Annotated in this window: 52 protein-coding genes (2 of these 52 running past the window's edge); 23 read left to right on the top strand and 29 right to left on the bottom strand. The window is 72.0% G+C overall.

Annotated features, from left to right (window positions below; all coding sequences use genetic code 11):
• Nucleotides 1-122, bottom strand: partial view of a group II truncated hemoglobin gene (locus tag ACGFIE_RS06660; protein ID WP_393291789.1) — the 5' end (the start) only. 655 nt of this gene lie to the left of the window's left edge; only the first 122 of its 777 coding nucleotides appear in the window; it begins with the start codon at nt 120-122; its stop codon lies off the left edge, out of view.
• 49 nt (nt 123-171) lie between these two features.
• On the opposite strand from ACGFIE_RS06660, the gene ACGFIE_RS06655 reads away from it, so the two are divergent.
• From ACGFIE_RS06655 to ACGFIE_RS06645, 3 genes are all read left to right on the top strand, one after another.
• Nucleotides 172-546 (top strand): winged helix-turn-helix transcriptional regulator, encoded by a 375-nt coding sequence (locus tag ACGFIE_RS06655; RefSeq protein WP_393291787.1) that lies wholly within the window; start codon nt 172-174, stop codon nt 544-546.
• Between the two features lie 85 nt (nt 547-631).
• Entirely contained in the window at nt 632-1501 is an 870-nt protein-coding gene (locus ACGFIE_RS06650) for a maleylpyruvate isomerase N-terminal domain-containing protein (protein ID WP_393291785.1), read from the top strand.
• A 64-nt stretch (nt 1502-1565) separates the two neighbouring features.
• Nucleotides 1566-2207 (top strand): DUF7003 family protein, encoded by a 642-nt coding sequence (locus ACGFIE_RS06645; RefSeq protein WP_393291783.1) that lies wholly within the window; start codon nt 1566-1568, stop codon nt 2205-2207.
• A gap of 91 nt (nt 2208-2298) precedes the next feature.
• Here the strand turns inward: ACGFIE_RS06645 and ACGFIE_RS06640 are convergent, their stop codons facing one another.
• Genes ACGFIE_RS06640 through ACGFIE_RS06630 form a run of 3 tightly spaced genes read right to left on the bottom strand, consistent with a single transcriptional unit; the run spans nt 2299 to nt 4900 of the window.
• Nucleotides 2299-2766 carry a nuclear transport factor 2 family protein gene (locus tag ACGFIE_RS06640; protein WP_393291781.1) on the bottom strand — a complete coding sequence of 156 codons (468 nt, stop codon included), beginning with the start codon at nt 2764-2766 and terminating at the stop codon, nt 2299-2301.
• Nucleotides 2763-4013: a hypothetical protein gene (locus ACGFIE_RS06635; RefSeq protein WP_393291779.1), complete on the bottom strand. Its 1251-nt coding sequence runs from the start codon at nt 4011-4013 to the stop codon at nt 2763-2765. The genes ACGFIE_RS06640 and ACGFIE_RS06635 overlap by 4 nt, the downstream gene beginning before the upstream one ends.
• A 59-nt stretch (nt 4014-4072) precedes the next feature.
• Nucleotides 4073-4900 carry a hypothetical protein gene (locus ACGFIE_RS06630; protein ID WP_393291777.1) on the bottom strand — a complete coding sequence of 276 codons (828 nt, stop codon included), beginning with the start codon at nt 4898-4900 and terminating at the stop codon, nt 4073-4075.
• A gap of 678 nt (nt 4901-5578) precedes the next feature.
• On the opposite strand from ACGFIE_RS06630, the gene ACGFIE_RS06625 reads away from it, so the two are divergent.
• Nucleotides 5579-6352: an SDR family NAD(P)-dependent oxidoreductase gene (locus ACGFIE_RS06625; protein ID WP_393291775.1), complete on the top strand. Its 774-nt coding sequence runs from the start codon at nt 5579-5581 to the stop codon at nt 6350-6352.
• Nucleotides 6353-6408: 56 nt separating this feature from the next.
• Here ACGFIE_RS06625 and ACGFIE_RS06620 read toward each other — a convergent pair whose 3' ends face one another.
• Nucleotides 6409-6684, bottom strand: coding sequence for a hypothetical protein (locus ACGFIE_RS06620; protein WP_393291773.1), 276 nt, complete (start codon nt 6682-6684; stop codon nt 6409-6411).
• Nucleotides 6685-6844: 160 nt separating this feature from the next.
• Between ACGFIE_RS06620 and ACGFIE_RS06615 the strand changes: the two genes are divergently transcribed.
• The 6 genes from ACGFIE_RS06615 to ACGFIE_RS06590 all read left to right on the top strand — a co-directional run bounded on the left by ACGFIE_RS06615 (nt 6845) and on the right by ACGFIE_RS06590 (nt 10287).
• Nucleotides 6845-7657, top strand: a complete 813-nt coding sequence (locus tag ACGFIE_RS06615) for a GntR family transcriptional regulator (protein ID WP_393291772.1) — start codon at nt 6845-6847, stop codon at nt 7655-7657.
• A 2-nt stretch (nt 7658-7659) separates the two neighbouring features.
• Nucleotides 7660-8379, top strand: a complete 720-nt coding sequence (locus ACGFIE_RS06610; protein ID WP_393293187.1) for a PP2C family protein-serine/threonine phosphatase — start codon at nt 7660-7662, stop codon at nt 8377-8379.
• Nucleotides 8380-8411: 32 nt separating this feature from the next.
• The gene (locus ACGFIE_RS06605; RefSeq protein ID WP_393291769.1) at nt 8412-8948 is read left to right on the top strand and encodes a DUF6817 domain-containing protein; all 537 of its coding nucleotides are present in this window, start codon (nt 8412-8414) and stop codon (nt 8946-8948) included.
• Nucleotides 8941-9381 carry a pantetheine-phosphate adenylyltransferase gene (gene coaD, locus ACGFIE_RS06600; RefSeq protein WP_393291767.1) on the top strand — a complete coding sequence of 147 codons (441 nt, stop codon included), beginning with the start codon at nt 8941-8943 and terminating at the stop codon, nt 9379-9381. The genes ACGFIE_RS06605 and coaD overlap by 8 nt, the downstream gene beginning before the upstream one ends.
• Complete coding sequence (locus ACGFIE_RS06595) at nt 9375-9719, top strand: cupin domain-containing protein (RefSeq protein WP_393291765.1); 345 nt, start codon at nt 9375-9377, stop codon at nt 9717-9719. The genes coaD and ACGFIE_RS06595 overlap by 7 nt, the downstream gene beginning before the upstream one ends.
• Before the next feature lie 61 nt (nt 9720-9780).
• The gene (locus ACGFIE_RS06590) at nt 9781-10287 is read left to right on the top strand and encodes a GNAT family N-acetyltransferase (RefSeq protein WP_393291762.1); all 507 of its coding nucleotides are present in this window, start codon (nt 9781-9783) and stop codon (nt 10285-10287) included.
• A gap of 22 nt (nt 10288-10309) precedes the next feature.
• On the opposite strand, the gene ACGFIE_RS06585 is transcribed toward ACGFIE_RS06590, so the two are convergent.
• Nucleotides 10310-11515 carry a pyridoxal phosphate-dependent aminotransferase gene (locus tag ACGFIE_RS06585; RefSeq protein ID WP_393291760.1) on the bottom strand — a complete coding sequence of 402 codons (1206 nt, stop codon included), beginning with the start codon at nt 11513-11515 and terminating at the stop codon, nt 10310-10312.
• 84 nt (nt 11516-11599) lie between these two features.
• Nucleotides 11600-12127: a hypothetical protein gene (locus ACGFIE_RS06580; RefSeq protein ID WP_393291758.1), complete on the bottom strand. Its 528-nt coding sequence runs from the start codon at nt 12125-12127 to the stop codon at nt 11600-11602.
• Between the two features lie 104 nt (nt 12128-12231).
• Here ACGFIE_RS06580 and ACGFIE_RS06575 point away from each other — a divergent pair, with 104 nt between their 5' ends.
• Together ACGFIE_RS06575 and ACGFIE_RS06570 are read left to right on the top strand one after the other, a co-directional pair.
• Complete coding sequence (locus ACGFIE_RS06575) at nt 12232-12378, top strand: hypothetical protein (protein WP_393291756.1); 147 nt, start codon at nt 12232-12234, stop codon at nt 12376-12378.
• A gap of 82 nt (nt 12379-12460) precedes the next feature.
• Nucleotides 12461-13234 carry a hypothetical protein gene (locus ACGFIE_RS06570; protein ID WP_393291754.1) on the top strand — a complete coding sequence of 258 codons (774 nt, stop codon included), beginning with the start codon at nt 12461-12463 and terminating at the stop codon, nt 13232-13234.
• Between the two features lie 50 nt (nt 13235-13284).
• Here the strand turns inward: ACGFIE_RS06570 and ACGFIE_RS06565 are convergent, their stop codons facing one another.
• The 6 genes from ACGFIE_RS06565 to ACGFIE_RS06540 form a co-directional block, all read right to left on the bottom strand.
• Entirely contained in the window at nt 13285-16290 is a 3006-nt protein-coding gene (locus ACGFIE_RS06565) for a S8 family serine peptidase (protein WP_393291751.1), read from the bottom strand.
• Between the two features lie 260 nt (nt 16291-16550).
• On the bottom strand, nt 16551-17495 hold the full coding sequence (locus tag ACGFIE_RS06560) for an acyltransferase domain-containing protein (protein ID WP_393291749.1): 945 nt from the start codon (nt 17493-17495) through the stop codon (nt 16551-16553).
• Between the two features lie 49 nt (nt 17496-17544).
• The gene (locus ACGFIE_RS06555) at nt 17545-18750 is read right to left on the bottom strand and encodes an amidohydrolase family protein (RefSeq protein WP_393291748.1); all 1206 of its coding nucleotides are present in this window, start codon (nt 18748-18750) and stop codon (nt 17545-17547) included.
• A 116-nt stretch (nt 18751-18866) separates the two neighbouring features.
• Nucleotides 18867-19715, bottom strand: coding sequence for a sugar phosphate isomerase/epimerase family protein (locus tag ACGFIE_RS06550; protein ID WP_393291745.1), 849 nt, complete (start codon nt 19713-19715; stop codon nt 18867-18869).
• Nucleotides 19712-20866, bottom strand: coding sequence for a dihydrodipicolinate synthase family protein (locus ACGFIE_RS06545; protein ID WP_393291743.1), 1155 nt, complete (start codon nt 20864-20866; stop codon nt 19712-19714). Before ACGFIE_RS06545 ends, ACGFIE_RS06550 begins: the two co-directional genes overlap by 4 nt.
• Before the next feature lie 56 nt (nt 20867-20922).
• Nucleotides 20923-22074, bottom strand: a complete 1152-nt coding sequence (locus ACGFIE_RS06540; RefSeq protein ID WP_393291740.1) for a Gfo/Idh/MocA family protein — start codon at nt 22072-22074, stop codon at nt 20923-20925.
• Nucleotides 22075-22187: 113 nt separating this feature from the next.
• Here ACGFIE_RS06540 and ACGFIE_RS06535 point away from each other — a divergent pair, with 113 nt between their 5' ends.
• Nucleotides 22188-23258 (top strand): LacI family DNA-binding transcriptional regulator, encoded by a 1071-nt coding sequence (locus ACGFIE_RS06535; RefSeq protein ID WP_393291738.1) that lies wholly within the window; start codon nt 22188-22190, stop codon nt 23256-23258.
• Nucleotides 23259-23267: 9 nt separating this feature from the next.
• On the top strand, nt 23268-23753 hold the full coding sequence (locus ACGFIE_RS06530; RefSeq protein WP_393291736.1) for a GNAT family N-acetyltransferase: 486 nt from the start codon (nt 23268-23270) through the stop codon (nt 23751-23753).
• 328 nt (nt 23754-24081) lie between these two features.
• Here the strand turns inward: ACGFIE_RS06530 and ACGFIE_RS06525 are convergent, their stop codons facing one another.
• Nucleotides 24082-25356, bottom strand: a complete 1275-nt coding sequence (locus ACGFIE_RS06525) for an MFS transporter (protein ID WP_393291734.1) — start codon at nt 25354-25356, stop codon at nt 24082-24084.
• 132 nt (nt 25357-25488) lie between these two features.
• Between ACGFIE_RS06525 and ACGFIE_RS06520 the strand changes: the two genes are divergently transcribed.
• Together ACGFIE_RS06520 and ACGFIE_RS06515 are read left to right on the top strand one after the other, a co-directional pair.
• On the top strand, nt 25489-26679 hold the full coding sequence (locus tag ACGFIE_RS06520; protein WP_393291732.1) for an NAD(P)/FAD-dependent oxidoreductase: 1191 nt from the start codon (nt 25489-25491) through the stop codon (nt 26677-26679).
• Nucleotides 26676-27596, top strand: coding sequence for an RNA polymerase sigma-70 factor (locus tag ACGFIE_RS06515; RefSeq protein WP_393291730.1), 921 nt, complete (start codon nt 26676-26678; stop codon nt 27594-27596). The genes ACGFIE_RS06520 and ACGFIE_RS06515 overlap by 4 nt, the downstream gene beginning before the upstream one ends.
• Nucleotides 27597-27649: 53 nt before the next feature.
• Here the strand turns inward: ACGFIE_RS06515 and ACGFIE_RS06510 are convergent, their stop codons facing one another.
• Complete coding sequence (locus ACGFIE_RS06510) at nt 27650-28210, bottom strand: NADPH-dependent FMN reductase (RefSeq protein WP_266243282.1); 561 nt, start codon at nt 28208-28210, stop codon at nt 27650-27652.
• A gap of 135 nt (nt 28211-28345) precedes the next feature.
• Here ACGFIE_RS06510 and ACGFIE_RS06505 point away from each other — a divergent pair, with 135 nt between their 5' ends.
• On the top strand, nt 28346-28810 hold the full coding sequence (locus ACGFIE_RS06505; RefSeq protein WP_363681826.1) for a MarR family transcriptional regulator: 465 nt from the start codon (nt 28346-28348) through the stop codon (nt 28808-28810).
• Nucleotides 28811-28844: 34 nt separating this feature from the next.
• On the opposite strand, the gene ACGFIE_RS06500 is transcribed toward ACGFIE_RS06505, so the two are convergent.
• The 7 genes from ACGFIE_RS06500 to ACGFIE_RS06470 all read right to left on the bottom strand — a co-directional run bounded on the left by ACGFIE_RS06500 (nt 28845) and on the right by ACGFIE_RS06470 (nt 38915).
• The gene (locus ACGFIE_RS06500; protein ID WP_393291728.1) at nt 28845-31181 is read right to left on the bottom strand and encodes a beta-L-arabinofuranosidase domain-containing protein; all 2337 of its coding nucleotides are present in this window, start codon (nt 31179-31181) and stop codon (nt 28845-28847) included.
• Between the two features lie 294 nt (nt 31182-31475).
• Nucleotides 31476-33215 carry an IucA/IucC family protein gene (locus ACGFIE_RS06495; protein ID WP_393293185.1) on the bottom strand — a complete coding sequence of 580 codons (1740 nt, stop codon included), beginning with the start codon at nt 33213-33215 and terminating at the stop codon, nt 31476-31478.
• A 116-nt stretch (nt 33216-33331) separates the two neighbouring features.
• Nucleotides 33332-33910 (bottom strand): GNAT family N-acetyltransferase, encoded by a 579-nt coding sequence (locus ACGFIE_RS06490; protein ID WP_393291725.1) that lies wholly within the window; start codon nt 33908-33910, stop codon nt 33332-33334.
• Nucleotides 33907-35196, bottom strand: coding sequence for a lysine N(6)-hydroxylase/L-ornithine N(5)-oxygenase family protein (locus tag ACGFIE_RS06485; protein ID WP_393291722.1), 1290 nt, complete (start codon nt 35194-35196; stop codon nt 33907-33909). The genes ACGFIE_RS06490 and ACGFIE_RS06485 overlap by 4 nt, the downstream gene beginning before the upstream one ends.
• Before the next feature lie 85 nt (nt 35197-35281).
• The gene (locus ACGFIE_RS06480; RefSeq protein ID WP_393293184.1) at nt 35282-36808 is read right to left on the bottom strand and encodes a pyridoxal phosphate-dependent decarboxylase family protein; all 1527 of its coding nucleotides are present in this window, start codon (nt 36806-36808) and stop codon (nt 35282-35284) included.
• 210 nt (nt 36809-37018) lie between these two features.
• The gene (locus ACGFIE_RS06475) at nt 37019-37876 is read right to left on the bottom strand and encodes a siderophore-interacting protein (RefSeq protein ID WP_393291720.1); all 858 of its coding nucleotides are present in this window, start codon (nt 37874-37876) and stop codon (nt 37019-37021) included.
• A 4-nt stretch (nt 37877-37880) separates the two neighbouring features.
• Nucleotides 37881-38915 (bottom strand): ABC transporter substrate-binding protein, encoded by a 1035-nt coding sequence (locus ACGFIE_RS06470; RefSeq protein WP_393291717.1) that lies wholly within the window; start codon nt 38913-38915, stop codon nt 37881-37883.
• A 72-nt stretch (nt 38916-38987) separates the two neighbouring features.
• Here ACGFIE_RS06470 and ACGFIE_RS06465 point away from each other — a divergent pair, with 72 nt between their 5' ends.
• The 5 genes from ACGFIE_RS06465 to ACGFIE_RS06445 are packed head-to-tail and all read left to right on the top strand — an operon-like array spanning nt 38988 to nt 44580.
• Complete coding sequence (locus ACGFIE_RS06465) at nt 38988-40094, top strand: FecCD family ABC transporter permease (RefSeq protein WP_393291715.1); 1107 nt, start codon at nt 38988-38990, stop codon at nt 40092-40094.
• A gap of 26 nt (nt 40095-40120) precedes the next feature.
• A complete protein-coding gene (locus ACGFIE_RS06460) occupies nt 40121-41149 on the top strand; it encodes a FecCD family ABC transporter permease (protein ID WP_393293183.1) in 1029 nt (342 codons plus the stop codon).
• Nucleotides 41150-41178: 29 nt separating this feature from the next.
• Nucleotides 41179-41982 (top strand): ABC transporter ATP-binding protein, encoded by an 804-nt coding sequence (locus ACGFIE_RS06455; RefSeq protein WP_393291712.1) that lies wholly within the window; start codon nt 41179-41181, stop codon nt 41980-41982.
• The gene (locus tag ACGFIE_RS06450) at nt 41979-44033 is read left to right on the top strand and encodes a penicillin acylase family protein (protein WP_393291710.1); all 2055 of its coding nucleotides are present in this window, start codon (nt 41979-41981) and stop codon (nt 44031-44033) included. Before ACGFIE_RS06455 ends, ACGFIE_RS06450 begins: the two co-directional genes overlap by 4 nt.
• Nucleotides 44023-44580: a GNAT family N-acetyltransferase gene (locus ACGFIE_RS06445; RefSeq protein ID WP_393291708.1), complete on the top strand. Its 558-nt coding sequence runs from the start codon at nt 44023-44025 to the stop codon at nt 44578-44580. Before ACGFIE_RS06450 ends, ACGFIE_RS06445 begins: the two co-directional genes overlap by 11 nt.
• A gap of 69 nt (nt 44581-44649) precedes the next feature.
• Here the strand turns inward: ACGFIE_RS06445 and ACGFIE_RS06440 are convergent, their stop codons facing one another.
• From ACGFIE_RS06440 to ACGFIE_RS06420, 5 genes are all read right to left on the bottom strand, one after another.
• On the bottom strand, nt 44650-48363 hold the full coding sequence (locus ACGFIE_RS06440) for a S8 family serine peptidase (RefSeq protein ID WP_393291706.1): 3714 nt from the start codon (nt 48361-48363) through the stop codon (nt 44650-44652).
• A gap of 117 nt (nt 48364-48480) precedes the next feature.
• The gene (locus tag ACGFIE_RS06435; protein WP_393291704.1) at nt 48481-49089 is read right to left on the bottom strand and encodes a bifunctional 4-hydroxy-2-oxoglutarate aldolase/2-dehydro-3-deoxy-phosphogluconate aldolase; all 609 of its coding nucleotides are present in this window, start codon (nt 49087-49089) and stop codon (nt 48481-48483) included.
• Nucleotides 49086-49823, bottom strand: coding sequence for an IclR family transcriptional regulator (locus ACGFIE_RS06430; RefSeq protein WP_393291702.1), 738 nt, complete (start codon nt 49821-49823; stop codon nt 49086-49088). Before ACGFIE_RS06430 ends, ACGFIE_RS06435 begins: the two co-directional genes overlap by 4 nt.
• Nucleotides 49824-49826: 3 nt before the next feature.
• Nucleotides 49827-50843, bottom strand: coding sequence for a sugar kinase (locus tag ACGFIE_RS06425; protein WP_393291700.1), 1017 nt, complete (start codon nt 50841-50843; stop codon nt 49827-49829).
• Between the two features lie 94 nt (nt 50844-50937).
• Nucleotides 50938-51789, bottom strand: a complete 852-nt coding sequence (locus ACGFIE_RS06420; RefSeq protein WP_393291698.1) for a S1 family peptidase — start codon at nt 51787-51789, stop codon at nt 50938-50940.
• 172 nt (nt 51790-51961) lie between these two features.
• On the opposite strand from ACGFIE_RS06420, the gene ACGFIE_RS06415 reads away from it, so the two are divergent.
• The gene (locus ACGFIE_RS06415; protein WP_393291695.1) at nt 51962-53140 is read left to right on the top strand and encodes a low temperature requirement protein A; all 1179 of its coding nucleotides are present in this window, start codon (nt 51962-51964) and stop codon (nt 53138-53140) included.
• A gap of 9 nt (nt 53141-53149) precedes the next feature.
• Here ACGFIE_RS06415 and ACGFIE_RS06410 read toward each other — a convergent pair whose 3' ends face one another.
• Nucleotides 53150-53722 carry a nucleosidase gene (locus ACGFIE_RS06410; protein ID WP_393291693.1) on the bottom strand — a complete coding sequence of 191 codons (573 nt, stop codon included), beginning with the start codon at nt 53720-53722 and terminating at the stop codon, nt 53150-53152.
• Between the two features lie 9 nt (nt 53723-53731).
• Nucleotides 53732-55796 carry the 3' portion of an Hsp70 family protein gene (locus tag ACGFIE_RS06405; RefSeq protein ID WP_393291690.1) on the bottom strand. Its footprint extends 845 nt past the window's final position, so the window shows 2065 of its 2910 coding nt (coding positions 846-2910); its start codon lies beyond the right edge, outside the window — the gene reads right to left on this strand; its stop codon occupies nt 53732-53734.

The raw sequence follows: 55796 nt of genomic DNA, 5'->3' as shown, positions 1-55796 counted from the left end.
CTCAACTCGTAGTCCACGCACTCCGGCGCCGCACGCAGCGCGGCAGCGGCCCGCTCGTACGCCGCCTCGAACCCCTCCAGCCGCGCCGGCGGCACGCGGTACCTGATGTACTCGATGACCATGGGTACAGCCCAACACCCGCGTGAACGATGATCAAGTACGCACCATCTGGTGCGTACCATTCGGTGTGTACCGGAGGGGGCCACGATGGCCAAGCGCTACCACTGCCCGGTGGAGTACGCCGTCGACGTCATCGGCGGCAAGTGGCGACCGGTGATCCTGGCCCACCTCAAGGAGGGCGTGCACCGATATGGCGAGCTGCGCCGCCGGATGCCCGACGTCAGCGAGAAGATGCTGACCCAGCGGCTGCGCGAGCTGGAGGCCGACGGGCTGATCCTGCGACACGACCACGGGACGACGCCACCGCACGTGGAGTACCGACTGACCGAGGAGGGCCTCAGTCTGGCCCCGGTGTTGCGGGCCCTCTACGACTGGGGCGCCGCGCGGGCGGCACGTACCGGCACCACCATCGAGGAACCCGGGTGAGCGGTTCCACCGGCTCTGCTGCCGTACCGAACGAGCGCACGTTGGATGTAGCCCCCGGCGGAGCGAATGCACCATACTGCTCGACGTGAGTGAGACGGCGGGCCCGGACCGCTGGAGTCTGGCCAACACGGCACTCCGGACGGCTGCCGACCGGTTCACCGCCATGGTGGGCACGGCGCCCTCGTCAACGGTCAAGGTCACCGCCGACTGGACCCTGGCCGACACCGTCGCGCACGTGGTCTCGCTCGCGGTGCTGTACGTGTCCAGACTGGAGGGCGGCGAGATCGCCATCCGAGTCCCGGACCTGGACGACATGCTCGCCGTCACGAACGTCGACACGGTCGCCGACGTCAACAACCACGTGCTCGCCCACTTCACCGAGCGCGATCCGGAGGTCCTGCTGTCGCAGCTCAATGCCGCGGTCGCCCGCCTCCTGGCCACGACCGCCGATCCGCGGTCGACGGTGAGTTGGCTGGGCAACGCACGGGTGACGGTCGGCGGTCTGTTCGCCCATCTGACAAACGAGCTACTCGTACACGGCTGGGACATCGCGCGGGCGCTGCGCCGGCCGTGGTCGATGCCGGACGCGCACGTCGCGCTCTACTGGGACCTGTTCATGTTCGACATGCTGCGTGACTCGTACGGGGTGCTGCTCAACACCGCGCTGCCGATGCCTCGCCACCACGTGTCGGTGCAGTTCCGCTCGCGGTTCACGCCGACCACGACGCTGACGCTTGGTGACCGCAGGGTGTGGATCGCGCCGCCCGACGGCCCGTTCGACGTGCGCGTGCGGTTCCGGCCCGCCCGGTTCAACCTGATGATGTTCGGCCGGATCAGCATCGCTCAGGCGGTGCTGCGGCGCGACGTCGTCATCGGCGGGCCGAGGCCGTGGCGGCTGCCCGCCTTCCTCCGGGTGGTGCACATGCCCAACGGCCGGCTCACACCGAAGACATGATCTTGCTTCGCGTCAGAGCGCGCGCCCGATCATGCTGGAGAGTCCGCGGCTAGACTGCGCGACCATGCGCTCCGGCGAGATCCTCGACCAGCTCGACGCCGCAGCCGGTGACTTCCGGTTCCCGGACCTGGGCCACGGCTACTACTACGCGGTGGATGCACGGCTGCACGCCTACCGCGACGCGCAGCGGTGGGCGCTCATCGTCGAGGCGGTTGGTTACTCGCCCAGGGCCGGCAACCTCGTCAACGTCCTGTATGTCTTCGGCAACTGTCTCACCGAGGGGCAGCCGGGCCACGGCAACGTGGACTTCCTCGATCGGGTCGACAACTGGGACGAGATCGAGGACATCGACGAGCCCGAGATCTACTGCGGCAACCCGATTGCCGTACGAGGCCGGCTGATCCCCGTGGCAGCCGAGCCGGGCGAGGAACTGGTCGACGTGCTTCGCCGGCTCGTTCCGGAACACCGGGAGTTGCTGCTGGCCGACGACGTCGAGCTGCGGCGGCGGATCCCGGCCGACCTCCCGGAGGTCCTGCGGTTGGATCAGTGGCACCACCCGGACTTCGCCCAGAACGCCCTTCCCAGTGAGTCGAGGACGTTCCGCCAGCTCGCCGACGTGCTGGTGACGGGGGACGCGAGTCGGTACGCACCAGCCCTGCCACCCAACACGCACTGGTCCCACTGGCCGGAGTCCGGGAGCCTGTAGGCGCCCACCCCGACCGGCAGACTGTCGGACCTCGATCTCATCATGGCGGCGCGGTCGGCGGCAGGTGGGTGCGCAGGGCGTCGGGCGCGAATCAGGGGCGGGCCGCGTCCTCGCTGGTGGTGCTCCCCTGCGGACGGAGCGCGGTCAGCAGACTGTCGAGTTGACCCCAGGCCCGCGCGCTGGCGACGTGGTCGATGTAGTCGCGGGACTCGATGATGAGCCCATCGCGGATACGCATCACGAAGACGCATGGCACCGTGAATGCCTCACCCGTCTCGGCGACCCGCCCCTGATAGGCGAACTCGGCGACAATCACCTCCGGGTCCGCCGTTTCGTGAATCGTCACGCCGACCGGCTTCCGGTTCAGCGTCCGGTCGACCGGAGGCGACGCGGTGAAGTGCGCGTGCAGTTCGCTGCGGCTACGCAGCGGCGGCGGGTTGAGCGGGTGGAACGGATGGGTGACATGGGTCTGTTCGGCGTACAGATCGGCCAGGTCCTCGTACGGGCCGTCGCAGACCCCGTTCACCAGTCGGAGGAAGGTTTCGCGTGGGCTGCTCATGCCAGGTTTCCTTCTGCTCGGTCGATGTCGATGACGGGAAAGGCACCGCGCACGTCCGTCAGGAACTCGTTGCGCCGCGCGGCGTAGGTGCTGACCGCCGCCCAGAGCGCCTCCAACGCGGCCTGCAGCGGGTCCGGCTCGCCGGCGGCCACGAGTGCCGGCAGCGCCATCGCGACCGGGTTCACCGGAGCGTCGAGAACCGCGCCGAGCGGATCAGCCGGGCCGAAACCCGCCGGGCGCACCGAGACGACGGAGTACGTGACGGGTGGCTCGCCCCGGATCCGTGTCCACAGCGCTCTGGGGTCGGCGAACTCCGCGGGCAGCGGCATCCCGTCATCCAGGGCCGCCCACGCCGGTGCCATCCAGTCGAGGTCCGCGACGCCGGCGACGGTGAACGCCTGCCGTGCCGCCCAGGTCGCGATCTGCCGCTGCACGGCGGCGCCGGCCTCGGCCACCCCGTCGACCAGGTCCCGGTCCAGCAGGACGAGGCCGTGAATATTGCCACGAACCTGTCGGAGCCGCTCACTCGGCAGACGACCGCCCCAGCGCCGCAGCTCGTCGCGCCTGCGGTACTCCTCGTCGCGACGCGCTCGCTCCAACCGTCTGAGCTGCTCGGCTTCGACCTGCTCCCACAGGGTCGGCGCGGGCGGCAACCCGGCCGCCCAGCCGTGCCAGTAGGCGGCGGCCCTGCTGGTCTGGCTAAGGATCGCGTCGGTACGCGTCACGGCGTCGCTCGGGTCGTCGAACGTCGAGTCCGCCGGCCACAAGCACAGCAGGTAGCGGTCCGGACGCCGATCCATGTAGGTGCAGTCGCCGTCGTCCAGCTCATCGGGGTCGAGCCCGCCGAACGGGTCACTCCCCGCCTCCATGCCCGTGGCGCAGTACCGCACGCGGTAGGCCGGTAGCCGGCGGGTGTCCTGATCTTCGGGGATCAGCCGCAGCCGGGCGAGTGAACCTTCGCCCCAGGGGACCAGGTCAACCGCGGCGTCCCTCGGCCGAAACGACGCCTCCACGACCTCTTCCCACTCTTCCGTCGCGGCCGACGGCTCACCGTCGTGCACCTCGATCCGGAGGTGGACCTGCCCGGTGTGCGTGCCGGTCATCAGGAACAGCGCGCCGGGGTAGCCGGCTCCGCAGAGGCCGTTCACCTGCCCGGCGAACGCCGTCTCCATGTTCGGCAGTTCACGACTCGTCACGTAGATCTGCCCGTACGCCACCGGAGCCGTGCCGTCGAAGAGAACGCGCATCGGCCGATCTTGTCATCGACCGGCGGGCGCCCGCTGTCCCCTCGGCCGTCTGAGCTGGTTCACCCTCGGTGGCGTGCCAGATCCGTGCAGTGGGCCACCGTGGCATCGTCGGCGACCTGAGTGTCGGGGCCACCGCCCATCTGGGCTTCGGCCTGCCGGACGCGGTCGATGACACCGGACGGGCCGTGGGCGGTGAGCAGTTCCAGTACGCCGGGCCAGTCGGTCAGGCCGTAGGGGGTGACGATCCGGCTGGCGCCGTTGCTGAGCAATGCGACGCCGTTCAGGTCGTCAAGGGCGAGGCTGCCGGTGATCGCCTCCCGTGCGGCGCGCGGGTCGTCCTTGGCGATCCAGTAGCCGCCCGGCTGGTTGCGGCGAGCGCGTAGCGCGGTGGCGCAGGAGGCGCGGATGCGGTCGTACTCCGCAGTTCCGGGTGTGACGCCGTTCAGCGGCGCTGAACACTCCCGCCTGGCGATCACCTCGCGCTCGTCGGTGACCACCTGCGGGCCGCCGCCGACCTGGTCGAGGATCAGGAGCGAGTCCGCGAGCAGCAGATGCTCCAGGCGTCCCCGGTGGGCGCGGACCATCAGGACGGTGGCCTGCGGGCTGCTGGGGTCCGCGATGTCGCAGGTGGCGCTGTGCGCGGCGGCGATCTCGCCGATGGCGGCGGCGAGGATGCCCGCGAGATCCCGTCCGTCGTTTCGCGACAGGCCGCCGAGCAGCGTGCCCCCGAGACGGTGGGTGTACCAGGCGACTCCGTGCGCGCAGAGCCTCTCGGCTCCCGGAATGCCGGCGCCGTCCAGCAGCACGACGGCGCCCGGGACGGCACCGACGAAGTCCTCGTTCGGCCGACCGGCCCCACCGGCGCTCGTCGCCAGGCCGACGTTCACTTGTGGACTCCTCGGTCGCGAGGGGGCACGAACGACGGTGGCGCGTGGAACGAGGTGTACGACCGGCCAGGGTTCGCGGACCACCGCGCGAACGAGGCATCCCGCCATCGCGCATGCTCACCACCGGCCCTCCGTACCCACCGAGGACGCGTCCCGCTTCGGAGTGCTGGTCTTTCCAAAACACCAACTTCTACCACGACTGGCTCCTTGCCGGAGTCGCCGCGATCCAGCGGATCGGCGCCACACATGCGGTGGTGCGCCCAGACGATCTGTTCCACGGCGTTGATCGGGAAGCCGGGACACAGATCTTGGACAGTTTCCGTTCCCGCCTAACGGAAACTGTCCAAGATCTACGTTGTTAACCAATTCGGTCAGTCGATCGTAGGTCGATCGAGGGTCGGCGAATTCCTTAACCACCCGGCGCCGCCGTAGCGACCAGCTTGACGGCCCGTTTCCCGGGCCAGCCAGGTCCTCACGCGACCTCATCTCGATCGATATCACCGCGAACCGTCCCGCCGTTCGACCAAGCTCGCGAGGGGCGCCGACAGGCGAACCCTCCGACTGCGCGCGGCTTGTCGGCGACCGTTTCTGGACTTGCTGGTCCATTATTTACGGGTCACAGTCCATGGCAGCGCCGAGCAACGGCCCGGCCGCTTCCGGAAATGACGGGGGAAGACCATGGATTTGCAGCTTGCCGGCAAGCGCGCGCTGGTTACCGGCGCGAGCAGCGGTCTCGGCGCCGAGATCGCGGCGGTCCTGGCCCGCGAAGGCGTTGCCGTGGTCGTCCAGGGCCGGGACCGGGCGCGTACGGAGCAGACCGCCCGGAAGGTGGGCGGGCAGGCCGTGATCGGAGACCTCACGACCGATGCCGGTGCCGAGGCCGTGGCCCGCCAGGCCGGCGAGGTGGACATTCTGGTCAACAACGCCGGCAGCTACGACCCCGAAGCAGGGTGGTCCGACCTGGACGCGGACGCGTGGGCCGACATGTACAACCTCAACGTGCTCAGCTCGGTCCGCCTGATCCGACACCTGGTCCCCGCGATGCGGGCCAAGGGGTGGGGGCGTGTCATCCAGATCGGCAGCGTGACCGGTGAGACGCCGTCGGCGGGGCAGCCGCACTACGCAGCCAGCAACGCCGCCCGGCTCAACCTCGCCCGGTCGCTGTCCCGCGACCTCAAGCACACGGGAGTGACCTCCAACGCCATCGCGGCCGGCGCCATCCTGGTTCCCACCACCCGCGACTACCTCCTGGAACTCGGCCGCGAGAACGGGTGGGGTGAGACGTGGGAGGAGGTGGAGCGCAACGCCACGCCGATTCGCGCCGGCACCGACGTCGGCCGCATCGGAGAGCCCCGCGAGTACGCCGACCTCGTCGCCTACCTCGCCAGCCCAATCTCCGGGTACCTGACCGGCGCCACCCTCCGGATGGACGGTGGCAGGTACGACAGGTAGCTGCGGAGGACGCAGCCCACCGCCGACGTGTCGTCGACGACGGCGGGCGGTGCCGGTCAGAGGTCTTGCCTGACCTTCGCGATGTCCAGATCCAGTAAGGGGCAGAAGAACCTGGTGAAGTCCTCCAGGGTGTCCGATCGGAAGGTCTCCCCCGTACCGTCCAGGATGGCCATCGCGCCCGAAGGAAGATCGAACAGGTATCCGACAAGCTCCTCATCCCTGAGAAGAACGAAGACCTGCGGCACTTCCGCCACGACGACCGGCGGGATCTCCGGCATCGACGGCTTGCTCGCGGGACGCAGCTCTTCTGGCTCGCCACATTTTCCAGTCATGGACACCCTCCTCCGAAGGAACCCCGGCGCAGTGGTCTCGTCGGGTGACCCGGCCCTTAGACCCCACCGGCACCACATTGTGTGGGGACAATCTCTCCGAGATAGTGGGGGGACAATCTGAGCCAGAGTCAAGGATTGTCTTGGGACAACCGGGAAGGGCGTGGACGTGCCGGTGCACTCGCGCTACCTGAACATCGCGTCCATGATCCGAGAGCGGATCGAAGCTGGAGAATGGGAGCCGGGTGCGCGGCTTCCGACCCTCAACGATCTCGCGGCCGAGTACGACGCCAACCGCGACACCGTCGGCCGAGCCATCGCCCTCCTGGAGACCGAGGGCTACGTGTGGGCCGTCCAGGGTCGGGGCATTGCCGTTCGATACGGCACGATGCGGCCACGCCGACCCCGCGGCGATCTCGTCAAGCGCAACGAGCAGGCAACCGGCTACTCGTTTCCTTCGGCGAGCAGCCAGGAGGTATGGGTTCGCCACGGAACGGCCATCAACGCGCCGGCCACGCTGGATGATCCCCGCATCGCCAAACTGCTTGGCGTGGAGCCCGGGACCGAAGTGCTTCGCCGGTTTCGGGTTACCGGGCCAGCGTCCGAGGCCCCATTCCAGATCAACGTCTCGTGGATTCACCCACGCGTCGCTGCCATCGTCGCCGACCTGGATGCGAGCCCGGCGGCTGGCGAGTGGCTGCACCACATCGAGAACGCCGGCCACTGGCCCATCAGTTGGATGGAGATTCATCGCGCCCGGATGCCCAGCAGAGACGAAGCGACCCTCCTGGAGATCCCCACCAACCTGCCGGTCCTGGAGATCGTGCGGGTCGGCACCTCGGGAGGCGACAAGAAGCCTGTCGAGGTGACCGAATACGTCGTGGCGAGCGACCGAGTCGAAACGGTCCACGTCCTGCACCGCGACACGAACGCCAAGGAGCCGTGGCCCGACGCCGGGCCGAGAGAAGGGTCATGACCGTGGCCCTCAGCATCGAAGCCGCCAGCCGGACGCACCAGGGCCTCGTTCGCAAACGGAACGAGGACTCCCACAGCCAAGGACAATGGCTCTACGTCGTTGCGGACGGTCTCGGCGGCCATGTCGCCGGTGATGTCGCGAGCAGCACAGCCATCGCCGCCGTACAGGCGTACGACCGCGCAGTGGATCCGGAGGATCTTGCTGACTTCCTGGGACGGGCCATCCGCGAAGCGAGTGAGGCGTTACGCCGGAAAGTCCGCGAGGATCCGAAGCTGGCGGGGATGGGAACGACATTTGTCGCTCTGCTGCGCTCTGGCAGTCATGCGGTCGTGGCGAACGTTGGGGACTCCCGCGCCTACCTGATCCGACGCCACGGCTCCCATGACAATGCCCTGGTCCAGATCAGCGAGGATCACACCTACAAACATCTCATTGCCGGCGCTGACGAGGTGCCCGACCTCCCCGAGAAGCTGGCGCGCTTCCTCGACGGACGGGACGACGGCCGGTCGGCCGACCTGACGCCTCTCCAGCTTCAACCCGGCGACCGGGTCCTGTTGTGTTCTGACGGACTGAGTTCGTACGTGCCACACGAGCAGATACGAGCTGCGCTCGACTCCCAGGGCGAGCCCGGCGAGATCTCCGACCGACTCGTGGCCCTGGCGATCGACCACGGTGGGCACGACAACGTCACCGTAATCGTCATTGGCGTGACCCAGGGCTGACGAATCCGACCGCCAATCCCTACAGTCGGGCCATGAGCACCGACGACGGCGTACGGGTCTGGCTCCGCCGGCAGGGAGCAGAGCAGATCGCGCATCCCGGCGGCAACCTGTACGCCCACCTGTGTCGGGTCAACGAACGCCTGACCGTGCTCGGCTGCGGCAGCGACGTGCAGGCGGCGGGCCTCACCCACGCCGCCTACGGCACCGACGGCTTCGATCGCGCTCTGCTTGATCCGGCCGACCGCGCGGTGTTGCGGGATCTCGTCGGCGCGGACGCCGAGCAGCTCGTCTATCTGTACGGCGCCTGCGACCGTGGGCGTAGCTGGCGGGCGCTGGCCAGGACCGGCCAGGTGTTCGACCGCTTCACAGGTCAGGTGCGAACGCCGGATCCGGCTCAACTGCGGTCTCTCGTGGACCTGAGCATCGTCAACGAACTGGACGTCATCGAGCAGGATCCGGCCGTGGCGGGCCGGCACGGCGCCTACTTCCGGGAACTGTTCGCCTCCTGGGCCGCACTGGCCAGTGAGCAGGTCATCCTCGATGCGCAGCGGGTACTGCACAGTGACTGACGGTCGCGCACCCGTACGAGCCGCCTACCCCGGCAGCTTCGACCCCTTCACTCCCGGGCATGCGAACGTGGTGAACCGAGCGCGCCTGATCTTCGACGAGGTGGTCGTGCTCGTCGCCGTCAACAGCTCCAAACATCCGGGACTCGGCGAGGAGGAACGAGCGGCTGCGGTCCGCGCAATTCTGCCGGCCGAGTGGACCTCCGTCACCGTTGCGGCATGGAGTGGGCTGACCTCCACCTACTGCCGACGCCACGACATCGGAGTAATAGTCCGTGGTGTACGGAACAGGACCGACCTGCGGGCCGAGTATGAGCTCGCCGCGATGAACCAGACGTTGGGGGTCCCCACCGTGTTTCTGCCCGCGCAGCCCGAACTGGCCGCGGTGTCGTCGACGATGGCCCGCACCATGAAGGGAATGCTTCCGCCATGCTGATCATCGAAGGCGCAGGGCGGTGGACCGCACCCGCCGGCGCCGCCAACGACTGGGTCGAGCAGCTGAGAACGCCGGACCTGTCGGTGGGTACGTACTGCATCCCGGCCGGCGGTCTCGACGACCAGAGCCCGCACACCGAGGATGAGATCTACGTGGTCACCGCGGGGCGGGCCCGGATCGTGACCCCGGACGGCACGGCCGAGGTGGGGCCGGGTTCGGTGATCTTCGTGCCGGCCGGGGAGGAGCACCGGTTCGTCGACGTGACCGAGGACCTGGCGCTGCTTGTGGTGTTCGGCCCGGCATACGGCTCGCGCGCTCCGGGCCGGCGAGCCCACTAGGCGGCCGTACCTCGGAATTGCTTGTGTTGGGTCTGTCCGAGACGATGGGTAGCCTGCCGGGATGGTAAAGGTTGTCACCTACCTGGAGATGAACGACGCCAAGGACCTGCGACCTGGGAAGGTCGTGCCGGAACTCCTCCTGCGGCGCGTCGACGGTGGCCAGCCGCTCGTGCGTGCCACCAATGCTCAGGTCGGATCCCCCTACGGGTGGCGCAGTGCGTCCCGCACGAACGACGAGTGGCAGGAGTTGGTGCGGTGTCGTCCGCTGCGCCAGTACTGGTTCATCACTCTGAGGGACGAGACCGTGGGCATTGCCAATGTGGAGCCTCAGCCTGGCGGAGATGTGGAGATCACCGCCTTTGGGCTGTTGCCGGAACATGTCGGGAGGGGTCTCGGTGGCCATGCGCTGACGTTGACCATCCGGCAAGCCTGGGACAGTACGGCGGTGGACTCCCCGGCTGTCCGCAGGGTGTGGCTGCACACCTGCTCGTTCGACCATCCGAATGCCCTACGCAACTATCAGCGACGCGGCTTGACCGTCTATCGCACCGAGGTCGAAGCCGAGTGATGTCGGGTGCCGCGCCGCCGCGCTACTGACGGTAGGCGGAGAGGAAGGTACGGATCCGGGAGACGGCGTCGTCGAGGACGTCCGTGGAGGCCAGGAAGACCAGGCGGAGGTGGTCTGGTGTGTCGAGGTTGAAGCCGGTGCCGTGGGAAATCAGGAGGTGCTGCTGCTCCAAGAGGTCGATCACCAGGCGCTCGTCGTCGTGGATCTTGTGAACCTTGGGGTCGAGACGGGCGAAGAGATAGAGGGCGCCGGCCGGCTTGACGCAGTCGACGCCGGGGATGTCGACGAGGGACTGCCAGGCGTGGTCGCGCTGCTCCAGCAGGCGGCCGCCGGGGCGGGTCAGCTCCTCGATGCTCTGGTAGCCGCCGAGCGCGGTCTGGATGGCGTGCTGGGCCGGCACGTTCGGGCAGACGCGCATGTTGGCGAGCAGCTGCAGCCCATCCAGGTAATCCGAGTCGCTGCCGCTGAAACCGCTGGTGGCGAGCCAGCCGGAGCGGAAGCCCGCAGCCCGGTACGTCTTGGACAGGCCGCCCATGCTGACCACCGGCACGTCCGGCGCGAGGGCGGCGAGGGTGTGGTGCGTCGCTCCGTCGTACACGATCTTGTCGTAGATCTCGTCGGCGAAGATCAGCAGATCGTGCTTGCGGGCAAGCTCGATCATGCCGAGCAGCACTTCCCGGGAGTAGACCGCGCCGGTCGGGTTGTTCGGGTTGATCACCACGAGCGCGCGGGTGCGGTCGGTGATCCTGGACGCCATGTGCTCCAGGTCCGGCGCCCAGCCCGCGCTCTCGTCGCAGCGGTAGTGCACCGCGCGACCGCTGCACAGGTTCACCGCGCCCGTCCAGAGCGGGTAGTCCGGGCTCGGCACCAGCACCTCGTCGCCCGTGTCCAGCAGTGCCTGGAGCACCATCACGATCAGTTCGGAGACCCCGTTGCCGAGCAGCACGTCGTCCGGCTGCACGCCGGGTACGCCAAGGGTCTGGTAGTGCTGGGCCACCGCGACGCGGGCGGAGTAGATGCCTCGCGCGTCGCTGTACCCCTGAGCGGCCACGATGTTCTGCACGACGTCGGCGACGATGGGCTCCGGCGTGGCCAGCCCCCACGGCGCCGGGTTGCCCAGGTTCAGCTTGAGGATCCGGTGTCCGGCAGCCTCCAACTCCTGTGCCCGGCGCAACACCGGACCGCGGATGTCGTACCGGACGCTCTTCAGCCGCTGCGCCTGCCGCATCGGACCCCCTCCGCGAAATGTCGTGTCCCCGATGATCGATGCTAGGGCGTCGTCCGGACATGTTCACCGCTGAGGAGACCTGCCCTAGTCGGACAGGCCCGCCGGCACGGGCACCTGGAGGTGCGCCAGGAGGGCGGCGACCTCACGGTCGAGGTCCACGCCCACCTCGTGGATCGCGTCCACTCCCAGGGAGCTGAACGCGCGACTGGGCTGCTCGATGACGAACCGCGCTCCGCCGTCGGGTCCGTCGCTGATCATCGTGCGCAGTGGCGCGTACAGCATGGCCGCCGGGTCGTGGCGGAACATCCGCTCGGCCGTGGTGTGGTTGCCCATCAGGTATTCGACGCAGTGCCGGGGGTCGCCCGCGAGGTTCATCATCGGGTGCAGGTCGCCGCTGCTCCAGTAGATGAGGAAGCCGTGCGGTGCTCGCTCATCCATGAGGGCGAGCACGTCGTCCCAGGGCGCGTTCCGGGCGACAAGCGCGTTGAACGCCTCGGCGTCGTAGGGCGGAACGGCCTGCTCGTACTGCCGCCGGAAATCCTCGAAGGAGCGATCGATGCTGATGTCCAGGCAGCGCGCGTGGTAGCCACGTTCGGCCCATCCGCGTTCCATCGGGCTCCCGTCACCTCTCCGGGCTACTTCCTGCAAGCTAGCAGTATTTGTCCTGAATGAGACTTTAGTATCGCAGCACCGAGGATGCTTCCGCTGGCGGTGAGGTGACCGTCGGCGCTCCCCGGCGCGACGCGTTCGGCATGCCGGCCAGCCGCGCCACCACCGCCGAGCAGCTCGCGGAACAACTCTCCCGGGCGCTGGCGCAGCCGGGCCCACACCTCATCGACGCCGCCATCCCGGCCGCCGCGTAGGCGTCGGTCCGCCCGGCAGTACTGATCGTTTCCGCTGGCGCGTCGCGGGGAACTGCTCGGGAGAGGGGTGAGGGGGACAAACATGAGCCGATACGCACTGCCAGCGACCAGCCGAGCGCCACGGACGCTCGCGCTGATCCTGCCGTTGCTCGGGACCGTCGCGCTGAGCACGGCCTGCACCACGGGCGGGGACGAGGCCGACCCGGTGTCGTCGGCCGCGTCGCCGACGACCGCCTCGGCTGGCACGAGCCCGGCCGACCCGCCTTCCGCGAGTGCCAGCGCCAGCGCCCCGACGACCATCCCGACGTCGGCGTTCGTCGAGCTGCCGGCCGAGCTGCGGAAGTTGCCCCGACGGACGACGCCCGTCGAGGAGGCCCTGCCCAAACTGTGTGGCAACGAGTTCGGCACCGGAGGCCGACAGGTCACGGCGAGCGCCGCGATGACCGTCACCTACCAGAAGGCCGGCGCCCCGGCCAGTTACGTGCCCCAGGGGACGATCCATCAGACGATCTTCACCTTCGAGGGTGACGGTGCTACCGCCTACATGCGGCGTCTGCGCAGCGCCGTCGAGGCGTGCCCGTCGTACGACCAGGGCGGCAATCCGGTCAAGGTCGCGAGCAAGGCGTTGCCCGGTGTCGGGGATGAGGCCCTGCTCGTGTCCCGCACGTCGGCCGCGACGAGCCTGAACGGCGAACGCACCGGCGGCACCACGTCGACCCAGATCGCCGTGGCCCGGGTCGACGGTGCGGTGACCGTGTTCAACGACCAGGGCTGGGAGGGCAGCAGCGGCAACCCCGCCCTCCTGGACCGGACCGCGCGCGGCGGCGTGCAGGCCATCGACGCCTGGCAGCGCTGACGCGATGCGGGGCGGTGCCCGACGGCACCGCCCCGCATGCCCGTCAGGAACTACTCCCAGGCGCTCTGCTGGGTCGAGACGAGGTTGCCGGGAACGACCGTGCCGTTGGTGCTCCACTCGGTGTACGCCCAGAAGTCGCCCTCGGCCAACGGCCCGTTCGGCTTCAACGTGAAGTTGACGCTCCCACCGCGCTCCGTCGTCTTCGGTAGCGTCAGCGTGGCGGGCGAATACCTGGCGTTGCGAGCGATGATGGCGTGCCGCAGTTCGAAGTCGACGACCGGGCCACCGGGCACCTGCGCGAACACGTACGCGGTGTAGCGCCCCGGCTCGGGCAGGAACTTGTACACCTGCTCCGCGCTGGTCCAGTACCTGTCACTGCTGTAGACCAGCTTGTCACCCTTGTACAGGTAGAGGTCGAGGTTGGTGTTCGGGTCCTCGGTGTTGGCCTCGACGACGATGCCCGCGGTGTTCGCCGGCACGGTGAAGTCGACCTTTTTCACGCCGGAGGCGCTCGGGTCGAACACGCCGCCGTAGACGCCGGCAGGCATCGAGTACGTCTTTCGCTGCATCGGCGTGTAACCGGTGCTGCGACCCGAGAGCGGCCCGGTGAAGCCCGGCTGGATGAAGCCGAAGGAGCCGCTGGTCATCCGGCCGAACTCCTCGCCGTCGTCACCGTACGGCCGGGGGCTGATCCCCCACGGGCGGGCGGCGACCGGGATCCGGACGCTGCGCGCCTTGGCCTTCCAGGTGATCGAACCGGTCACGTACCGGTCCCAGGGAGCGCTGCCCCGACGCAGCGTGATGGTGACCGTCGCGGACTTCCCCGGCGCCAGCGTCACCGACGCCGGCGTGACGGTGACCTTCATGCCGGGCAGGCCGGACACCGCCGACCGGTAGGTCTCCCGCGCCTTGCCCACGTTGGTGAGTGTGCGGGTGACTGTCACCGGGTGGGTGCCGTCGTACTCGCGCAGCGAGACGGCCGGCAGGTTGAGTTCCTTGCCGTCGGGCTGGGCCGTCTCGCTGAAGGCGACAAGTTCCGCCGCCGTCGGTTCGATGACCAGTCCCGGGTCGGTGGCCCGGGCCAGGTTGATGAAGCCGCTGCCCTGGTCCAGGGGGTTGGTGGTGCCGACGGTGTCGGTAGCGGTGGTCCGCAACGCCGAGGCGACAGTGCCCGGCGTCCAGTCCGGGTGCGTGGCACGCAGGACCGCCGCCGCGCCGGCCACGTACGGCGACGCCATCGAGGTGCCCGAGTACGCGTCGTACTGCCGCCCGAAGTTGCCCGCCGGTGACACCGCGGCGATGATGTCCGACCCTGGGGCGACCAGGTCCGGCTTGAAGACGCCGTAGGTCACCTTGTCCGGGCCGGTGGAGGAGAAGTCCGCGACGCTGGGGACGCCCGGAACGCTGGAGCCGTCACCGCCGGAGCGCAGGGACACCTTCGCGTCGGTGGGGTGGCGCATGAGGTAGTTGAAGAGAGTGCCCGCCTGCTTCTCCGTCGGCAGGTACACCACCGGGAAGTTGTAGATCGAGTTGACCCGGTAGTTGCCGACCGGGTCGAACAGCACCATCCCCGCCCCGCCCTTGTCCTTGACCTCGGCCGCGGAGGCGAACGTGTTGGACAGGGCGCAGGCGACCACCTTGCCCTTGATCTTGGCCTGGTCCAGGCTGCCCGGCTCGCAGTACGCCGCCCCCAGCTCCGGTGAGCCGGCCTGGTCACCGAAGACCATCGCCCGCGAGTTGCCGCCGGGCAGCGCGTCCAGCGAGCCGCCGACCAGCTTCGTGCCGTCGCCCAGCTTGAGCGTCGCCTCGTCGAGGTTCGTCACCGCCGCGCCGACAGTTGTCACCCAGGGCGCCGCGTTACTGATGGCACCGCTCACGATGCCCGTGTTCCCGGCCGACGCCGCCACGAAGACCCCGGACAGGGTGGCGTTGAGGAACGCGATGCCGATGGGGGTGTTGGCCTCCCAGTCACCGAGGTCCGAGCCGATCGAGAAGTTCAGGACCTGCACCCCGTCGGCGACGGCCGCGTCGATGCCGGCGATGATGTCGGCGTCGTAGCCCATGCCGGCCCAGAGCACCTTGTAGACGGCGATCTGGGCGTCCGGTGCCACCCCGGAGATCGGGTCGAAGCGCCGACCGTCGATCGTGACGTCCGAGACCGGCAGACCGGCCGCCGTGGAGGCGGTGTGCGTGCCGTGCCCGTTCGCGTCGCGGGGGGACAGGAACTCGCCCTCGGGCACCGAGCCGCCGTCGGCGAGCCAGGTGTCGGCGAAGTAGCGGGCTCCGACGATCTTGCCGTTGCAGTGCTCGGCCACGAAGGCCACGCCGGTCTGGCAGGTGCCGTGCCAGTTCGCCGGTGCGGGCATCTTCTTGGCGAACGACGCGCTCTCCGGCCAGATGCCGGTGTCCAGGACCCCGATCACCGTGCCCTTGCCGGTGGCGGGACCAGGTTTGACCGGCTTGGCGGTCCGGTCGGCCGCGGACGCGACCGCGTCACCCGAGGTGGTGGTGGCGGTCGGGGCGGCGGCGGCCGTCGTGGTGGTCGCGAGCGGCGACGCCGACCGACTGCCGAGCGCGCGTGCGGCGGTGACGGCGCGAACGCGCTTGTCCGCCCGCAACGCGGTCGCCTGCTGGGCGGTCAGCTTCGCCGAGAAGCCGTTGAAGGCGGCGGTGTAGGCCGCCTTGACCTGGACCCCGGCGGCGGAGGCGACGGCGGCCCGCTGCGTGTCGAGGTGCCGGCGGTACGCCTTTGCCGGTGCCGACGTCGCGTCCAGCCGGGCACCGGGCGCCGGGCGCGTCCGCGCCAGCCCCGACGTCCCGCCGACGTACGTGGTCAGCGGGGCCTCGGCCAGCTCGACGATGTAGACGCCCGAACCGGTCACGTCGACGGCGGCCTTCGGGCCGGTCTCGCTGTCCCCGGGGCGACGATCGGCCCCGTCGGTCAGGGTGGTGCGCCGGTCGGACCCGGTGGAGAAATAACCCGGACCGCTGGTGGCGGGCCGGTCCCCCGGTGCCGCCGACGCCGATCCCGCCGCACCGGTTGTGCCGGTGATCATCGCGAGGACCAGCGTCGGTAGCGCCAGTCTTCGCAGCCTGTTCCCGCTCGTGCGTGAAGACACGAGACTCCTCTCCATCGCTCCCTTGTGGAGCTGCCTCATCGTTCGCGATCCGCTCATGGGAGCGCTCCCCCACCTAAGCCCGCGACGGTTAATCGAGGGTTTGCGCGGTGTTACGGATCGCTGGTGCACATAAGATCACGATGGGTCGGCCGTGCCTAGATCAAGTTTTCCGTCGCGGGCCGCACGCCGATGGGTGGTCAGATCGGGAAGCGGCCCTGGCGCCACTGCCAGTGACGGCCGGCAGTCAGGTGGTCGACGATCGCCCGTTGCAGGACGGTGTGGCGCGGTAGTTGGTCGAGCGGAGTGCTCAGGGTGCGGAACACGAACCGCCGCACCTCGACGTCGGCGTCCGGCCCTTCCGCCTCCTCGTAGGGCTCCAACTCGAACCGTCGCTGGAAGCGGATGATGTTGGAGTCCTCGGGCAGGTACTCCCGCAGCTGCGGGTCGAGCAGCCACGAGCCGCAGGAGAACGCCGAGTAGGGCTCGTCGGGAAAGTGGCGCGGGAAGAAGGCCAGGGCCTCGTCCAGCGACGCCGAGACCGCCTCCGGGGTCAGCGGCCCCGAGTCGGGGACGTGCAGGCCGATGACGCCGTCGCCCCTGTGATGCTGCAACCGGCCCAGCTCGTAGACAGCGCCCCGCACGTGCAGGGTCAACCAGCTCTGCATGACGGGCCACCCCTCGCCGCGCATCCGCCTGTCGATGGCGAGATTGCGACCCAGGTCCGCGAGGATCAGCCAGGACACGGCATCGGGAACGCCGTGGTCGCGGTGGTACCCGCGGACGACGTCGACCAGGGCGAGGTACGCGTACACGTAGAGGTGCCGCCAGGCGGGCCCCCGATCGCGCGGCAGCTCCGGGCCGGGCGGCAGCCAGACGTAGCCACCGAGATCGGCGCGGACCAGCGCGATGGAACGATCGAGGAGCCACCGCAGCTCGGGCGTCCACAGTGGCGACCCCGCGTCGGGCCAGCCGGCCATGATCTCGGCGGCGTCGTCCGGGCGGATCGCGAGCCGGTCGAGGAGCGCGGGGGCATCGGCCCTAGCGGGCAGCGGCGCCGACGGCAGGTCACCCGCGAGCCGCTGCACACGCTCGACGTCCTCGACGGGCACCTTGAGCCGGGCGGCGATGTCGTGCGGATCCACACGGATGAACCTACCGCCGGCCGGCGTCTTCCCCCAGGGCGCGACCAGATCATGTTCCAGGCAGCGTCCGAGCAGGGTTCGCGCCGGCGAGGTACACGGCGAGCGGTCGGCGCAACACCGTCATGTCGCTGGTCGGGTCGCCGCGTACGACCAGCAGGTCGGCGTCGAAACCGGGCCGGACGCGGCCCTTGCTCCGCCCCAGGCCACACACCTCGGCGCCGACCGAGGTCGCGGCGGCGAGGGCTGCTGTGGCGGGGATGCCACTCGCGACGTACTCGACGAGTGTCTCGGGCAGGACTCCGTGCGGCTTCGCGGGGCCGAGTCCCGCGTCCGAACCGGCGACCAGGCGGACCCCGGCCCGGTGCAGGGTGGCGGCGGCGGCACGCAGCGCGGCCTCGCTGAGCCCGGCCCGCGCCGCCATCTCCACAAGCTCCGGCGGCGTGGTCACGGCGGGGTCGGTGCCGAGCGTGGCGCAGACCGCCACCCCGGACGCGGCCAGTCGATCCGCGAGTTCCTCCGGGACGTGGGCGCCGGTCGCGGTCACGCACGTGCAGTGCTCGATGCCGTCGACACCGACGCGCAGCGCCTGCTCGACGGCGCTGAGCGCGTGCGCGTGCGCGGTCACCGGCAGGCCGAGATCGTGTGCCTGGGTCACCGCGGCGGTCAGGTCCTGGTCGGTGAACTGCGGCCGGGTGGTGTCGGTGCCGGGGGTGAACACTCCGCCGCTGGCCATGACCTTCAGCAGGTCGGCACCGGCCGCCGCCTGGAGACGCACGGCCTCGCGGATCCCGTCGACGCCACTCGCCTCACCCCCCATCCACCAGCAGTGCCCGCCGACGCTGGTGATCGGCACGCCCGACCCGACCACGGTTGGCAGGTCGTCGCGCACCTCCCGGGCCCGCCATCGCAGCACGGCGCCACGACGATCACCCAGGTCACGGACGGTCGTGACGCCTGCCGCCAGGTGCGCGCGCAGTGACGCCTCGACGACCGTGTCGAGGTCCGTCTCCGGGCGTTCGGCGAGCCGGCCGAGCGCGTCCGGCCCCCCATCGGCGCACAGGTGCACGTGCGCGTCGATCAGGCCCGGAAGCAGGGTGCCGTCCGGATGCTCGCGCACCGGCCACCCCTGGGGCGCCTGCGCCCAACCCGCGCGCACGTCGGTGATGCGACAGTCGTCCAGCAGCACCAGCACCCCGCCGTCCACGAGCCGCTCGCCGTCGAACAGCCGTGCCGCCCGGATGGCATGTCCCGTCATCGGTCCTCCCCCGTCGAGCTCGACCGTCACCGGCTCATGACGCCCACCATCCCGCGCCGTCGAACCCGGTGACCTCCCCGCAGCAGAGGAGCCCCGTCCCTCACGAGAGGGACCACTCAGACAACGTGGCGCAGGTAGCCGGCGATGGCCGCGTCCAGCACCTGCGCGCCGGGACGCGCCCACACCTCGGCGGAGAAGACCTCCACCTCGATCGGGCCGCCGTAGCCGGCGGCGTCGACCGCCTCGCGCAGCCGGCGCAGCTCGATGCACCCGTCACCGGGCAGCGCCCGGCCGAGCAGCACCCCCTGCGGCAGCGGAGTCACCCAGTCACAGACCTGGAACGCGGCGATCCGCGCTCCGGCCCGCGCGATCTGCGCGTACACCGTGTCGTCCCACCACACGTGGTACGCGTCGACGACCACACCGACCACCGCCGGGTCGAACCGCTCGGCGATGTCCAGCGCCTGGCCGAGGGTGGCGATCACGCACCGGTCGGCGGCGAACATCGGGTGCAGCGGCTCGATGGCCAGCCGGACGCCGGACGCCGCCGCGTGCGGGGCCAGCTCGCCAATCGCGTCGGCGACACGGGCGCGGGCGCCGTCGACGTCCCGGCTGCCGGGCGGCAGACCGCCGGAGACCAGCACCAGCTCGGACGCGCCAAGCGTGGCGGCCTCCTCGATGGCCCGCAGGTTGTCCGCAAGCCAGTCGTCGGTGGAGAAGAAGCCCCCCCGGCACAGGGACGTCACGGCGAGCCCCGCCTCGCGGACCAGCTTCGCCGAGCGGGCCAGCCCGTACCCGGCCACCGGCTCCCGCCACAGCCCGATGCCCGGCACACCGGCCGCCACACAGCCGGCGACCACGTCGGGCAGCGCCCAGTGCTGGGCGGTGGCCTGGTTGAACGAGAAGCGCGCGAGCTCATCCGCGCTGCCGCCCACCGGTGTCGCGTCCGTGAGTTCGACGCTCACTGCGCCACGCCCGCGACGGTGAAGAACGCCCGGGCGCGGGCTGCGGCCAGGTCGGCGTCGGGCAGCAGGCCGGCCGCGTCGGCCAGGGTGAGCAGGGTCGCCAGGTGCGCGGAAGAACGCCCGGACTGCGCGCCGCCGACCATGGTGAAGTGGTCCTGGTGACCGGCCAGCCAGGCCAGGAACACGATCCCCGTCTTGTAGTGCCAGGTCGGCGCCGCGAACAGGTGCCGGGCCAGCGGCACGGTCGGCGCGAAGATCTCGTCGTACGCCGCCAGGTCACCGCGGTCGAGGGCGGCCAACGCGGCGGCGGCGGCCGGCGCGATGGCCGCGAACACCCCGAGCAGGGCATCGGAATGGCCCACCTCGTCACCCCGGATCAGCTCCGGGTAGTGGAAGTCGTCGCCGGTGTAGAGGCGTACCCCCGCCGGTAGTCGACGGCGCAGCGCCACCTCCCGGCCGGCGTCGAGCAGCGACACCTTGACGCCGTCCACCATGGACTGATGTGCCTTGATCAGCTCGACGACCGTGTCGGCGGCCAGATCCAGGTCCGGCGATCCCCAGTAACCGGTAAGCGCCGGGTCGAACATCGGGCCGAGCCAGTGCAGCACCACCGGTTCTCCGGCGGTGGTCAGCAGTTCGTCGTACACCCGGAGGTAGTCCTCGGGGCCGCGGGCGACGGCGGCCAGGTGCCGGCTGCACATCAGCACCGGCCGGGCGCCGGCCGCGCGGACGTCGTCGAGCTGCTCGCGGTACGCGGCGGTGACCGCCGCCAGGGTGGCCGGGCCGGCCGGCAACTGGTCGGTGTTGACACCGGCGACGATCCGGCCGCCCACCGCGCGGGCCTCGGCGGCGCTGCGCCGGATCAGCTCCCGGGTCGCCGGGTAGTCCAGGCCCATCCCCCGCTGGGCGGTGTCCATCGCCTCGGCGACCCCCAGCCCGTACGACCACAGGTGCCGCCGGAACGCGAGGGTGGTGTCCCAGTCCACCGCCGCCGGGGCACCCGGCACGTTCTCCGCGCCTGGGTCGGCGACCACGTGCGCGGCGGCGTACGCGATCCGACCGGTCGCCGGGGCGGCCGGTCGGGCGAACCCGCTCCCCCCGGCCAACCGGTGTCGCCGCCCGCCCGGCAGCAGCACCTCGGCGGCGCTCACCGAGCCACCTTCCGTTCGCGACTGCGGGGCTCGCAAACCCGGCTCACTCCTCGCGCTCACCGCTTCAGCTCCGGAACCTGGACCCGGACGCCCTCGCGGGCCGCGCGCAGCCCCAGCTCCGCGAGCTGCACGCCGCGCGCGCCGGCCAGGAAGTCCCACTGGAACGGCTCGCCGGCCACGACGTGCCGCAGGAACGCCTCCCACTGCACCTTGAACCCGTTGTCGAACTCCTCGTTGTCGGGCACCTCGGTCCACTGGGCACGGAAGTCCTCGGTGGCCGGCAGGTCCGGGTTCCACACCGGTTTCGGGGTGACCGCCCGGTGCTGCACCCGGCAGGTCCGCAACCCGGCGACTGCGCTGCCCTCGGTGCCGTCGACCTGGAACTCCACCAGCTCGTCGCGGTACACCCGCACGCCCCAGGACGAGTTGATCTGCGCGATGACCCCGCCGTCGAGTTCGAAGATGGCGTACGCGGCGTCGTCGGCGGTCGCCACGTAGGCGCGGCCGTCCTCGTCGACACGCTCGGGCAGGTGGGTGGCGGTCACGCAGGAGACCGCGTTGACCCGGCCGAACAGCTCCTCCAGCACGTAGTGCCAGTGCGGGAACATGTCGGAGGTGATGCCGCCGCCGTCCTCGGCGCGGTAGTTCCACGACGGGCGCTGGGCCGGCTGCCAGTCACCCTCGAAGACCCAGTAGCCGAACTCGCCACGCACCGAGAGGATCCGGCCGAAGAATCCGCCGTCGATCAGGCGCTTGAGCTTACGCAGGCCGGGCAGGAACAGCTTGTCCTGTACGACACCGGTGCGGACCCCGGCGGCGTCGGCCGCCCGCGCCAGGTCGAGCGCGCCGGCGAGGTCCTCGGCCAGGGGCTTCTCGGTGTAGATGTGCTTACCGGCCTCGATGGCCTGCCGGATCGCCTTCTCCCGCTGCTGGGTGATCTGGGCGTCGAAGTAGATCTCGACGTCGTCGCGGGCCAGCGCCGAGGTCAGGTCGGTGGTCCAGTCGGTGAGGCCGTGCCGTGCGGCGAGCTCGCGGAGCTTCGTCTCGTTGCGCCCGACCAGGACAGGTTCCGGCCAGATGATCGTGCCGTCGGACGTCGTCAGACCGCCGGACTCGCGGATGGCCAGCAGGGACCGGACGAGGTGCTGGCGGTAGCCCATCCGTCCGGTCACGCCGTTGACGATGATGCCGATGGATCTGCGGGTCATGGTGTTCCCTCCGTCGACGTCACCGGGTCTCCCTGCGGGAAAGGGCTTTCTCTGCGGTACGGTGACGCTAGCCGGCACGGCGAAACGCCGTCAACAGATCGAGGGGGCGGGCCATGGCGACCCTGTCCGATGTGGCCCGCCGGGCAGGCGTCTCACCCGCCACCGCCTCCCGCGTCATCAACAGCAGCAGCAAACCGGTCACCGACGAGCTGCGCGAGCGGGTGCTCGCCGCCGTCGCCGAATTGCAGTACGTGCCGAACGCGCACGCCCAGCTGCTGGCCCGCTCGCACCGCAGCGCGGTCGGTGTGATCGTGCACGACGTCTCCGACCCGTACTTCGCCGAGATCACCCGTGGGCTGCAACGCGTCGCCACCGACAGGGGGCGGCTGCTGATGATCTGCAACAGCTACCGCGACCCGGACCGCGAGCTGGAGTATGTGGAGCTGCTGCGCGGCCACCAGGTGGCGGCGCTGATCCTGGCCGGTTCCGGCTACCACGACGACGCGTTCACCCGGCAGCTCAACGAGAAGCTCGCCGCGTACGAGGCGACCGGCGGGCGGGTCGCGGTCATCGGCCGCCACGAGCACTCCGGTGACGCCGTCATGCCGGACAACCGGGCCGGCGGGCACCTCGCCGGTCGTGAGCTGTGCGAGCTGGGGCATCGGGCCATCGGCGTGGTCGCCGGCCCGCGCATCCTCACCACCACCACCGATCGGCTGGCCGGGCTGCGACAGGCCCTCACCGCGCAGGGCCGCGAGCTGCCCGAACGGCGCATCCGGTACGCGGAGTTCGACCGCGACGGCGGCGCCGAGGCCACCGCCCGGCTGCTCGACGCCGACCCCGGGCTGACCGCGATCGTGGCCCTCAACGACTCGATGGCCATCGGCGCCCTCGCCACCCTGCGGGCCCGCTCGCTGGCCGTGCCGCGCCAGGTCTCCGTGGTCGGCTTCGACGACATGCCGATCGCCAGGGACGTGACACCCGCGCTGACCACCGTACGGCTGCCGCTTGTCGACATGGGAGTCCGGGCGATGTCCCTGGTGCTGGGCGCCGGGACGGCGGTGCCGCGGGTCGAGGTGCTCCCCGCCGAGCTGATCCGCCGGGACACAGCCGGCCCCGCGTGGTCGGCGGCCGACGCGGCGTCGCACCCAAACTCGCTGTCCCGGCCGGAGCGCCCCGCGTAGCCTGCGCCGGTGCTGATCCGTGAGTTCGACGACCAGGACTGGTCGCAGGTGTGGCCGATCATCGAGGACGTGGTCCGGGCCGAGGAGACCTTTCCCTACGACCCGGAGATGACCGCGGATGCGGCGTACGGCATCTGGGTGGAGGCCCCACCCGGGCGGACCGTCGTCGCGGTCGACGGCGACCGGGTCCTCGGCAGCGCGAAGATGGGCGCCAACCGGCCCGGGCCGGGCGCGCACGTGTCCACCGCCAGTTTCCTGGTCGCCGCCGACGCGCGGGGCCGGGGCGTGGGCACCGCGCTGTGCCGCGACGCCCTGACCTGGGCACGCCTTCGGGGGTACGTCGGGATGCAGTTCAACGCCGTGGTGGAGAGCAACCGGTCCGCGGTCGAGCTGTACCGGCGGGAGGGCTTCGAGGTGGTCGGCACCGTGCCGGGCGCGTTCCGCCATCCCGCCCTCGGCCGGGTCGGCCTGCACGTCATGTACCAGGAGTTCTGACCGCCGCCCGCCTTCCCCCCGAAGCTGGGGCACCGTGGCGGGCACCGTGGCGGGTGTCCCCTGTGTAGGTGAGCGCCTGTCGAGCTGCCCCGTTCCTGGGGCAGCCGGTCCGCCGTCCGGTCCGCCGTGCTGCCCCACCTCCGGGGCAGCTCGACAGGGGCGACACAGACCCCGCAGGGAGGCCGACGCAGGGAGGCCGGCACAGGGAGACCGGCACAGGGAGACCGACACAGGGAGACCGACACAGGGAGACCGGCACAGGGAGACCGACGCAGGGAGACCGGCACAGGGAGACCGGCACCTGCGGCGATGAGCGCCCCCGTGGTGGTCAGCCGGCCTGGCTCACCGGCACGGCCGGAGGCGACAGACGGGTCTGCGCGCCGGCGCGGCGAATCGGGGTGAACAACCCGCCGACCGCGACCAGCAGGCACCCCGCTCCGGCCACGAACGCGACCGCCGGCACGCCGTACCGGCCGGCGGTCCAGGTCAGGATGGCGGCGCCGGCCGGCCCGAGGGCGTAGTGCGTGCTCCAGAACGCCGAGGTGACGCGACCGAGCAGATGGTCGGGGGTGATCTCCTGGCGCAGCGACATCGAGCAGATGCCACCGATGCTGAGACAGCACAGGTAGACGGCGGTCAGCGCGGTGACCGCCGGCAGGGTCGTCACCATGCCGGCGCCCGCCAGCGCGAACCCACAGACCGCGTGCGCGCCGATCCAGGTGGCGCCGAAGCCGCGCCGGCGACGCAGCGGCGCCACCAGCAGCGCCCCGGCGACCGTGCCCAGCGCCGCCAGGCCGAGCACCGTGCCGACAGTCCCCTCGGTGCCGTCCAGGTCGTGCGTGACGCGGTAGATCAGCACGTCGGTGAAGCCGTAGGTCAGGAAGATGAACACCGACAGCAGGACGGTCAGCGCGCGGAGCACGGGCTGTCGCCACAGAAACCGCGCCCCGGCCAGGAACTCGGCCACCGGACCCTGCCGGGTCACCGGCGCGGCGTCGGCGGCCTGGACGGGGCGCAGCCGGATCAGCGACAGACCGGCTGCCGACAGCACGAAGCTCGCCGCGTTGACGGCGATGGCGACCGCCGGGCCGAAGCGGGCCGACACCACGCCGGCGAGCAGCGGCCCGAGGACGGCGGTCGCCGCGAACGTCGCCTGGAGCCGACCGTTGGCCTCGGTGAGCCGGTCGGAGTCGACGAGGTTGCGCACCGCGGTCACCGCCGCGACCTGGAACAGCATGCCGGCCGCCTCGCAGATCGGCAGCACGACGAAGAGCAGCCAGACCTGCGGGCCCGCGAGCCAGGCCAGCGGCACCAGGGCGTAGAGGACCAGACGGGCCAGGTCCGCGACGATCATCAGCGTGCGGCTGTCGTACCTGTCGACAAGCACGCCGCCGAAGACCCCGGCGAGCACGGACGCCGCGCCCGCGACGGCGGTGAGCAGGCCCATCTGCGCCACCGACCCGGTCGCCTGCAACACCAGCAACGGCACCGCCAGGTAGGCGAACGCGTCGCCGGCCGCGGAGAGCGACTGCGCGATCCAGTACGTGCCGAAGGCGCGGTCCCGCCACAGCGGCGGCCGATGAGGGCTGGCAGCTCGGCTCATCCCGCCGAGGGTAGCCGCCCTCGTGCCGCCGTGCCGCCCGTCACATCGGACCGATGTCACGAACCGGCGGCGTACCGCATCTCCTGGTCGTCACCTCGATCGGCGAGGAACGGCGAGCGGAGAGGCACCACGATGAACACGGCACAGAGCACGCACCGCGTCCTGATCCTGGGGGCGGGCTACGCGGGGATGGCCACGGCGATCCAACTGGCGGCGCGCACCCGGCGGCGCTCCGACGTGCGGGTGACGCTGGTGAACGCGCAGGAGCGGTTCACCGAGCGGTTGCGGCTGCACATGGCGGCGACCGGGCAGGACCTCGCCGAGCTGACCATTCCCACCCTGCTGGCGGGCACGGACGCGCGGTTCGTCCGCGGATGGGTGACCGCCGTGGACGCGCACACGAGAACCGTCCGGGTCGACGACAGCCGGGAACTGCGCTACGACACGCTTGTCTACGGGCTGGGCAGCGTCGCCGCCACGGCAGCGGTGCCGGGCGCCCAGGAGCACGCGTACACCCTGGACAGCCCGGGGGACGCGGCCGCGCTGGCCGACCGGCTGGCGCGGCTCGGCGGCGGAACCGTCGTCGTCGCCGGCAGCGGCCTGAGCGGCGTCGAGGCGGCGGCCGAGATCGCCGAGCGGCACCCGGAGCTGACAGTCGTGCTCGTCGGCCAGCGGGAGCCCGGGGCGGGCATGAACACGACGGCACGGGCGTACCTGGGCAACGCCCTCACGCGACTGGGCGTTCAGGTGCGCGGCGGGTCGGCGGTGACGAGGGTGCAGCCGGACGGGGTCGAGCTGGCCGACGGGCGCGGCGTCGCCGCCGACGTCGTCCTCTGGACCGGCGGTACGCGGGTGTCCCCGCTGGCGGCAGCGGCGGGGCTGACCGTGGACGAGCGCGGTCGCGTCGTCACCGATGCGACGCTGCGCTCGGTCTCCCACCCGGACGTGTACGCGATCGGCGACGCCGCGGCGATCCCGCAGGGCTACGGCGTCCTGCACGGCACCTGCCAGAGCGGCATGCCGACAGGCGTGCACGTCGGGGTGTCGATCGCCAGGACCCTCCGAGGCCGGCAGCCCCGACCGTTCCGGTTCGGCTACTACCACACGCCGGTGAGCCTGGGACGGCGTGACGCGGTCGTCCAGTTCACCCACCCCGACGACAGCCCGCGCCGGGTGTGTCTGACCGGCCGCGCCGCGGTCTGGTACAAGGAGACGGTGAGCGCCTCGCCCTGGCCGACGTACCGCCGCATGTCGCGAATGCCGGCCTCCGGCGCGTACTGGCCGCGTGGCGGCCGCTTCACCCGGCTGCGGGACGCCCGGTGACCCCACCCGCCGAGAGCGTCGACCAGCAGGTTTTCCACCGCCACCGCAACCTGCTGTTCGCCGTGGCGTACCGCATCCTCGGCAGCGCGGCCGACGCGGAGGACGCGGTGCAGGACGCCTGGATCGCCTGGTCGGCGGCCGAACGTTCGCAGGTCGCCGACCCCAGGGCGTACCTGGCGCGGATCGTGTCGAACCTCGCGTTGCAGCGCCTGCGCTCCGCTCAGCGTCAACGCGAGACCTACGTGGGACCGTGGCTGCCGGAGCCCATCCTCACCGTCGGCGACACGGCCGACGCCGTCACCGACGCCGAGTCGGTGTCGATGGCGATGCTTGTCGTGCTGGAGACGCTCAGCCCGCTGGAGCGAGCGGTGTTCGTCCTGCGGGAGGTCTTCGACTTCAGTCACGCCGAGATCGCGGAGGCGGTGGAACGCTCCGAGGCCGCGGTACGCCAGGCCGCGCACCGTGCCCGCGAGCACGTGCGGGCCCGACGTCCACGCTTCCCGGCGGACCCTGTGCGGCAGCGCGGGGTCACCGAACGGTTCGTCGCCGCCGCGACCGGTGGGGACCTCAACACCCTGCTGGAGTTGCTGTCCCCGGACGTCACGTTGTGGACCGACGGTGGAGGCAAGGTCCGTCAGGCGCTGCGGCCGATCGTGGGCGCCCGGACGGTGGCCGCCTGGTTCGCCGCCATCGGCACCGTCACCTACCAGGGTGTCCCGCCCGCCGACATGACAGTTGCCCGCGCCGAGATCAACGGCGGCCCGGGCGTGGTGTTCCGCGGCGCGGGCCGGGTGATCGCCACCGTCACCTTCGACATCGACGCAGAAGGCCGCATCACCGCCATCCACAACGTCGCCAATCCCGACAAGCTGCGCGCCGTCGCCACCGGCACCGCCTTCGACGTCCGGTCGAGCTGAGACGGCCCCGGGAGGGAACTCCCGGGGCCGTCTCAGGGCGTACGCGAAGGGGGTCAGCCCTGGCGCAGCGGCGCGAGCGCGGCGCTCCAGGCCACGACCTGGTCGAGGGTCGCGTTGAGCGCGTCCCGCTGGTGGTCGTTGGGCTTGAAGACGCTGAAGTTCTCGAAGTCGGTGAAGAGCGAGAGGGCGACCTGCGCGCGCACGTCGGCCATCTGCAGCTCACCGGCGATCAGGCGCAGGTGCTCGACGGCCCGGGTGCCACCGACCGAGCCGTAGCTGACGAAGCCGACGGCCTTGTTGTTCCACTCGCCGTAGAGGAAGTCGATGGCGTTCTTCAGGGCGCCCGAGGTCGAGTGGTTGTATTCCGGCGTTACCATCACGAAACCGTCGAACGACGCGATGGTCTCGGCCCAGCGCAGCGTGTGGGGCTGGCTGTACTGGCCCATCGAGGGCGGGTACGCCTCGTCGAGGTGCGGCAGCTTGTAGTCGAGCAGGTCGATCAGCTCGAACTGCGCGTCGGAGCGCTGCTGGGCGATCTCGTGGACCCAACGGGCGACGGCTTCGCCGTTACGCCCCGGGCGGGTGCTTCCGAGGATGATCCCGATCCTGGTCATGGCTGCGCCTTTCAGTAGTCCGAACCTGACGCCGGAACGCTAGCCACTTCTTGCTTCGTCAAGCAAATGACGGCCCTATGGGCGTCGTCACACGCTGCGTGAGCAATTGCTCAATCAAGCAACTATGCTGAGAGCATGCCCGACCCCAGCTCCGAGCCTCTGCGACCCCTCGATTCCGACGAGGAGGCGCTGATCCGCGCCCTGGGCCGGGTGATGTACGTGGTGCCGCGCACCATCGACGCCGACATGGTCAGCGATCGGCAGGTGCCGCTCACCGAGTACACCGCTCTGATGAATCTCTCCGAGGCGCCGGACCGGCGCATGCGCATGCACGAGCTCGCGGCGGCCTGCTACCTCTCGCTGAGCGGCATGACCCGGACGATCATTCGGCTGGAGACGCAGGGCCTGGTCAAGCGGGAACGGTGCGAGGAGGACGCCCGTGGGTGGAACGCGGTGCTCACCGACGCGGGCTTCGCCCGGCTGGAGGAGTCCTGGCCCAGCCATCTCGCGGCCGTACGTCGGCGGTTCCTCCGCCACTTCGAGGGGCTCGACCTGGCCCAGCTGGCCCGCGCGTTCGGGCGCGCGGGAACGGCCGACTGAGCGAGGTCGAGCCCTCGACGTGGTGGCGTGAGCCCTAGGCGTTGGCCACGAGCCGCCAGCGGTTGTCGGCGCTGCCGTTGTCCGAGTCCTGCACGGCCTGCGCGCCGTACGCGGTGTTCCCGTTCAGGATGCCGAGCAGCTTGCCGCTGTTGACGTTACGGATCTTGTAGGTGCCGTCGCCGTTGTCCACCAGGGTCCACCGGTGATCGGCGGTGCCGTTGTCGGACCACTGCAGCACGCGGGCGTTGTCGGCGGTGGACATGTTCTCCACGCCCAGGACCTTGCCGCTGTTGACGTTGCGGAACCGGACCGCGTTGCCGTCGGTCACCACGACCCAGTTGTGGTCGGCGGTGCCGGTGTCACCCCACTGCACGGCGAGCCCGCCGTCGGCGGTGGACATGTTCTGGATGCCGAGCACCAGGCCCGTGCCCACGTTTACCAGCCGGTGGCTGCTGCCACCACCGCTGCTGCCGCTGGTGTTCCAGTAGACGGTGTAGTTGAAGCCGTGGGCGTCCTGGAACGGCCCGATGTTGACGGTGGACCCGTTCGCGGTGGCGGTGAACGCCAGCGCGCTGGTGCTGGTCCGGGCGATGGACGAGACGTTTAGTGCCGGCGGCGCGCTCAGCGTGCTGTTGCCGTAGTTGCCGCAGAGCACGCTCGGGCCGTAGGTGAGGGCGGCGATGCTGGAGTTGTCGTTCGTCGGCTGCGCCACGACACGCATCGGCAGGCGCACGGTGATGGTGTCCCCGGCGGCCCAGGTACGCGTGACGGTGGCGTAGCTGCCGGGCGTCGTGGCGACGGACTGCTCCACACCGTTGACGCTTATCGTCGCGCCGTTGGTCCACGCCGGAATGCGGACGCGGACGCTCCACGACCCGCTCATCGTGCCGCCGAGGGTGAGGGTGGTGGTGTCGCTCACCGGGTACGTGGTGCTCTGGGTGACCGTGATGCCCCGCTGCGACCAGTTCAGCTCCGAGGGCACGAACAGGTTCACGGTCAGCGTGGTGCCGCTGTAGAAGTAGATGGAGTCCATCAACTTCGTGTTGATCTCCACGCCGGTGCCCTGGCAGCACCAGAACGAGTTGTAGTCGGTGCTCCAGGTGCCGCCGCCCCACGCCGGGCCCACGCCGCGCCGGCCACCCGGCTTGAGCGGGGTGAAGTAGGTGATGTGGCCCCGGCTGTCGGCCGGGTTCTGCGCGCCGATCAGGTGGTTGATCGTGGCGCGCTCGTAGTAGTCGAAGTAGTCGGTCCGGCTCGGGTCGAGCAGCCACAGCTCCCGCGTCAGCTTGAGCATGTTATAGGTGTTGCACTGCTCGCAGGTGTCGTTGCTGAGGTATCCGGCGATCGCGTTGGGCGACCGGAAGTGCTCGGCCTGGCTGTTGCCGCCGATGACATAGGTGTGCGCGCGCACGGTGATGTTCCACGCGTTGCTGGCGATGTCCCGGTAGCGGGTCGTCCCGGTGGCCTTGAACTCACGCGCGGCGCCGACCCACTTGGGCACCTGCGTGTTGGCGTGCAGGCCGTTGAGCTGGTCCTGGTTGTTGGCCAGGGGGTTGAACACCGAGGCGTGGTCGAAGCGCTGGGCGGTGGTGAGCCACCGGGAGTCGCCTGTCATCTGGTAGATCTCGGTCAGCACATCGTTCATGCCGCCGAACTCGGTGCCGAGCATCGACTGCATCTGGCTGCTGCTCAGGCGGGACGTGCGGTTGTCGACCCAGCCGGCGAGGCCCAGCAGCACCGTGCGGGCCTGCGTGTTTCCGGTGTAGCGCCAGACGTCGAGCAGCCCGGCGAGCGTCTTGTGGATGCAGTAGTAGGGCACGTTGCCGTTGGACAGCGTGCGCGCCTCGAGGGCGGAGAAGTCGGACTCCGGGAAACCGGAGAGATATCCCGACCCGAATCCGGCCGCGCCGTTGTTGGCCTGGCACTTGGCCAGCTCGGCGACCATGTAGTTCGCCTTGTCCCGGCAGGTGGTGTCACCCAGTACCGCATAGGCCTGCGCCCACGCGGTCAGGAAGTGCCCCTGCATGTGGGTCCGGAACGGGAAGTTCGGCGCGTCCCACCCACCGTTGGTGGCGGCGCCGTTGGTGGACAGCCGGTGGTTGGCGCGGAAGTTGTAGAGCATGCGGTCGACGTCGACGAAGCGCAGGTAGTTCAGGGTGCGGTTCTGGTTGTCCAGCCAGCGGCCGGCGGTCAGTCGCACCTGACCGAGGTCGAAGGCGTAGGCGCCGACGCCGATGTCCGGCCGCGCCGGCGGGACCACGGCAGCGGCGGCGGGGCCCGCGCCGAGCGTCGTGGCTCCGGTCGCGGAGATCACGGCGGTGGCGCCGGCGGCTTGCAGCACGCGGCGTCGGCTGAGGGGCAGGGACGACATGGGACCTCCAGGTGAGCGCTACCGGCGACGGGACGACAACCGGGCGGGACGGGCTCGGCGGGGATGCAGGGGTCCGAACGTTAGCGTTCACATCCGTGTCCGGCATGTTACGGCCCCAGGCCCCATCAATTCAAGATGGTAACTGTCGGCAGTGGTCCCGCGCCTGTGGACGATCGGTGCGTCGCCCTACCGGTAGGCGTCTGGGGTAACGCGTGCCCGCTCGTGTTATCGATAACACGAGCGGGCTCAACCGAGCGGCCGAACACCACCAGATAGAACAGCGCGTGGGCCGTGTCAGCGGGCCGGGGCGTGGGCCGCGAGGGGGTTGGTGAGGGTGCCGACGAACTGCAGGGCGGCCGACGGGTCGGCCAGGTCGACCATCTGCTGGTTGTCGCGCAACTGGAGCCGGTTGAGGCAGGACAGCGCGAACTCGGGGGCGAACAGGTCGTAGTGGCGTACCCGCTCGGCCAGGTGCGGCACCCGGTCGAAGTAGGCGGCGGCGCAGGCCGCGACCGTGCCCCAGAAGGCGTCCTCGGTGAGCACCCCGGCCTCGACCAGCACCGCGCCCAGGTGCCGCAGGAAGCAGTCCACCACGTCGGTGAAGATGCTCAGCAGCTTGGTGTCGTCGGGCACCTCGACCTGGATCCGCCGCACCTCCGCCGGCAGCTCGACGTCGGTGTTCAGCACCGCGATCTCCTCGGCGATGTCCTTGAAGATCACCCGCTCGACGGTGTCGTGCTCGTCGAGGACCAGGATGACGTTCTCGCCGTGCGGCATGAAGGCCAGGTCGTGGGCGTAGAAACTGTGCAGCAGCGGGGTCAGGTAGGCGTCCAGGTAGCGGCGTAGCCACACCCCGGGCGTCAGGCCGGACCTGTCGATCAGGGCCGCCGCCAGCGAGCCGCCGTGGTCGTCGGTGTGCAGCAACGCGGCCATCGTGGACAGCCGCCGCCCCGGGGCCAGGCCGGGCACCGGGCTCTCCCGCCACAACGCGGCAAACATCTTGCGGTACGGGGAGGTGCGCTCGGTGGCCGCCTCGTACTGCCGGTGCCGGTAGCCGACCGCGGCCCGCTCCCGGATGATCGTCAGCCCGGTGCCGGCGAGCACCTCGTCGCCGGCGATCAGGTCGGCCAGCCAGTCGTTGATGGCCGGGGTGGCGGCCATGTACGCGGCCGACAGCCCGCGCATGAAGCCCATGTTCAGCACCGACAGCGCGGTCTTGACGTAGTGCCGGCGCGGCTCGGTGACGTTGAAGAACGTGCGGATCGACTGCTGCGCGAGGTACGAGTCCGGGCCGGGTCCGAGGTGCACCAGCCGACGCTCGGCCAACTCCCCCGCGAAGGTGACGGCCAGCTTGTTCCACCACTGCCACGGGTGCGCCGGGATGAGGTGGTAGTCGGCGAGGTCCAGCTCGAGCTCGGCCATCGTGGCGGCGAACCGGGCCAGTGTCTCCGCGTCCAGCTCGCCGGCGATCAGGGCGTCGTAGTCCAGGTCGGCGGCGCTGCTGAACGTCGAGTGGTCCCGGTGCGCGGCCAGCCACTCCAGGCGTACGGGAGTGGCGGCCTCCGGGGCGTAGCGGTGGTACTCGTCGACGCCGAAGCCGAGCCGGCCGTTGTTGGCCACGAAGCAGGGGTGGCCCTCGGTCATCGACGTCTCGATGGTCTGGAAGTCCGCCCCGGCCAGTTCGGCGGCGCCCGGCAGGGACTGGGCCAGTTTGTACGCGGTACCCGCGAGGGTGGAGGTGATCTCCTCCAGGTAGACCGGGAGCACCCGCGCGGACAGCCCGAGGGCGTCGCGCAGCTCGACGATCAGGTCCACGGCGTCGGGCGGCACCGCGACGCCGTCCCGGTGCCGGGTGATGCTGTCGGCGTCGATCTGCCAGTGCTCCAGCGCGAGGACCCGGGCCGCGAAGCGGTAGGTGACGGTGCCGTCGTCGCTGCGGACCTCGTACCACTGCCGGTCGTCGGGGCCCGGCACGGGCTGCGGGGTGAGCAGCCGTTCGTGGGTGAACTCGGCGAGCGCCTTGCGGACCAGCATCCGGTTGGCCCGCGCCCAGCGCTGCGGGGTGAGATGCGCGACCGGGTTCTCGGGCGCGGCCGGCGCGGCGGGGGTGGTGTGCGCGGCTGTCGTCTGGGCGGGGACGGCGGTGGAGGTCACGCCGGGGCTCCTTCGGTGTGGGTGGCGGCGGCCTGGAACTGGGCTCGGGTGCAGACGCTGAGCAGCGCGTCCTTCTCCGGCTTGGCGATCGGGCCGACGACCTCGAAGCCGACGGCGGCGTTCAGCGCGTGCACGGCGGTGTTGCGCACGTCCGGTTCGACCACCACCCGCTCGGTCGCCGGGTCGGCGAAGAGCCAGGCCATGACTGTGGTGATCACCGCCCGGGTGAAGCCGTGCACGGGGTCGCCGGTGGGCGCGCACAGGAAGTGCATGCCCACGTCGCCGGGCTGGGCGTCGTGCAGGCCGACCAGCTCGACACGGGCCGGGTCGTAGCGCTCGGCCAGGAAGGCGGGCTCCCCCCGCCACAGCCCGAGGTACGCGTCGTGGTGCGGGTGCGCGGCGATGCGTCGGTACTCCTCGATCACCTGGGCCTCGTCGGCGTCCTGCATCAGCCAGAACGCCGCCTTCGGGTGGGTCACCCAGCCGTGCAGCAGCGGGGCGTCGGCCTCCGGTTCGAGGGTACGCAGGGCGAACGCGCCGAGCCGGTCGTCGACGCGGGTGAAGACGACGTTCACGGCATCACCCCGGCCGGGGCGCCGAACTCCTGGAAGGTGATGCTCTTCTCGATCGGGTAGTGCTCCCGGCCGAGCAGCTCCCGGATGATCCAGGAGTTGCGGTACGCGCCCATGCCCAGGTCGGGTGAGGTGATGCTGTGCGTGTGGGTCCCCGCGTTCTGCAGGAAGATGCCCCGCCCGCTGTGGTCGATGCTGTAGTTGCGGGCCACGTCGAACCGGCCGTGCGCGTCCCAGCGGATCCGCTCCCGCACCGGGGCGAGGAACTCCGGCACCCGGTAGTGGTAGCCGGTGGCCAGCACCAGCCCCTCGGTACGCAGGGTGAAGTCCCGCTCCTGCTCGACGTGCCGCAACCCGAGCCGGTACTCCCCGTCCTGGTGGGTGGCGCCGACCAGCTCGGTGTTCGTCAGCAGCCGGGTGCGTACCGGCCCGTCGACGCTGTGCGCGTAGAGCAGGTCGAAGATGTCGTTGATCAGGTCGGCGTTGATCCCCTTGAACAGGCCCTTCTGGTCGGCCTCCAGCCGGTAGCGGGTCGCCTCGGGCAGCGCGTGGAAGTAGTCCACGTAGTCCGGCGAGGTCATCTCCAGCGTCAGCTTGGTGTATTCGAGGGGGAAGAACCGGGGCGAGCGGGTGACCCAGGTGAGCTGGTAGCCGTACCGGTCGAGGTCGCCGAGCAGGTCGTGGTAGATCTCGGCGGCGCTCTGCCCACTGCCCACCACTGTGATGCTGCGCTTGGCCCGCAGCGCGTCGCGGTGCTCCAGGTACCGCGAGTTGTGCACGGCGTCGCCGGGCAGCCCGGCCACGGCGGCGGGTAGGTGCGGCGGGGTGCCGGTGCCGAGCACCAGGTGCCGGGCGCGGTACTCGACGCTCTCGGACTCGCTCGTGGTGGCCCGCACCACGTACCGCTCGTCGGCGCTGTCGTACTCGACAGTGGTCACCGTCTGGCCGAAGCGCAGGTTCGGCAGCTTCGCCGCCGCCCACCGGCAGTACGCGTCGTACTCGCTGCGCAGGGGGTAGAAGCTCTCCCGGATGTAGAAGGGGTAGAGCCGGCCGATCTCCTTGAGGTAGTTGAGAAAGGAGTACGGCGACGTCGGGTCGGCGAGGCTGACCAGGTCGGCGATGAACGGGGTCTGCAGGCGGGCCGACTCCAGCAGCATGCCGGGATGCCAGGCGAGGCTCGGGCGGGCCTCCAGGAACACCCCGTCCAACTCGTCGATCGGCGCGGTGAGGCAGGCCAGGCCCAGGTTGTACGGGCCGAGCCCGATGGCGATGAAGTCGTGGGTGGACATCCGAGTCTCCAGGCGCAGGTTCGTGATCGCCGGCGTCGGCCGACGGGCGGGTCAGCCGGCGTCAGCCGGCGGGGATCAGTCGGGGTCAGCCGACGGGGCAGGTCAGGTCGGCGGCGGCGCGCTGGCGCACGTACCGGCCGGCGTGACCGGCGATCAGTTCGAGCACGTGGCCGACGTCGTCGACGGTAGTTGCCGGGTTGAGCAGCGTGAACTTGAGGAAGTGTCGACCGTCCACCCGGGTGCCGGCGACCACGGCGAGGCCGGAGGCGGCGAGCGCCTCCCGGGCGTGCAGGTTGGCCGCGTCGGCGAACTCGCGGCCCGCGCCGGTGGGCAGGTAGCGAAAGACCACTGTGCTCAACTGCGAGCGGGTCACCACCTCGAAGCGGGGATCCTCGCTGACGAGCTGCCAGGCGTCGGCGGCCCGGTCGACCACCTCGTCGAAGAGCGCGCCGAGCGCGTCCGGGCCCATCACCCGCAGGGTCAGCCAGAGCTTCAGCGCGTCGAACCGGCGGGTGGTCTGCAGGCTCTTGTCGACCTGGTTGGGGATCTGCTGCTCCACCATCCGCGCCGGGTTGAGGTAGTCGGCGTGGTAGGTGGCGTGGCGCAGGACCCGCCGGTCGCGGACCAGCAGCGCGCTGGAGCTGACCGGCTGGAAGAACGACTTGTGGTAGTCGACCGTCACCGAGTCGGCCCGTTCGATGCCGTCGAGCAGGTGCCGGCGCGTCGGCGAGACGAGCAGCCCGCAGCCGTACGCGGCGTCCACGTGCAGCCAGACGCCGGCCGCCGCGCAGATCCCGGCCAGGTCGGTCAACGGGTCGATGGAGCCGAAGTCGGTGGTGCCGGCGGTGCCGACGACAGCCATCACGACCTGCCCGGCCTGCCGGCACCGGGTGATCTCCTCGCGGACGGCGGCGGGTCGGATCCGCCGCTGCGCGTCGGTGGGCACCGCGATCACCGCGTCCGGGGCGAGCCCGAGCAGCTTGGCGGACTTCTGCACGCTGAAGTGCCCGGCCGCGGACGTGAGCACCCGCAGCCGGGGCAGCAGCTCGGCGCGTGCCGCCGCGGTGGTCGCCTCGGCGCACGCCTCCTCCCGGGCCAGCAGCAGCGCCTGGAGGTTGGACTGGCTGCCCCCGCTGGTGAACACGCCGTCCGCGTCCGGGCCGAACCCGATCCGCTGGGCGGTCCAGTCGATCAGCCGCCGCTCGATGAGGGTCGCCCCGGCGCTCTGGTCCCAGGTGTCCAGGGATGAGTTGACCGCGCTGAGGACGGCCTCGCCGAGCAGCGCCGGGATGACCACCGGGCAGTTGAGGTGGGCCAGGTAGCGGGGGTGGTGGAACCAGACGGCGTCGCGCAGGTAGACGTCCTCCAGCTCGTCCAGGGCCGCGTCGGCGTCACCCAGGGGCCGGTCCAGGTCGACCCGGTCCACCAGGGGGGCCAACTCGGCCGGTGTGACGCCGGTGCCGGGCCGGTCCACCGCGGCGACCCGGTGGGCGACCCGGTCGACGCCGGCGGCGATCGCCCGCCGGTACTGCTCGACCGAGCCGTCGTGCAGGAGCTGCGCCCGCGCGGCGGCCCTCTCGGCAGCCGTCGCCGGCGGCAGCGCGGCGCCCATCGCCGGCGGCAGCGCGGCCGTCGACGCCGGCGGCCGGATGCCTGTCGACGGCGGTGCGGCTACGGCCGGCGCGGGCAGGTCGGGCTCAACGGGGTACGTCGGCACGGTCACGGGATGTCCTCCACGTTCTCGACGATGGGCAGCCGGAACCCTCCCCCGGCGCGGGTTCGAGCGCCGGGGGACGTGCTGCGTTTGGCGGTGGGTCGCTGATCAGGCGGTGGCGGCGGCCAGCGCCTCGGCGCGCACGTCCTCCTCGGAGAGCCCGCGCCGCCAGTAGCCGGCGAAGGTCACCCGGCGGCGGTCGATGCCGCGCTCGCCGACCAGGTGCCGGCGCAGCGCCCGCACCGCGCCGGACTCGCCGGCGATCCAGGCGTACGGCTTACTGGCGGGCAGGCGGGCGGCACGCAGCGCGCTGACCAGCAGGTCACTCCCGGGCGGGGTGCTGCCGCGCACGATCCAGCGGATCTCGGCGGCGGCCTCGGTGGGCAGCTCGGTGATGTCCGCGGCGTCGGGGACCTCGATCCAGGCGCGGACGCGGGCGCCGGCGGGCAACCAGGCCAGGATGCCGGCGGTGGCCGGCAGCGCGGTCTCGTCGGCGACAAGCACCACGAGGTCGGTGTCGTCCGGCGGGCGGAAGCAGACGCTGCGGTTGTCGTGCACCGCCGGGCCGAGCAGCAGCACCCGGTCGCCGAACCCCGCCAGGCTGGCCCAGCGCGAGGCGGGACCGGTGCCGCCGTGACCGACGAAGTCGATGTCCACCTCGCCGGCCTCCGGGCGGTGCTCCCGGATGGTGTACGAGCGCATGACCGCGCGGACATCCGGCGGGAGGGCACGCCAGGCGGCGAACCAGTCCTCGCCCCGCTCGACCGGGACGACAGGGGTGTCCTGCCCGGGATGCGGCAGGAACAGCGAGACGCTCTGGTCTCGGCCGCCGCCGGCGAAGTCGACGAGCTCCCCGCCACCGAAGGTGACCCGGATCAGCGAGGCGCCGACCTGGCGGGCCCGGACGACGTGCGCGGCGAAGAAGCGGTACTGCAGGGCGACGGGTTCGACGGTGCTCGTGCTCATGGCGTCAGCTGACCTTCTTCGCGTTCCGGATGGCGGTCGCGAGGTTCTCCAGCAGCGGCGCGGAGCCGGCGTAGGAGAAGCGGGGCACCGCGTCCCAGGGGGTCACCTGGTTGGCCTTGACCGCCGGCAGTTGCTGCCAGGTCGGCTTGGCGGTGAGGTCCTTGGGCTGCAACGCGGTGCTGCGGTTGTCCAGCAGGATCAGGTCGGCCGGGAACTTGCCGGCGTTCTCCCAGCTGAGCGCCTCGAAGTAGTCGCCGGCCTCGAGCTTGGTGGGCACCACGATGTCGACGCCCAGCTCGGCGAAGTACATGAGGTCGGTGCTGACCTTCGGGTTGGACACGTAGAACAGGTCGGGGCTGCCGGAGCAGGCCATCACCTTGATGCCGGGGTTGGCCTTGACGGCCTGCCGAACGGCGTCCGCGGCGGCGTCGAAGCGGGCCTTCGCGTCGGTGACCTTCTTGGCGGAGAGGTCGGCGCCGAGCGACTCGGCCAGCGCGGCGTACCGCTCGATGGGCTTGGTCATCGGCACGCGGGCCGTGGTGATCGCCACGCTGGGCGCGAGCGGAAGGATCTTGTCCTTGCTCTCGTCCGGCACGTACCAGAGAGCGTCCGGGTCGTACATGTGGGTGACAAGCAGTTCGGGGCGCAGAGCCGCGTACTTCTCCAGGCTGAACTCGCCCCACACGTTGCCGAGGACCTCGACGGCCTCGACGTTGAGGTCGCCGGCCTGCGGATCGGCCGAGCCGTCGGCGCGCCTGGTCTCGCCGAACACGCCGACGAGCTGCTTGTCGAGACCGAAATCGACCAGTGCCGCCGCCACTCCGGTGAAGGCCACCACGCGCGCCGGACGGGCCGCCGCCTCGATCTTCTTGTTGCGGTCATCGGTGAACGACCAGGGGCCACTGGCATTGCCGCTGCCAGCAGGCTTGGCCGCATCGTCCTTGCCACAGCCGGCGAGGAGCGCGGCCAGTGTGGCGGCGCCGCCGGCGGCCAGCAGGCCACGACGAGAGAGGCGACGGGCGGACAGTGCATCGGGCATGGTGTCGTCTTTCGATCAAGGGAAGGTCGGGTCGACCGGGACAGCGGGGTTAGGTTAGCCTAACCTCGGTTGTTGTCAACAGCGGTTCGCCGTGTCGCCACACTCCCGGAGCCCACACTGGACGCCACACCCACCGTCACCACCTCGGCACCGACCGTGCCGGGCCTGTCGACGGCCCCTCCCCCGAAGCGACGCCGCGCGGCCCGCGCCGTCGGCCTGCTCGGCGCCGTGGCGCTGCTCGGCGTGATCCTGGTGCTCAGCATCGCGGTGGGCGCGAAGTCGTTGCCGCTCGCCGACGTCTGGTCCGGGTTGCTGCACCACGACGCCACCGAGTACGCGGTGGTGCACCGGATGCGCCTCCCCCGTACCCTGCTCGGGCTGCTCGCCGGCACGGCGCTCGGAGTGGCCGGCGCCGTCATGCAGGCCCTCACCCGCAACCCCCTCGCCGACCCGGGGCTGCTCGGCATCAACGCCGGCGCGTCCGCCGCCGTGGCCGTCGCCGCCACCTTCCTGGGCGTCACCGCCATCGGCGGGTACGTCTGGTTCGCGCTGCTCGGCGCGGCGCTTGTCACCGCGCTCGTGTACGCAGTGGGCGGCGGGCGCGGCGCGACCCCGGCCCGCCTCGCGCTGGCCGGTGCGGCGCTCAACGCCACCCTGTACTCGTTCGTGAGCGCGGTCATGCTGCTGGACACCGCCTCGCTGGACCGGCTGCGGTTCTGGACGGTCGGCTCGCTGGCCAGCGCGGACTCCGCGACCGTGACCCGGGTGGCGCCGTTCATCCTGGTCGGCCTGCTGGTCGCCCTCGGCGCCGCCCGTCCGCTGAACGCCCTCGCACTCGGCGACGACGCGGCCCGCGCCCTCGGCGCCCGACCGGCAGTGATCCGGGCCGCCGTGATCGTCGCGGTCACCCTGCTCTGCGGCGCGGCGACCGCCGCCTGCGGCCCGATCGTCTTCGTCGGCCTGCTGGTGCCGCACCTGGTACGCGCGCTCACCGGGCCCGACCTGCGCTGGCTGCTGCCGTACTGCGCGGTGCTCGCGCCGGTGCTGCTGCTCGGCGCCGACGTGCTGGGCCGGGTGCTCGGCCGGCCCGGTGAACTCCAGGTCGGCATGGTCACCGCCGTGCTGGGCGGCCCGCTCTTCCTCTGGCTGGTCACCCGGGGACGGGTGGCACACCCGTGAGCGCGCGCACCAACGGGCTCAGCACCATGACTGTTCTCCGTACCCCCGGGGGTTTGTCGGTGCGGTTCCGCCCCCGCGCCCTGTCCGTGGGCCTCGGCGCGGCGGTGCTCGCCAGCGGGCTCGGCCTGGTCGCGTTGGGCAGCGGCGACTACCCGATGGGCCCGACCGACGTGCTGCGCGCCCTGACCGGCGGCGGCAGCGCGGCGGAGCAGTTCATCGTGACCGAGCTACGACTGCCCCGGCTGGTAACCGCCCTGCTGGTCGGCGCCGCGCTGGCGCTCGGCGGCGCGGTGTTCCAGTCACTGGTCCGCAACCCGCTGGGCAGCCCCGACATTCTCGGCTTCACCCAGGGCGCGTCGACAGGCGCGCTGGTGGTGGTCGTCGTGGGCGGCGGCAGCCTGGCCCTGGCCGGCGCCGCGGTCGTCGGCGGGCTCGCCACCGGCCTGCTGATCTACGCGCTCGCCTGGCGGCGGGGCGTGCACGGCTACCGACTCGTCCTGGTCGGCATCGGCGTCTCCGCGATCCTCACCGGCGTCAACGGCTACCTGCTGACCCGGGCCCCGCTGATGGACGCCGCCCGCGCGGTGCTCTGGCTCACCGGCAGCCTGGACGGACGGGGCTGGGCCAACGCCGGGCCGCTGCTCGCCGTCACCGCGGTGCTCGCGCCGCTGGTGCTCGTCGGCTGCGGCCCGGCGCTGCGGATGATGGAGCTGGGCGACGACACCGCCAGCGCGCTCGGCGTGCCGCTACGCCGGCTGCGCCTGGTGCTGCTCGCCTCGGCGGTGCTGCTGGTGTCGTTCGCGGCGGCGGCCGCCGGCCCGGTGTCGTTCGTGGCGCTCGTCGCGCCGCACGTGGCCAAGCGGCTGACCCGGACGCCCGGCCCGAACCTGCTGCCGTCGATGGCCGTCGGCGCGGCGCTGCTCGTCGGCGCCGACCTGGTGGCCCAGCGCGCGTTTCCCGGGCACCAACTTCCGGTCGGCGTGGTGACCGGAGTGCTCGGCGGTGGCTACCTGGTCTGGCTGTTGGCCGTCGAACGCCGGGCGGGTCGGCTGTGAACACCCCTGACGCGATTCAAGGAGCATCCATGACGTCCCGCCTCGGCGGCACCGCGCTGACCCTCGCCTACGACCGCCGCACCATCTCCGAGGACCTGACGGTGGCGGTGCCCGACCGGTCGTTCACGGTGATCATCGGTCCGAACGCGTGCGGCAAGTCGACGCTGCTGCGCGCGCTGTCGCGGATGCTGCGCCCGAGCGCCGGCGCGGTGCTGCTCGACGGTCGGGACATCCACGACCTGCCCGCCCGTAAGGTGGCCCGCACCCTCGGCCTGCTGCCGCAGTCGTCGATCGCCCCGGACGGGATCGGCGTCGCCGAGCTGGTCGCCCGGGGCCGCTACCCCCACCAGGGTCTGCTGCGGCAGTGGTCACGCGAGGACGAGCGGATCGTCGACGAGTCGATGGCCGCCACCGGGGTCGCCGACCTCGCCGACCGGCCGGTGGACGAGCTGTCCGGCGGCCAGCGGCAGCGCGTCTGGATCGCCATGGCGCTGGCCCAGCAGACCCCGCTGCTGCTGCTCGACGAGCCGACCACGTACCTCGACATCGCCCACCAGATCGAGATCCTCGACCTGTGCGCGCGGCTGCACGAGGAGCAGGGCCGTACGCTCGTCGCGGTGCTGCACGACCTCAACCACGCCGCCCGGTACGCCACCCACCTCATCGCGATGCGCGACGGGCAGGTGGTGGCCGCCGGCGACCCTCGGAAGGTGGTCACCGCCGACCTGGTCGCCGAGGTGTTCGGGCTGCCCTGCCGGGTGATCGACGACCCGGAGACCGGCACCCCGCTCGTCGTCCCGGCCGCCCGCCGTCGCGCACCCGAGCCGGCATGAGGCCGGGGCTCTTCCGCGACAGGTGGGGCGTCCCGCACGTACGCGCCGCCGACCCGCTCGCCCTCGCGGCGGCCCAGGGCCGGGTGACCGCGTACGACCGGGCGTGGCAGATCGAGGTGGAACGGCACCGGTCGCGGGGCACCACTGCGGCTGTCCTCGGCGTCGACGCGCTCGGCTGGGACCGCTTCGCACGCCAGGTCCGGCTCGACGACACCGCCCGCCGCTGCCACGCCAACCTCGACGACGCGACAGCCGAGTGGGTGGGCGCGTACGTCGACGGGGTGAACGACGGCCTCGCCGCCGGGGCGGCCCGGTCACCGGAGTTCGCCGCCACCGGGCTCGTGCCGGGCCGGTGGGAGCCGTGGACGCCCCTCGCGGTGTGGCTGGGCCACCACATCCTGTTCGCGGGATTTCCCGGCAAGCTGTGGCGCGAGCACGTCGCGCAGCGCCTCGGCCCGGCGGCGGTCGAGGCGTTCGCCACCGACGGGCCGGCAGTCGCCGGCAGCAACGGGTGGTTGCTGGCCGCCGAACGCACCGGCACGGGCGGCGCGCTGCTCGCCGGCGATCCGCACCGGTTCCTCGAGGATCCGGGGGTCTACCAGCAGATCCGGCTGGCCTGCCCGGAGTACGACGTGGTCGGGCTGGCCGTACCCGGCGTCCCGGGCATCGCGCACTTCGGCCACACCGGCGCGGTGGCGTGGGCGATCACCAACGCGATGGCCGACTACCAGGACGTCTACGCCGAGCGGTTGCGCCGGCAGGGCACGCGGGTGGAGGCGTTCGGCCCGGACGGCTGGCGGGAGGCGCACGTCCACGTCGAGACGATCGAGGTGGCCGGCGCGGACCCGGTCCGGGTGGAGGTGGTGGAGACCGACCGGGGGCCCGTGATCGCCGGTGGACCGGACGACGAGACGGCGGTGAGCCTGCGCTACCCGCCCCGGGTCCGCGGCGAGTTGGGCTTCGCGGCGTTACCGGAACTGCTGCGCGCCCGTAGGGTGTCCGATGTGGACTCCGCGTTGCGGCACTGGGTGGAGCCGGTGAACGTCGTGCAGGCGGCGGACACGGCCGGCGGGCTGCTGCACCGGGTCGCCGGGGCGGTGCCGCAGCGGCATCCCGACAACGGCCGGCGGGTGGTCCCCGCCTGGGAGGCCGCGTACGCCTGGCGGGGTTGGCACGCGCCGCTGCCCCGCGCGGAGGTGACCGGCCGGGCGGTGATGGCAAACGAGCGAGGGCTGGCGGCGTCGCTCGGCGTCGAGTTCGCCCCTCCGCACCGGGCACGTCGGATCACCGAGCTGCTCGATGCCGGCCGGGACTGGACTGCGGAGGAGATGGCCGTCGTGCACACCGACACGTACCTCGGCTCGGCCGGGCCGCTGCTGGCGGTGCTGGGCGGGCTGACCGGGCTCGGCCCGGCCGCCGCCGCGCTACGCGAGCGGCTGCTGCGCTGGGACCGGCGAATGACCGCCGACAGCACCGACGCGGCGGACTTCGCCCTCCTGCGGGCCGCAGTCGTCCGCCGGATCGCCGCCGATCCCGCCCTCGCGTCGCTGGCCGAGCCTCCGGCGTACCCCGAGGTGTTCGCGCCCTGGTTGGCGCTGACGCCGCGGGTCGGCTACGCGCTGGAGCACCTGCTCGGCGGCACGTCGCTGCCCGGCCTCGACGCGGCGGCGGCGGTCCGCGCGGCGGCCGCGGAGGTCGCGGACGCGACGGACGGCCCGGTGCGCTGGGGTGACCTGCACCGGCTGACGCCGTGGCGGGCGCTGCCCGACCCGGACGCCGCGCCCGGTCCCCGCCTCGACGGCGACCACGACTGCGTGCTGGCCACCTCCAGCGTGCCCGGCGTCACCCACGGCTGCTTCCGGGGGCCTGCCGCGCGGTTCGTCTGGGACCTGGCCCGCCGCCAGGACAGCCGGTGGGTGGTCCCGCTGGGCGCCTGCGGGGTGCCCGGCGACCCGCACCACGACGACCAGCAGGCCGCGTGGCTGGCCGGCGAGCTGCTGCCGGTGACCACCGACTGGGACCGCCTCACCGAGGAGCCGGATGAGCACTGACGAACCGCACTACCGGCGTGACGTCACCGGTTTCGGCGTGGTCACCGTCCGCCAGGTGCGTCCGGACGAGGACGCCTACCTGCTGCACGGCTGGGTCACTGCCGAACGCGCACGGTTCTGGGGGATGCGCGAGGCCAGCCGCGAGCGGGTGCGCGAGATCTACGCGTACCTGGACTCGCTGAGCACCCACCACGCGTACCTGGCACATCGCGACGGCGTACCGGTGGCGCTTGTGCAGACGTACGAGCCGGGGGCCGATCCGGTCGGCGGGTGCTACGAGGTGCGCCCCGGCGACGTGGGCGTCCACCTGCTCGTCGGGCCGCCGGTGACCGCCGAGCGGGGTTTCACGGGCGCGCTGTTCGGCGCGATCCTGGAGTTCGTCTTCGCCGACCCGGGCCGGCTGCGGGTCGTCATGGAGCCGGACGTCCGCAACGAGCGGATGCTCCGCCGGCTGCGGCGCAGCGGCTTCCGGACCGGCCCGGTGATCGACCTGCCGGAGAAGCGCGCCCGGCTGCACTTCCTCGACCGGCCGGCGGCCGCCGGTTGACGCCGCGACGACACCGGCCGCCGGCCGGGGCGCGTGGGGCACCCCGACCGGCGGCCGGCCGTCAGCGCGTCACCGCAGGCCGAACGCCCTGGTGATGCTCTGGCTCACGGTGTTGCCTGCCGCGTCGCGCGCGGTGGTGCGCAGGCTCACGAAGCCGGCCTTCGCCGGCCCGGCCAACGTGGTACGCCAGCCGTCGCCGTGCCGGGTCAGCCGCTGCTTCTGCCAGGTCTTCCCGTCGTCGTAGGACACCTCGACGGTGACCGCGCCGATCGTGCCCGTGACACCCGGCAGGTGGGAGGCCACCACGGTCAGCGGCGCCCGCCGCGACGCCCGGCCGGCGGGGTCGATGGCCACCTGGTAGTCCAGCTGGATCATCGGCAGCACCGCCGAGGACTCCGCGCCGGTGGCCGCCGAACTGAAGCCCCACTCGGTGCGGGTCTGCCGGGAGTACGGGTTGGTCCAGGAGGCCCTGTCGTTCTCCACCACCAGGCGGTACGGCAGGCGCTGCGCGGCCAGCCCGGAAACCTGGAGATACTCGGCGTTACCCCAGTTCAGCTCCGTGTCGCCCTGGTAGAGGGTGGTCCGGTTGACCATGTCGAAGTTCGCGTACGCCTCACCGATGTGGCCACCCCCGTCGCCCCAGCCCGGCGCGGGCAGGTAGACGGTGTCCAGGTAGCGCACCGGCACGTAGCCGCCGCCCATCCGGGGTCGCTGGATCGGCCCGAACCACTGCACGCTGCTCGGTCGGTCGGCCCGGTAGGTGGCCACCTCCATCAGGTGCTGGCCCGTCTCGCCGGCGATGAACGCGTCGTCGATCCACCGCTGGTCGGCGCTCACCCAGTCGGTCCGCCGGCCCTGCGCCGGGGCGGGCTCCTGGTTGCTCGACGCCCAGCCGCGCCACACGTCGGTGCGGAACTCCAGCGCCTTGCCCTGCCGGTAGTTGCGGAACTCCACGTCGACCCGGGCCAACTGCCGCTTCGTGGGCCGGTAGGTCGGGTCGGCAGGCACCGTCCCGGTCCAGTGGTGCGCCACGTCGTACAGGTAGGTGGTCTCCGGGTGCGAGTCGACGGTGAGCCGTACCGGGCCGCGCCCCAGCGCCGCGATGAGCTGGTCGCCCTCGTCGGCACCGAGCGTCGCCACCGTCACCGGGGCCGGGCTCTCCGGGCTCCACGGCGCCTCGTCCCACGGCTGGAGGCGACCGACGCCGTCGTTGACAACGAGCAGCAGCGCCGCCCCGGCCGCGGCGGCGGCCTGCGCCTGGGTGGCGATGTCCACACTGTCGCTGAGGCGTACCACCACGGCCCGGTCGCGGACCGGACGCTTGGCCAGTCCCGCCGCCGACGCGTCGGCGACGTAGACCGCATCCACCTGGCGACGACCGGCCGGCAGCGCCGGGGTCGCCCGCTTCACCAGCAGATCGTCGTACGAGCGGCCGCCCGCCGAGAACGTCAGGGCCGGCTGCTCCAGCCGCCACCGGGCGCCGAACTCGAACTCGCCGTCGGTCACCGGGCGGCTCGTCGGCAACGCCCACATGCTGTCGTACGAGTCGTCGGGCAGCACTTGACTCTCGGTGAGACCGTTCTTCGTGGACCGGTGGATGTCCATCCGCAGCGCGCTGGCGGTGGCCTCCTGCGGCACCTCGGCGCGTACCTGCCGGGCGGCCCGCGCGTCCAGGGTGACGGTGCGGTCGGCGGTCAGGTTGACGTCGGTGAAGCTGAGCATCGCCATGCCCTTGGAGTGCGGCCCGTGCGCGCCGCGCACGTCGGCGGAGAGCCAGCCGCTCCAGCTCGCCACCGGCAGCCGCAGCGTGGCGGTGCCGCTCTCGGGCAGGTCCACGGCGCTGAACAGGCCGTCGGTGGTGAGGATGACCTTGCCGGCGAGCGGCTTGCCGTCCCGGTCCTTGGCGACGAGCGTCAGGTTCTGCCGCTGGCCCTCCTTGCCCGCCCCGATCAGGGTGCGACCACGAACCGTACCGGCGTCGTCGGTGGCGATGATCGCGCCACTGACCTGCTTCTCGACCGGCAACCTGTCGTACGCCGCGGTCAGCGTCACCGTCGCGGTGCCGGCGGCGGGCACGGTGACCGTGCCGGCGGACAGGGCGAAGAGGCCGGTCGGTGCGGTCGGCGCGTCGAGGGCCAACCGCAGGGTGACAGGCGTGCTGCCGACGTTGGTGTAGGTGACGGTCCGGTCGACGCTCGCGCCGGGCTGCTGCGGCCACGCCTGGAAGCCGGAGTAGGCGCTCGGGGTGGCGAAGACTGTGGCGTGCACGGCGGCGGCCGCGTCCACCCGGCCGGCGCCGGCCTGGTACGGGGTGTAGCCCGGGGTGGCCTTGACGGTGCTGACCAGCGCCTCCTTGATGCGCTGACCGGTCCAGTCGGGGTGCGCTGCGGCGACCAGCGCGGCCGTGCCGGCCACGTGCGGCGTCGCCATCGACGTGCCGCTCATCAGCGTGTAGTCCCCGGATCCGCCCCGCACGTAGTGGGAGCGGGCGGCGAGGATGTCCACACCGGGTGCGGTGATCTCGGGCTTCAGTCCACCGTCACCGGCGCGCGGGCCCTGGCTGGAGAAGTCGGCGAGGTGGTCGGTGGAGTCGACGGCTCCCACGGTGAGCGCGGAGTTCGCCGCCCCCGGGCTGCCGATGCTGTTCGGCCCGCCGTTGCCGGCGGCGATCACGAAGAGCGCGCCGGTCTCGGCGCTGAGCCGGTCGACGGCCTGGCTCATCGGGTCGCTGCCGTCGGTGGACTCGCCACCCAGGCTCATGCTGACGACCCGGGCCCTCTGCTCGCGGGCGGCCCACTCCATCCCGGCGATGATCCACGAGTCCTGCCCGCTGCCCTCGCTGTTGAGCACCTTGCCGACGTGCAGCCGGGCGCCCGGAGCGACGCCGCGCTCGGCGCCACCGGACGCGGCGCCGGTCCCGGCGATGGTCGAAGCGACGTGCGTGCCGTGTCCCTTGTAGTCGAGGATGTCGGGCTCCTCGGGCACGAAACTGCTCGACTCGGCGATCTGCCCGGCGAGGTCCGGGTGCTCGGCGTCCGCACCCGAGTCGAGCACCGCGACGTCGACACCGGCGGCGGTGTTGCCCTCGGCCCACACGGCCGGGGCGCCGATCTGCGCGGTGGACTCGGCGAGGTCGGCGTGCACCCGGCCGTCCAGCCAGACCTTGGCGATGCCGTTCGCGAGCGTCGGCGCGTCACCGGTACGGCGGGCCGTGCCGGCGGTGAGCGCGCCCCAGAACCGGTCGGCGGTGCCGCGCGGGCGGGTCAGCGCCGCGCCCCGCACGCTGTCCAGCGGTCGGACCAGTTCGGCACCGTCCACAGTGGGCCGGGTGCGGGCGCGGGCCGCGGCGTCGGTGAGCGTCACGATCAGCGGGAGCGCGTCGGTGTGCGCGTCGTCGTACCCGTCGGCGATGAGGTCGGTGACGTTGAACAGTTGCCGGTCCAGCAGGCCCCCGGTGACGTACGGCAGCGCCGCGTCCGGGTAGACGTAGGTGTCGCCGTCGAGCACCGTACGGTGGAACGTCGGCGTGCTGCCGTCCGGCCGGCGGACGGTCGAGACGGTGCTGCCGTCGCCCGCGGTGGTGACGGTGACCGTGTCACCGGTGATGAGGGTGACGGTCGACACGCGGCCCGGGGCCGCCGGCGGCTGACCGGTGGGGCGACCCGAGTTTCCCGGCGGGGCGGCGGACGCCCCCGTGCCGGGTGGGGTGAACCCGGCGGCCAGAGTGAGGGCGGTGCCGAGGGCGATCAGCCCGGATCGGCGGCGCCTGGAAGACAGAGCCACGATGACCTCTTTGTGTCGAGGAGCGGTACGCAGCACAGCATCACGGCAACGCCCGTTCCTCGTACCCCGCTGTCCCCCGGCGCATTGACGCCATGGCGCAATCGCGCCAGCCCGTTGTCACCGTTTGTGGGTTGTCAGCTCGGCCAGCTGGTCCAACTGGGTGGGGTCGGAGAGAGCCGAGCCGACGGCTGCCACCCGGACGCCCGCGTCGAGGAACGCGGCGGCGTTTCCCGCGTCCAGGCCGCCGGTGGCGACGAAGCGCAGCTGCGGCAGGGGGCCGGCCATGGCCTTGAACCACGCCGGCCCGAGGGAGATCGCGGGGAACGCCTTGAGCCAGGTCAGGCCGTGCCGCAGCGCCTGCTGCGCCTCGGTCGGGGTGGCCACGCCGGGCAGGTGCGGAAGGCCACGCTCGGCCGCGGCGTCGGCGACCGCGAGGTCCAGACCGGGCGCCACGGTGAACGCGGCACCCGCGTCGGCCGCCGCCGCGACCTGCTCGACGTCGAGGACGGTGCCGGCGCCGACGATCCGGTCCCGCGCCGCCCCCGCCTCGACGGCGGCGCGCAGGGCCGGCACCGCGTCCGGGGTGGCCACCGGCACCTCCACCACGTCGATGCCCAGGTCCCAGGCGCGCTCGGCGAGTCGGACGGTCTCGGCGACCGGCAGGCCGCGCAGGATCGCCATCACCCGGGCGCCACCGAAGATGTGGTCGAAGTCAGCTGTGGTCATGGTCCACTCCATCCGAGGTCACGGGAGATCTGCTGGGTGGTGGCCAGCAGTCGCGGTAGCACGTGGCGCAGGTCGGCGAGGGTGGCCACCACCGTCGGAGCGGTCACCGACACCGCCGCGCTCACCGACCCGTCGGCGTGGCGCACCGGCGCGGCCACACAGGTGATCAGCGGTTCGAACTCACCGTCGTCGGCGGCCCACCCCCGCTCGGCGACGGTCGCCAGCTCCGCGCGCAGCGCGGCCGGGTCACAGATGGTGGCCGGGGTGTACGCCGGCAGCGCGCCGCCCTCGACCAGCCGGGTCAACTGCGGGCGGTACGCGAGGACCGCCTTGCCGACCCCGCTGGCGTGCAGCGGGGCGGTGCGGCCGATCCGGGAGTACATCCGCACCTGGCCACGGGCCTCGATCTTGTCCACGTAGACGAGGTCGTCGTCGACCAGCTGTGCCAGGTGGATGGTGTGCCCGCAGTCGCGGCCGAGCGCCGCCAGGTGGGGGCGGGCCACCGCACGCACGTCCAGCGAGTCCAGTGCCTGCTGCGCGAGGTCGATCAGCCGCAGGCCCACCGTCCAGCCGCCGTCGGTGCGGCGGGCGAAGCCACCCGACTCGAGGGTCTGCAACAGCCGCAGCGCGGTGGACTTGTGCACCCCCAGGTCGGCGGCCACGCCACCGAGCTGCGCGGGCTCGCGCGCCAGCAGTTCGAGCACGCGCATCGCCCGGTCGACGCCCTCGGACACCCCTCAGCCCTCCGCCGATGCGGTGGTCAGGTCGGGCGGTGACCAGGGTCCGTCGAGCAGCCGCTGAAACCAGGACCACGCCGGCAGCGGCGCGTTGTCGGCGGCGCTGCCCAGCGCCTGCGCGGCGACGAGGTGACCGAGGCGCAGCCGCCGCGCCGGGTCGAGGTCGCGCAGCAGCCCGGCCAGGTAGCCGGCGGCGAACGCGTCGCCGGCCCCGACCGGCTCCACGACCGACACGCGGGGCGCCGGGACGACGACAGGCGCGGCGTCGCGGCTCAGGGCGGTGGCGCACACGGCGCCGTCCTTGACGACCACCGTCCGCGGGCCGGGCAGCAGTCGGCGTACCGCGGCCGCGTCGGCGGTGCCCCAGAGGGCGTACGCCTCGTCCTGGCCGACGAAGACCAGGTCGCAGCGGTCGGCGAGGTCACGTAGCACCGGCGCGGCCCGCTCGACGGGCCAGAGCCGGGCTCGGTGGTTGACGTCGAAGCTGACGAGCGCGCCCGGCAGCGGCCGGTCGGTCACCGCGTGCTCGACAAGCGCACGGCAGGAGGCGGAGAGCGCCGGGGTGATCCCGGACAGGTGCAGCACCCGCGCGCCGGCAAGCCGTGGGTCGGCCAGCGCGCCGGGGTCCATCCGGGACGCGGCCGAGCCCGCCCGGTAGTAGTGCACGGCGGTGGCCGTCGGGCCCGGGTCCTTGAGGTAGAGGCCGGTGGGGGCGGCAGGGTCCACGCCCACCAGGTCGACGTGGACGCCGGCGTCGGCCACGTGCCGAACGACGGCCCGGCCGAAGGGGTCGTCGCCGACCCGGCTCACCCAGGTCGTCTGGTGGCCGAGGCGGGCCAGGTAACCGGCCACGTTGGACTCGGCGCCGCCGACCGAGACGGCGACCCGCTCGGCGTGCTCCAGCGGCTCGCCCGGCGGTGGGCACAGCACGACCATGGTCTCCCCCACCGCGACCACCTCGGCCGGCGCGGAGCCGGCCGGGGCGGCGGCGCGGTCGGGTAAGGGCTTGCTCGACATGGCGGCACACGTCCTCGGGGAGGGGTCCGGAGTGCCGCCGAGCCTAGGCGCGTTGTGCCAGACGAGCAACCCGTTGCGCTGAGCGCAACAGGTGTCAGGGCACTGTCAGTCCGTACGCGGCCAGCACCTCCCCGATCGGCTGGTAGTAGGTCGTGCCGCCGGAGGTGCAGTTGCCGGTGCCCCCGGAGAGGATGCCGAGGATGGTGCCTGTGGACGCCACGTACAGCGGCCCGCCGCTGTCCCCCGCCTCGGCGCAGATGTTGGTGCGGATCAGGCCGTAGATCACGCCCGTGGAGTAGTTGACCGTCTGGTTCAGGCCGGTGACCGTGCCGCAGCGCACCCCTGTGGTGCTACCGCTGCGACACACCGCCTGACCCACGTACGCGGTGCCGGCGCCGTAGATGGTGAGCAGGCCGGGGTAGGTGTAGACGGCGCTCGGATGGGCGATCCGACCGGTGTAGCGGATCAGTCCGTAGTCGTTGCCCGGATAGCTGGTGGCGGTGCGGGTGCCGAGAACCGTGGTCTGCGCGCTGTCGGCGTACCAGGCGCTGACGGCGGCGGTGCAGTGGCCGGCGGTGATCACGTAGTAGGTGCTGCCGCTGCGCACGTTCGCGCCCAGCGAGCAGCGACTGCCGCCGCCGTAGATGCCCTGCCCGGCGGCGATCAGAGGGCGCAGCGTGCCGGGTTCGCGGCGTAGCAGCGCGCCGGCCCGGTCGGCCACCGCCCGCAGCCTCGCCAGGTCGGTGGCGGCCACGGTGTCGTCGACGGTGACTGTCATCCGGCCGGTGGTCGGGTCGAGGCCCCAGGCGGTGCCGGGCGTGCGTACCCCGGACAGCACGGCTGCCGGATCGGCGGCGGCCCGGTCGGGGACGGCGGCCTGCGCCGCGCCCGGCGCGACGAGCAGCAGGGCGGTCAGGACGAGGGCGACGAGTGGGGAGCGGCGCATCCGAACCTCCGGTGGAGATCGAGACCGATGGATGCCGACAAGCGTCGCCCGGGGTGGAACGTCCCGGCAACCCTCGGTCGCCCTCTTCCCCGACGGGCGGGAATCGCCGATCCGGGGACGACCCGCGCCGACGCCGCCGATAATCCTCGGGAGACACGGCGGGAGGCCGGGCATGACCACCGGAGGCACCGCGGCACTTCTACGCCGGCCGGAAGGGTCGACCCGGGCCACGCTGCTGGAGCTGCTCTACGACGTGGTCTTCGTGGCCGCGCTCGCGCAGACCTCGAAGCTGCTCGCCGACCAGGAGTCCTGGGCCGACAGCGCCAAGGTGCTCCTGATGCTGACGGCGATCTGGTGGACGTGGTCGGTCACCTCGACCACCACCGAGTTCTACGACCCGCAGCAGCGCCCGATCCAGGCCATCCTCATGGTCGCCATGGTCGGGTCGGTCGGGATGGCGGCCGCGCTGCCGATGGTCACCGGCGGGCAGGCCACCGCCTTCGCGCTCGCCTACGTCGGCACGCACGTGATACGCGGCATCATCCTGCTCGCCGCGCTGTTTCGGCAGCAGCACCGCCTGGCCCTGGCACGAGCCAGCCGGTTCCTGTTCTGGTTCCTGGTGTCCGGCGTCCTCTGGATCGTCGGCGCGCTGGCCGACACGGCACGATGGGGGCTCTGGACCCTCGCGATCGGGATCGACCTGGCCTCCGCGGCGGCCCGCTACCCCACCCCCTGGCTCGGTCGGGTGCCCCTCAACCAGTACGCGCGGACCACCGAGCACCTCGGCGAGCGGTACCAGCAGTTCGTCATCCTGGCCCTCGGCGACATCATCCTGGTGCCCACCCTGGAGGTCAGCCGCAGCGAATTCGACCGGCTTCGGCTCGCCGCCCTGCTCTGCGCGTTCGCCATCATGCTGCTGCTCTGGCAGATCTACGTCTTCCGGGCCGGCGAGCTGCTGGGAGCGAGGGGGGACCGCCCGGCCCGCGTGGCGCCGTACACCCATCTGGTGATGCTGGCCGGGGTGGCCGTCACGGCGGCCTCCTTCGACCTGGTGGTCGACCGGCCGACCGGAACGACGCCGGTGCGGTGGTTGATGCTGATCATCGGCGGGCCGGCGCTGTTCGTGGTCGGCAGGGCCCTGTTCACCGTACTGCTGTCCGCCCGCGTGCCGTGGCGGCGCGTGGTGTGGCAGCTGGTGCCCCTGCTGACCCTGCCGTGGGCCGGCGACTGGCCACCGGTGCTGGTCACCGCGATCGCGGCCCTCGGACTGGCCGGCCACGCGCTGATCCCCTCCCACGCCCACTACCGCGCGACCGAGCCGGGGCTGCACGCCCGGCGGCTCGACGACTGACCGGCCCGTTCAGGCGAGGTGTCGAGCGGTCCAGTCCGCGAGGTCGCGGGCGCAGGCGTCCACCGACTCCCGCCACGTGCGGGCCGCGCCCTCCCCCGCCTCGTCGCTTACCTGCTTGACCAGCCGGCACGGCACGCCTGCCTGCGCGGCGGCCCACGCCACCGCGTACCCCTCCATGTCGACCAGGTCGGCGCGCTGCGCCAGGCGCTCCCGGGCGTCGTCGTCGGCCACGAACGTGTCCCCGGTGGCCAGCACCGCGCCCTCGGCGGCCAGAGCCAGCGGCGCGCCGTAGGTCTGACCGGTGAGCGTCCGCAGCAGGGCGGTGTCCAGGTCGTGCTGGAGCACCGTGGCGACCTCGTGGATGCCCGTCCAGCCGGGGCGCAGCGCGCCGGCCGTCCCCAGGTTGAGCAGCAGGCTGGGGCGTGGCCCGGCGGCCAGCACGGCGGCGACCGCGCTGGCGGCGTTCACCTTGCCCATGCCGGTGAGCAGCACCGGCAGCTCAGCGGGTAGATAGCGGGCCTCCTCGCCGACGGCGAGTACCACCAGCGGACGATCGGCGCGGACCGTACCCCGAAGAATCACCGGAGCATCCTAAGCGCCGTAGTCGGTGAACCGGTACAGCACGAAGTCCCGGTCCGCGCCGCAGGCGATCACCCGTGTGTTCCACGAGCAGGACGCGCTGCGGACGTCGACGAGTTGACCCAGCTCGTCGATCGTGCCCGATTCGGCCCACACGCCGGCCACGCTGCGGTCGTCCGCCACCGAACTGGTCGCCTCGGCGAAGACGAGCAGGTTGCCGGCGTCCAGCCGGGCCGCCACGCCGGGGCGGTCGGCCAGCACCACCTTGCCGGCCGCGTCGAAGAGGGTGACGGTCGTCTTCGGGTACTCCCGCTCGGCGAGCAGCTGTTCGCCGACCGGGACCAGCCCTGTCGCGCCCGGCGCCGACCAGGTGACCGCCGGCTTGCCCTCGGTCGCCGCGACCACCTCGGTGCGCTCGGCGTCGCTGTTGCGCACCTGCACCAGGCAGGCCCGCCGCTCACCGCAGGCCACAAGCGTCTTGGGCCGGTACTCCGCGTCCTCGGCCCGGTAGAGGACCACCGGGGCCGCGTCGGAATCCAGGTCGTAGGCCAGCACCTGGTACCCGCCGTCGGTGGGGGCCACGTAGAGCCGGTCCTCGTGCGCCACCAGCAGATCGTCGAGGTCGGCGACGTTGCCCCACTCGCGCAGCACCGAGCCCGAGGACATGTCGAGCAGCCGCAGCGACCGGTCCGGCCCGAGCTGGACGAGTCGCCGTCCCTTGCCCGTCCACGGGTCGCGGGCGGCGCCGTCGAGGAACGCCGGCCCACCCGCCGCCTCGTCGGTACCCACCGGCCGGACGACGGTACGGACACCGCCGTACTGGTCACGCGGACTGGGCCTGCTCCACTTGTCGGAACCGTCGCCCAACGTCAGGCCGAGCAGCCGGCCGCCGGACCGGTCCACCAGCACCGCCGTGTCGTCGGAGAAGTAGACGTCGTCGTCGCCACGGATCGCCCGGTGCCAGCGTTGGGCGCCGGAGCGGCCGTCCAGCACGGCCAGTTCGCGCGGGGTGCTGTCGACCGGGGCGTCGGCGACAACCGCTACCGCTCCCGGCACGGCGACAAGTCCCGACCAGTCGTCGGCGGTGACGTCGGTCTGCCGGCGCCACAGTTCGTCGCCGGTGTTGGTGTCGACGGCCACCACCTCCAGCCGATCGTCCGGCAGCGGGTACCCGAGGTAGGCCCGATCGTCGAGCACCGCCGTCCACATGTCGCTGGGCCGCTCGGCGCCGGCCGGCGGCCGCGACAGCTCGCGCAGCGACGCGAACTCCAGGTCCGGATAGCGGTCCCGCAGCAGGTAGAGGGTCGCCGCGGTGGCCATCCCGGCCAGGGCGAGCACCGCGGCGAGCACCACCCAGCGGGCCCGCCGCCAGGTCGCACCGCCGGATGGGGTGGGTGTTCCGGCGGCATCCACCCCGTCGGCCAGGGTGCCCGCGACGCCCTGCGGCCCCGGCACGGTCGGCATCGAAGGTGGCGGCCAGTCCGGCCGCGTCGACGCCGGCCCGGGTTGCGACGGCACGGTCGGCGCGGTCGACGCCGCAGCCGGCACCGTCTCCGCCGAACCCGGCAGGGCTGGACCCGCCGCAGCCGGCACGGTCTCCGCCGAACTCGGCCCCGCCTGGCCCGCCGCGCCCGGCACGGTCTGCGCCGAATTCGGCCCCGTCGGGACAGCCGGAACAGCCGGGCCCGCTGGCGCTGGGGCGGCCGGGCCTGCCGGAGCCGGGACAGCCGGCGCGGGCGAGGCCGGAGGGGCGGCCTGCGGTCCCGCGTACGCCGGCAGGGCTCGGCGCAGCGGAAGGTCCGTCAGCGCGCCCTCGGCCACCGGCATTTCCGGCTGGTCCAGCACGGTCGGCGCCACTCCCAGCTCGGCGTGCAGCATCCGCGCCACCAGCGGAATCCGCGACGAACCGCCCACCAGGAACAGCCCGGCGAGCTGGTCGGGGCGCAGACCGGCCGAGGCGATCACCTCCCGGGCCCGCTGCACCGCCCGACGCAGCAGCGGCGCGGCCACCCGCTCGACGTCGTCACGCGTCAGCCGCACCGCCTCGGCGACCCCGGGCACCGCGACCGGCGCCACG

The sequence above is a fragment of the Micromonospora sp. NPDC049275 genome (assembly GCF_043197115.1).
Taxonomy (GTDB): Bacteria; Actinomycetota; Actinomycetes; order Mycobacteriales; family Micromonosporaceae; genus Micromonospora.
This window is presented reverse-complemented; position numbering and strand designations above follow the sequence as displayed.

Bases quoted from the DNA above. Each gene is read 5' to 3' on its own strand.
- ACGFIE_RS06645 (WP_393291783.1), top strand. From the start codon at position 1,566: ATGCGCTCCGGCGAGATCCTCGACCAGCTCGACGCCGCAGCCGGTGAC.
- ACGFIE_RS06640 (WP_393291781.1), bottom strand. From the start codon at position 2,766: ATGAGCAGCCCACGCGAAACCTTCCTCCGACTGGTGAACGGGGTCTGC.
- ACGFIE_RS06635 (WP_393291779.1), bottom strand. From the start codon at position 4,013: ATGCGCGTTCTCTTCGACGGCACGGCTCCGGTGGCGTACGGGCAGATC.
- ACGFIE_RS06625 (WP_393291775.1), top strand. From the start codon at position 5,579: ATGGATTTGCAGCTTGCCGGCAAGCGCGCGCTGGTTACCGGCGCGAGC.
- ACGFIE_RS06620 (WP_393291773.1), bottom strand. From the start codon at position 6,684: ATGACTGGAAAATGTGGCGAGCCAGAAGAGCTGCGTCCCGCGAGCAAG.
- ACGFIE_RS06605 (WP_393291769.1), top strand. From the start codon at position 8,412: ATGAGCACCGACGACGGCGTACGGGTCTGGCTCCGCCGGCAGGGAGCA.
- ACGFIE_RS06595 (WP_393291765.1), top strand. From the start codon at position 9,375: ATGCTGATCATCGAAGGCGCAGGGCGGTGGACCGCACCCGCCGGCGCC.
- ACGFIE_RS06590 (WP_393291762.1), top strand. From the start codon at position 9,781: ATGGTAAAGGTTGTCACCTACCTGGAGATGAACGACGCCAAGGACCTG.
- ACGFIE_RS06585 (WP_393291760.1), bottom strand. From the start codon at position 11,515: ATGCGGCAGGCGCAGCGGCTGAAGAGCGTCCGGTACGACATCCGCGGT.
- ACGFIE_RS06580 (WP_393291758.1), bottom strand. From the start codon at position 12,127: ATGGAACGCGGATGGGCCGAACGTGGCTACCACGCGCGCTGCCTGGAC.
- ACGFIE_RS06570 (WP_393291754.1), top strand. From the start codon at position 12,461: ATGAGCCGATACGCACTGCCAGCGACCAGCCGAGCGCCACGGACGCTC.
- ACGFIE_RS06565 (WP_393291751.1), bottom strand. From the start codon at position 16,290: ATGATCACCGGCACAACCGGTGCGGCGGGATCGGCGTCGGCGGCACCG.
- ACGFIE_RS06555 (WP_393291748.1), bottom strand. From the start codon at position 18,750: ATGACGGGACATGCCATCCGGGCGGCACGGCTGTTCGACGGCGAGCGG.
- ACGFIE_RS06540 (WP_393291740.1), bottom strand. From the start codon at position 22,074: ATGACCCGCAGATCCATCGGCATCATCGTCAACGGCGTGACCGGACGG.
- ACGFIE_RS06535 (WP_393291738.1), top strand. From the start codon at position 22,188: ATGGCGACCCTGTCCGATGTGGCCCGCCGGGCAGGCGTCTCACCCGCC.
- ACGFIE_RS06525 (WP_393291734.1), bottom strand. From the start codon at position 25,356: ATGAGCCGAGCTGCCAGCCCTCATCGGCCGCCGCTGTGGCGGGACCGC.
- ACGFIE_RS06520 (WP_393291732.1), top strand. From the start codon at position 25,489: ATGAACACGGCACAGAGCACGCACCGCGTCCTGATCCTGGGGGCGGGC.
- ACGFIE_RS06510 (WP_266243282.1), bottom strand. From the start codon at position 28,210: ATGACCAGGATCGGGATCATCCTCGGAAGCACCCGCCCGGGGCGTAAC.
- ACGFIE_RS06505 (WP_363681826.1), top strand. From the start codon at position 28,346: ATGCCCGACCCCAGCTCCGAGCCTCTGCGACCCCTCGATTCCGACGAG.
- ACGFIE_RS06500 (WP_393291728.1), bottom strand. From the start codon at position 31,181: ATGTCGTCCCTGCCCCTCAGCCGACGCCGCGTGCTGCAAGCCGCCGGC.
- ACGFIE_RS06495 (WP_393293185.1), bottom strand. From the start codon at position 33,215: ATGCTGGTCCGCAAGGCGCTCGCCGAGTTCACCCACGAACGGCTGCTC.
- ACGFIE_RS06485 (WP_393291722.1), bottom strand. From the start codon at position 35,196: ATGTCCACCCACGACTTCATCGCCATCGGGCTCGGCCCGTACAACCTG.
- ACGFIE_RS06480 (WP_393293184.1), bottom strand. From the start codon at position 36,808: ATGGGCGCCGCGCTGCCGCCGGCGACGGCTGCCGAGAGGGCCGCCGCG.
- ACGFIE_RS06475 (WP_393291720.1), bottom strand. From the start codon at position 37,876: ATGAGCACGAGCACCGTCGAACCCGTCGCCCTGCAGTACCGCTTCTTC.
- ACGFIE_RS06470 (WP_393291717.1), bottom strand. From the start codon at position 38,915: ATGCCCGATGCACTGTCCGCCCGTCGCCTCTCTCGTCGTGGCCTGCTG.
- ACGFIE_RS06460 (WP_393293183.1), top strand. From the start codon at position 40,121: ATGACTGTTCTCCGTACCCCCGGGGGTTTGTCGGTGCGGTTCCGCCCC.
- ACGFIE_RS06455 (WP_393291712.1), top strand. From the start codon at position 41,179: ATGACGTCCCGCCTCGGCGGCACCGCGCTGACCCTCGCCTACGACCGC.
- ACGFIE_RS06450 (WP_393291710.1), top strand. From the start codon at position 41,979: ATGAGGCCGGGGCTCTTCCGCGACAGGTGGGGCGTCCCGCACGTACGC.
- ACGFIE_RS06445 (WP_393291708.1), top strand. From the start codon at position 44,023: ATGAGCACTGACGAACCGCACTACCGGCGTGACGTCACCGGTTTCGGC.
- ACGFIE_RS06435 (WP_393291704.1), bottom strand. From the start codon at position 49,089: ATGACCACAGCTGACTTCGACCACATCTTCGGTGGCGCCCGGGTGATG.
- ACGFIE_RS06425 (WP_393291700.1), bottom strand. From the start codon at position 50,843: ATGTCGAGCAAGCCCTTACCCGACCGCGCCGCCGCCCCGGCCGGCTCC.
- ACGFIE_RS06420 (WP_393291698.1), bottom strand. From the start codon at position 51,789: ATGCGCCGCTCCCCACTCGTCGCCCTCGTCCTGACCGCCCTGCTGCTC.
- ACGFIE_RS06415 (WP_393291695.1), top strand. From the start codon at position 51,962: ATGACCACCGGAGGCACCGCGGCACTTCTACGCCGGCCGGAAGGGTCG.